The organism is Leclercia sp. CFBP8987, from assembly GCF_034044995.2.
Taxonomy (GTDB): domain Bacteria; phylum Pseudomonadota; class Gammaproteobacteria; order Enterobacterales; family Enterobacteriaceae; genus Enterobacter; species Enterobacter tamurae.
Genome location: NZ_CM188255.1, coordinates 1,495,532 through 1,551,369 on the forward strand (window position 1 = coordinate 1,495,532; position 55,838 = coordinate 1,551,369).

The window sequence follows — 55,838 nt, forward strand, 5'->3', positions numbered from 1 at the left end:
CCGACCATGCTGGTTTTCACCGGCTCGCCGTTGTGGAAGCCGGAGCGGTGTTTCACGTCCACACCGTAAGCGGAGGTGTCCTGGGAGATCACCAGCAGCTCTTTCACGCCGGCATCCGCCAGACGTTTGGCTTCGGCCAGCACTTCACCAATCGGACGGCTCACCAGATCGCCACGCATGGACGGGATAATGCAGAAGGTGCAGCGATGGTTGCAGCCTTCGGAAATTTTTAAGTACGCATAGTGACGCGGGGTCAACTTCACGCCCTGTTCCGGGACCAGGCTCAGGAACGGGTTATGCTTTGGTTTTGGCACATAGTGATGCACATGTTCCAGCACCTGCTCGTAGCTGTGAGGACCGGTGATTTCCAGCACCTTAGGATGGACTTCGCGGATTTGATCGACTTTGGCGCCCAGACAACCGGTGACAATCACCTTGCCGTTTTCAGTGAGTGCTTCACCGATGGCTTCCAGAGACTCCTGCACGGCGCTATCAATAAAGCCGCAGGTGTTAACGATCACCATGTCGGCATTGTCGTAGCTCGGCACGACGTCATAGCCTTCAGTGCGAAGTTCGGTCAGGATACGTTCGGAATCCACCAGGTTTTTTGGACAGCCCAGCGAGACGAAGCCGATTTTCGGCTGGTGCGTAACATTGCTCATAGATTAAAAAGTAGTCAGTTAGGGAGTTATCAGGGCAGGGATTGTACAGCGTTCTTGCGGGGATTTATACAGATCCCTGCGCGACGACGATAACGGCTAAGATTTACTTATCCCGGCCTTAAGGGACCCTTATTGGATACGCTAAACAGATAATCTATCTTTCACCTCGTCGATAACTAAATGAGGTACGTTATGAGAGATATCTATCTGCAATCAAAATTAGAAATGGCCAAAACCCTTCACATCTATGGCGTCGAGCTGGCGCACATATCTGTTGCCACCGGGCTTTCACAGTCCAGATTAATCACTGACCTGAATATTGCCGATGATGTTGAGTTCGGTAAACACAAAGCAAAAAAATAGTGATCGTCCCGGACATCATGCTGGTTTACTGGCGTAAAAAATCAGCCAACAGTGAAAAGAGCATTTTATTGGTCTCTTTCCGGCAGGACGAATAGATACTGAATTGTGGCAACGTAAATGGCGTCTCCAGTTTTTTTAGCTGATACATCCCGGAATAAGTCGCAAAGACTTTTTCCGGGATAATGCCCAGGCAGTCGGTGGTGGAGACAATCAGTAAGATGGAGGCGAAAGAGGTGGTCAGTAGACAGCGCTCGCTGGAGCGGAATTTTTTATCCACGATGCTGCGATGATAAATGATCTTTTCGTTTTTAGTGTTGTACCCCACCAGATTGGCATCCCTGAACATCTCCTCCGTGACCGTATTTTCATAAAGAGGATTATCCTTTGCAGCGATCAGCACCAGCGTCATATCACTCATCTTCTGGCAAGAAATATTACTGCTCTCAACAGAAAAGGTGGAGAACACCACATCCGCCTGGCGCATGTTCAACAGTTCGGTGATTTTCGCTTCGTTAAGCTCGGCGGTGCGGTGCAGCAGGCTGACATCCGCGTTCATCCCGACAATCTTCTGCGTCAGTTCCGGTACCACTAACGGCGAGACAAAGGACTCAGTGTAGAGGGTGAGTCTTCGTTTTTTGATGCGGGAAGAGAGGGGCAGCAGAGTGGCGAGCTTATCGATGATCGGCAGGATGTTGTCATACAGTTCATCCGCATACACGGTGGGTAACAGCGTGTTGCCGCTGCGGACAAACAGGTTATCCCCCATCTGCTCGCGCAGCTTGCGCAGCGACTGGCTGACGGCAGAGGCGGAAATGTCCAGCATATCGGCCACTTTCGAGATACTGCCTACGCTGTAAATTAAGCAAAAAATGGTCAGCAGATTCAGGTCGATCCGGTTTAACGAAATGATCTTATCTGACACCGGCATCGTTGGCATACGCCCTCTGTCTCCACGCCTTAACCCTCTCAAAAATAGCAGGCCTCCCGCCACGCGCGGTGAGGGAGAAGCATGATTTTATGCTCAGCAAAATCAACAGCCTCCGGGCGGCTCTTTTTGCCCGCAGTTTTAACATTGTAAATTTTGCTATTCCGTTGCGAATTATTGACCTGACGCATTAAATTGCACAAAAAATAGACATAATCTGAGAGTGCACTAAAGCTGACAAGGGGGGAAAAAGCATGTCCGTTGACAGACTGAAACGCGATCTTCTTAACAAGATGATTAATGCCCGAATCGATCTCGCCGCCTATCTGCAGTTAAGGAAAGCGAAAGGGTATATGTCAGTCAGCGAAAGCGACCATCTGCGTGACAACTTCTTTGAACTCTGTACTTACATGCGTGAAAAAGCGCCGGAGCTGAGAGCGTACTGCAATGCCGAGGAGCAGGCGATGCTCTATCGCGCCGCCGGTTCGCTCACCACCGCAGGCGTCTGTATGATGACCGGCAACCACGATTGCCCGACGTTCATCGCCGTCAACGCAGAGAAGCTGGAAAACTGTCTGAACGATCTCACTCTCTGCATCCAGTATCTGAAATCACATTCACCGCTGATTCAGAGCTGATCCCGGGGGAGGCGACTCCCCCATCTGCTTAAGCTTTTGTAAAAGTATTAACGCCCCTGCGCTGAGTGGCTAGTCTTATGCCATACGTCGAAAAGGAGTGCGTTATGCGTCGATCCTCGCTTATTTCCCTGCCATTGTTGCTGATATCCGCCTCGCTGTTTGCTGCGCCCGCCGACGTGCAGGTGTCGGTACTGCAAAATAAACTCGATCACCCCTGGGCGCTGGCGTTCCTGCCTCAGGATCAGGGCATGCTGATCACGCTCAAAGGCGGACAGCTTAAACGCTGGCAGGCGGGCAAAGGGCTCTCCGATCCCATTGTCGGAGTGCCTAAGGTCTGGGACAGCGGCCAGGGGGGATTGCTCGACGTGGCGCTGGCACCCGATTTTGCCACCTCCCGCCGGGTCTGGCTGAGCTATGCCGAAGCGGGCGATGACGGGAAAGCGGGCACCGCGGTGGGGTATGGCCGTCTGAGCGAGGATAACACCCGGCTGGAGGACTTTAAGGTGGCCTTCCGCCAGCAGCCGAAACTCTCTACCGGCAATCACTTTGGCGGCCGGCTGGTGTTCGACGGCAAAGGCTATCTTTTTATCGGGTTAGGCGAGAATAACCAGCGCCCGACCGCCCAGGATCTGGATAAATTACAGGGCAAAGTGGTGCGTCTCACCGATCAGGGCGCGGTACCGGACGATAACCCCTTTGTGAACAACAAACAGGCGCGGCCGGAGATTTGGTCTTACGGGATCCGCAACCCGCAGGGAATGGCGATGAACCCGTGGAGCAACACCCTGTGGCTCAATGAGCACGGGCCACGCGGTGGCGACGAGATCAATATCCCGGAAAGAGGCAAAAACTACGGCTGGCCGCTGGCAACCCACGGCATCAACTACAGCGGGTTGCCGATCCCGGAAGCGAAAGGTGAAACCGCCGTGGGCACCGAGCCGCCGCTGTTTGTCTGGAAGCAGTCCCCGGCGTTGAGCGGGATGGCTTTCTATAACAGCGACGTCTTCCCGCAGTGGAAGAATAAACTTTTTATCGGCGCGCTGAAGGATAAGGACGTGATTGTGATGAACGTCAGCGGCGACAGCGTTACGGAGGAGGGAAGGATCCTCGGCGACCGCAATCAGCGGGTTCGCGATGTGCGGGTCGGGCCGGATGGCTATTTATACGTGCTGACCGATGAAACAGACGGGCAACTGTTGAAAGTCAGCCCGTCCAGGGAGTAGATCAGGTCACCGGGATCATCACCACGTTGCGATAGGCCGGGCGCTCGCTCAGGTTTGCCAGCCAGCGCTCAAGATGCGGACGCGGTGCCCACGTCAGACCAACGTTGGTCAGGTTCCAGACAAAGGGGGCGACGGCGATATCACCCACGCCAAAGTCGTCGCCCGAGAACCATGGCGTTGTCGCCAGCGCCTCGTCCATCATGGCAAACAGCGATTCGCAGGTGGCTTTGGCAGCGTCAATGGCAGCGTAATCACGCTCGGCTTCCGGAGTTCTCACCAGCCCCATCAAAATCACCCGGTGGGCAGGGGAGAGCGTCTGGTTGGCCCAGTCCATCCACTTTTCACCGACGGCCCGCTTCGCAGGTTCATCGAGCCACAGACGGTTCTGGCCGTACTGCGCCGCGAGGTAGCGCACAATGGCGTTGGATTCCCACAGCGTCAGGTCGGTTTCGTCATCGCGCAGCAGCGGCACCAGACCGTTAGGGTTCATTGCCAGATAGTCGGCCTCTTTATTCACCCCGTGTTCCAGTCCCGCCATGATCTGCTTAAAGGGTAAATCCAGCTCTTCCAGCGTCCAGAGTACCTTTTTAACGTTGGTTGAATTGTTCCTGCCCCACAAAGTAATCATAATAACCCCTTATAATTAAAGCCGTTGTCAGGATGCGATCCCTGGTGATGGCTTTACATGGTGAGATAAACCCAACCAATACGCAACAGACGCGAAAAAAATCGATGCGGTCAAAGCGTATCGGGTTGTTATTGCATAAACTTTAAAAACTTTACCAGGTTTTGGTTTTTTTTAAGGCGTTAGTACGTTATTACTCATCGCTTCTTGCGACACGGTGGTGTGACGTGATTTTTGGAATGGAAACTCGGGTGGCATTATGATGCGAAACACTTTTTCTTTACGCGGTCTGGTAGCGGGTTCTGCGCTGCTGGTCCTTTTTGCACCTTCGCTGTACGCAGCGGAACAGGCGGCGCCTGAGGCTCCACCGGTTGATGCGCGCGCCTGGATATTGATGGACTATGCCAGCGGCAAAGTCCTGGCAGAAGGCAATGCAGATGAAAAACTCGACCCTGCCAGCCTGACCAAAATCATGACCAGCTACGTGGTAGGGCAGTCCCTGAAAGCCGGTAAGATCAAGCTCACCGACATGGTGACCATCGGCAAAGACGCCTGGGCGACGGGCAACCCCGCGCTGCGCGGCTCCTCGGTGATGTTCCTTAAGCCCGGAGATCAGGTGGCGGTTTCCGATCTGAACAAAGGGGTAATCATTCAGTCGGGTAATGATGCCTGCATCGCGCTGGCCGATTATGTGGCGGGCAGCCAGGACTCTTTCATTGGTTTGATGAATGGCTACGCGCAGAAATTAGGCCTCACCAACACCACCTTTAAAACCGTTCACGGCCTGGACGCGCCGGGCCAGTTCAGTACCGCCCGCGATATGGCGCTGCTGGGCAGGGCACTGATTCATGATGTGCCGGAAGAGTACGCGATCCATAAAGAGAAAGAGTTTACCTTCAACAAGATCCGCCAGCAGAACCGCAACCGTCTGTTGTGGAGCAGCAACGTCAATGTGGACGGGATGAAAACCGGCACCACTGCCGGGGCAGGCTACAACCTGGTGGCCTCAGCAACCCAGGGCGATATGCGTCTGATTTCGGTGGTGCTGGGCACCAAAACCGACCGCATCCGCTTTAACGAGTCAGAAAAATTGCTGACCTGGGGCTTCCGCTTCTTCGAAACCGTCACCCCTATCAAGCCGGATGCCACCTTTGTCAGCCAGCGGGTCTGGTTTGGCGACAAGAGCGAGGTCAAGCTCGGCGCCGGTGAAAGCGGCTCGGTCACCATTCCGCGCGGCCAGCTGAAAAACCTGAAAGCCAGCTACACCCTGACCGACAAGCAGCTCACTGCGCCGCTGAAAAAAGGCCAGGTGGTCGGCACTATCGACTTCCAGCTGAACGGCAAATCCATTGAGCAGCGGCCGCTGGTTGTGATGGAAGCGGTGGAAGAGGGCGGGTTCTTTGGCCGGATGTGGGATTACGTGCTGATGAAATTCCACGAATGGTTTGGCGGCTGGTTCAACTAAAGCTTCCGTGCAGTGCCGGGTGGCGGCTTCGCCTTACCCGGCCTACGGAGTTCCCAGGCCCGTGCAAGCGCAGCGCCGCTGGGCAATAAACCGCACTCAGTACATCAACTTAATCTGCTGCGCCTTAGCCCAGGTAGCCAGCTCTTCATCCGGGCGGCAGTCGCTGACGATCGCGTCAAAGCGCGTCAGCTCCCCCATCCGCGCCGGACGCACCTTGCCCATCTTGCTGTGATCCACCACCAGCACATGGTACTGCGCCATACTCATCGCCCACTGTTTAACCGGCAGCTCATCGAGATTAAAACAGGTCGCCCCCTGGCGAACATGCACCCCTGCCGCAGAGTAAAAGGCGATATCCGGGCACAGGTTGCTGAGGGTGTCATGCAGGTTAAGCGGTTTGAAGATAGCGTTGCTGGCATGGAACTCGCCGCCGCAGAGGATCACCCGGCACTCGGGTTTTTCCTGCAGGGCGAGGAAGGTGTTCAGGGAGTAACAGACCCCGGTAAACGGCATGTCGTTATCGATGGCTTCGATGATCCACGGCGTGGTGGTGCCGCAATCAAAAAACAGCGTCTGATGGGGTTGCACCAGCGAGGCGGCCAGCCGCGCGGCTTTGCGCTTCTCTTCCACCAGCCGGGTTTTTTGATCGCTCAGCAGATAGTGGCTGGCGCTGCGGGGTTCGAGGACAATGTAGCCGCCAAGCAGCACAACCGGCCCGCTTTCACTGTTGAGGTCGCGACGGATGGTCATCTCAGAGACGCCCAGCAGCGCGGCGGCCTCTTTCAGGTGCAGTTTATCGCTGCGCTTGAGCGCATTAATCAGTTGAGCCAGCCGTTCGTCACGTCGTGTTTCCATAGGTCCTCAGCGCCATAAATGAGCCCCCGTTACGCCGGGGGCTCAAGTTTACCTCGCGAGACCTGAATTAGTCACGTATCCAGCCCTTGCGGATCGGCAGGGCAAAGCAGAAGCGGTACAGCTGCGAGAGGCGGAGATAGAGAGCCTGCCCGAACAGGTTCCACAGGATCTGCGCGCTCAGGCAGCCCAGCAGGCCGACCATCAGTCCGCCCAGCATATCCATCGGCCAGTGGACCCCCAGATAAACGCGGGACCAGGCGATGGCGCAGGCCACCATCATCAACACAATGCCGGACCAGACCCGATGCCAGAACAGGAACGCCAGCGCAAAGGTGAAAATGGCGGTGCCGTGATCGCTCGGGAAGGAGTCATCTGCGGCGTGGTGCAGGAAGTTATAGCCGACACGATCGACAAACGGGCGGTCATGCGGGAACAGATGGCCCAGCAGCCAGGACGCCGCCAGGCTTATCACCAGCGCCATGGCGATCTTAATTACCAGCTGACGCTGGGCACCCACCTGCTTGCGCGGCCCCCACAGCCAGAGGATCGCGATCAGCGCGGGCATAATGGTTATCAGGTCTTTCGCCACAAAGATGGCCAGATTAATGCTCCACTCCGGCGAAGCAGGCGTGGCATTGATCAGATAAAACAGTCCGTAGTTCAGATTCTCTAACATATCCTCGTTACTCTTTTGCAAACCAGATGGAGATCAGGCCGTAGGCCACCACCTGTGAAAACCACACCCACCAACCTGCCCACAGGTTGTGCGAGAAGAAATGTGCGCCGCGCATCACCTGGCCATAGCCCATGACCAGGCCGAGCACGATCCCGGCAGCCACCAGCCCCCAGGCCAGACGCGGACGCTCACGCCAGAAGGCGAAGAACAACCCCATCAACATAAATCCGCTTGAGGCGTGACCGCCGGGAAAACAGCGTCCGGGGCCACTGCCGAGGGGAGCTGAATCAAACAGGGGATAGGCCAGGGCTTTGCCGCCGTACTCCACCAGGTTCCAGGGACAGCTGTGGTGGCTGACGGCTTTCAGTACCCCCACCACCGCCGTACCCAACCCCATCAGCAGCGCCGCCGTCACCAGCTGGGCATTGCGCCGGAACGCGCCGTAAAGGAGGGTAACCGCCGCCACGGCAATGGTCAGGTATTTCGCCAGCCGATGATTGAGCAGATCCAGCAGCGCGTTTTGCTGCAGCGGAAAGTGCTGGCTGGCCGCGTCAAACCAGTAACCGGTCAGCATCCTGTCGAGGGTTTCATCCCGCGAAAGCCAGGTAAAAAGCCCGGCCAGAACCAGCAGCGTAATCAGCTGATAACCATAAAAACGTGCCGGTAAAGGGTAAAGCGGTTTTGTCTTAGAAGTCTTTAACTTAGACAATTCTGAAGCCGGAGAAAATTGTGTCATAATTAGGGCCAATGACTTAAAACGCCTAAGCATACGGGCGCTAACTTAAGGCAACCTTAAACGACGGCGATTTGTGCGTTATTTCTGACCAGCTGCGTTAATCTGCTATCGCTGGCGCAGCCATTTCATTACACTCTGCGCGATTTTTTATCGGATATTGAGACTCCATGCTAAACCGTTCTTCTTCCAGCACTCGCCTGGGGCGTCAGGCGCTGCTGTTCCCGCTGTGTCTGGTGCTTTACGAATTCTCCACCTATATCGGTAACGATATGATCCAGCCCGGCATGCTGGCCGTGGTGGCGCAGTACAACGCCGGGATCGAGTGGGTTCCCACCTCCATGACCGCCTATCTGGCGGGGGGGATGTTTTTACAGTGGCTGCTCGGGCCGCTGTCGGATCGTATTGGCCGTCGCCCGGTGATGCTCACCGGGGTGGTGTGGTTTATCGTCACCTGCCTGGCGACCCTGCTGGCCCAGAACATCGAGCAGTTCATGGTCCTGCGCTTCCTGCAGGGCGTGAGTCTGTGCTTTATCGGTGCCGTCGGTTACGCCGCTATCCAGGAGTCGTTTGAGGAGGCGGTGTGCATCAAAATCACCGCCCTGATGGCGAACGTAGCGCTGATTGCGCCGCTGCTCGGCCCGCTGGTGGGGGCCGCCTGGGTGCACGTTGCGCCGTGGGAGGGAATGTTCGTGCTGTTTGCGTTGCTGGCGGCGATCTCGTTTTACGGCCTGTACCGCGCAATGCCCGAAACCGCCACCCGCATCGGAGAGAAGCTCTCCATGCAGGAGCTGGGGCGTGACTATAAAGCGGTGCTGAAAAATGTCCGCTTTGTGGCGGGGGCGCTGGCGATTGGCTTTGTCTGCCTGCCGCTGCTGGCGTGGATTGCCCAGTCGCCGGTGATCATCATCAGCGGCGAAAAGCTCAGCAGCTACGAGTATGGCCTGCTGCAGGTGCCGATTTTTGGCGCGCTGATTGTGGGTAACCTGGTGCTGGCCCGGCTGACGTCACGCCGCACCGTGCGCTCGTTAATCATCATGGGCGGCTGGCCGATTGTGATTGGGCTGGTGGTGGCTGCGGTGGCGACGGTGGTCTCATCCCACGCCTATCTGTGGATGACCGCCGGGCTGAGTATCTATGCGTTTGGTATTGGGCTGGCGAATGCCGGGTTGGTGCGTCTGACGCTGTTTGCCAGCGAGATGAGCAAAGGCACGGTGTCGGCGGCAATGGGGATGTTACAGATGCTGATCTTCACCGTCGGGATCGAAGTCAGCAAACACGCCTTCAGCAGCGGTGGCAACGGGCTGTTCAGTCTGTTCAACCTGGCGAACGGCATCCTGTGGCTGGGGCTGATGTTTGTGTTCCTGAAAGACAAGCGGGTGGGTAGTTCGTTACAGCCGGAGTAAACAATCAAGCCGGGTGGCGGCTACGCCTTACCCGGCCTACGAAACTACGCCTGCTTAATTGAACGGGGCTTCCCGGTTCAACACGCGGTCAATCACTTCCAGCACCCCTTCTTCGTTATTGTGTGGCGCTTCATAGCGGGCAACCGCTTTGATGTGATCCCTGGCATTGGCCATCGCAAAGCTGAACCCGGCCTGGGTCAGCATCTCCACGTCGTTGCCGCTGTCGCCAAAGGCGACCACTTCGCTGTTGTCGATGCCCCATACCTCCTGCAGCAGGCGCAGGCCATTGGCTTTGTGGACCCCCGGCAGGATCAGGTCGATACTGCCGTGTCCGGTAGTGACCGGCACCATAATGTCGCTCAGCTGCTGGTGGATCATCGCCTGGATACGTGGGATTTCATCGTCCGGCACGTTCAGCCCAAACTTAAAGAAGATGTCGTTGAAGTTGTCGAAATTGTCCACCTTTTCCAGCCGGTGATAATATTTGGCGGCAAGGTCATGGAAGGTTTCACCATAGTGTTTCAGAGTGTAGGCGCTGCCTTTGCCACAGGCGATCACTTCCACTTCCGGAATGGCGCAGAGAAACTCCGCCACGGTGGCGAACTGGGCCTGGGTCAGCTCGCCGTTGTAGACATCTTCCCCGGCATTCACCACCCAGCCGCCGTTCTCCGCCACAAAGGCGATCTCATCGGCGATCTCCGGGAAAAAGGAGATCAGTTGGTAGTACTGGTTGCCGCTGGCAACCACAAACCGTATGCCCTGTTCCTTCATCTGCGCGTACTGGCGCAGAAAACGCGCGCGATTGTACTGCTTCGCATCGTCGAGGAAGGTGCCATCCATATCAACCGCAATCAGTTTAACGCTCATATCCATTCTCCATGGCAGATTTAGCCTGCGAATCCGGTTTGGCGACCGCCCGGGCGACCAGGGCGGCAATCATCACTAATCCTAATACCACCAGCATCGCGCTGCGTAAGCCGTAATGCTCCCCGAGGAAGCCCAGCAGCGGCGGGCCCACCAGGAAGGCGAGATAGCCGGTGGTGGCAACCACGCTGACGCGGGTCGGCGCGTCCGGGCCAGTGTCGCTGGCCGCCGAGATGGTCAGCGGGAAGCCGAGCGAGGCACCCAGCCCCCACAGCACCACCGACACGCCGGCCACCCAGTCGACATCGACAAAAATAATCAGGGCAATACCCAGACCACCCAGCAGGGCGCTGGCACGGACCACCGTCACGCGGCTGTAGCGGTCGATAAACCAGCCCCCGGTAAAGCGCCCGACGGTCATGCCCAGCGTAAACCCGGCGTAAATCAGCGAGCCGGAGGTCGGGCTGAAGCCGTGACCGTCCACCATCAGCAGCGGCAGCCAGTCATTAGCGGACCCTTCCGCAAAGGCCATCGCCAGCACCACCACGCCAATCAGCATCAGCTGCATATCGCGATAGAAGGGCAGCCCTTTTTCACCGGTTTTTGTCTCACCCGCGACGTTTCTGCCGTTGCCATCCGGAATGGCGGTGATCCCCAGCAGCACCGGGGCGATACAGACCAGCGCGGCCAGCAGGATATGGGTAGTAGCAGCAATGCCGGTAGCGGTGAGCGCCATGCCGATGCCAGCACCGGCCAGGGTGCCGAGGCTGTAAAACCCGTGCATCATCGGCAGCACGGTTTTGTTCATCTCCTGCTCGATGGCGGCGCCTTCGACGTTGATCGCCACTTCCGCGGCGCCAAAACTGCCGCCAAACACGGTCAGCCCAAGGGCAAAGGCCAGCGGGGAGGCGAACCACAGCGCAACGCTGAGCAACATCATACCCACAATCGCGCAGCACATCGTGGTGCGGATCACTGTCCGGGTGCCGAAGCGCTTAACCAGCCAGGCGGAACAGAGAATGCCGCTCATCGACCCTATCGACAGGCCAAATAACACGATGCCCATCTCCGCCGTCGAGACCGACAAAATATCGCGGATGGCAGGGGTGCGCGTGGCCCAGGAGGCCATTAACAGGCCGGGGATAAAGAAGAACATAAACAGCGCCCACAGGCGGCGTTGCAGGATTTTGCGCGGTGAGATGACGGTCATGGTTTCTGTACCAGAAGGACAACATAGAAGACAACACTAGCAAGTTTGTGTACATTTGTACATAAATGCGCTGAGGTAAAAATGAACAGACGACCCAACGATCCGCAACGGCGGGAACGGATATTGCAGGCCACCCTGGACACCATCGCTGAGCATGGTCTGAATGCGGTCACCCATCGCAAAATCGCCAGCTGCGCCGGCGTGCCGCTGGGATCGATGACCTACTATTTTTCCGGGATGGACGCGCTGCTCGAAGAGGCCTTCACCTGGTTTACGCAGCAGATGTCGGTTCAGTATCGCGAGTTCTTTGCCGGAGTGACGGGGCCGGAGATGGCCTGCGAGTCGATCACCACCCTGATTTACAGCTCTCAGGTGACTACGCCGCACAACATGGAGCTGATGTACCAGCTTTATGCCTTTATGAACCGCAGCGCTTCGTTAAAAACCGTGATGCAGGACTGGATGAAAACCAGCCAGACTACGCTTGAGCAGTGGTTCGATCCGGTCACTGCCCGGGCGCTGGACGCCTTTATCGAGGGGATGACGCTGCATTTTGTCACCGACCGACAGCCTCTCACGCGGGAAGCGTTGCGGGCGATGGTGGGCAGGATAGCCGGGGCATAACCTCGTTTATGCCCCGCAGGGAACTACTCGTCCCGCGTCACATACCCGAAATCAAATCCCTGCAGCACATGTTCGCGCAGAAAGTGATTGACCGGATAGCTGTAGCTCTGCCCGATGCTGACGGCATGAACCACCCGCAGTAATGTCCCGCCGCTGAGCGGTAAGGGCTTATCGGTAATTGCAACCTCCGCCTCTTTTAACCCGTTTTTTAAATGCTGGTAAGCCGGGGATTCAGTGATGCTGTTATTGGTGACGCCGAACGTGATCACCAGAATGGCAATTAACGCGACGGGGAAGGCTAAGGGATAGCGATTCATGAGCCGTACGGAGCGCGAGGAACGCCGGGTCAATATCGCCGCCGTCACGGGAACGAGGACCAGATAGAGCAGTTTTGCCAGGTGCGTCAGGGCACCCACCAGAGAGAACATCAGCGCAACGGGCGGCACAATGACGGCACGCGCGGCATCTTCCCCCAGTTTCTCATTAACTCCACCCGCGCTGTAGCTCGGTGCCGCCGCACGCAGTTCAGGTAATTTTTGCTTCACCGCCTCGTCAAGATGAGGCGCGTGGAGCTCAAGAGCAAACTGCTTCAGCTTATCGTTTAGCGGATACTGCTCACGAACAAGCGTATTCCCCGGGAGCTGGAGCTTCTCGCGTAACGCTTTCTGCACCACGTTCAGGCGGAAAAAGACACCCCAGTCGAGTCGTTTCGGGATAGTCACGCCTTCGTAGACCACGCTCCGCTGGGCGAGATATTTCTCTCTGGCGGCTTTCGCCACCGCCGCATCAAAACCGGCACGATCTGATGGCGTCCAGTCCCTGGTGACCGGAACCCCTTGCCCGCGCACCTGATTCCGCACGGTGGCGTAATAACGTCGCGGGACGTTCCAGGTTTTCAGGCGCTTCGCCTCTAAGGAGCGTTCATAGCGTTGCCAGGCTCGGGCCTGCTCCAGTCGCACCGTTTCGCTGATATCCATCTCATCGTTGTAATAGGCGACGAACTTTTTATGCACCTCTTCGCGAGCCTTGATCCACGCCTCGTAATAACCCCGCACGCCACCTTCTTGCGCGCTGATATTGTCACGTAAATTTTGCTCCGCATCGCTTTCGAGTAATTTACGGTAGCGATCCGACGAACTTAACAGCACCGGTAAGGTGGCCAGAAATGCCTTTCCGGATGGGCTGGCCCATGTCCGGGCCTGTCCTCCTCCGCTGTCCAGCGGGATGCCTTCCAGCGTCTGCTGCCCTTCAATTAATGCATGCTGGTAGAGCTGCGCCAGCAGAGACATCTGACGAAACTCGCCCGTGCTTTTCGTCACCTGGCGTTCGATCACCCACTCCACGGCATGCCACGTCAGGGTTCCGGCGATCAGGCAGATCAACACCACCAGGGCCGTGCTGACGTTTGCCGTCAGCCGGATACCTTTTTTCTTCAGCCGGACGAGGCCCATTAGCGAGAACTGCAACACCAGAAGCGCCGCCGCGATGGCGGTTAAGGTCCGCCCGTAGCGCTCCATATTATGAACTTCATCGGCTGTCGAGACGCTACCGACCAGGTCCAGCAGGCGGGAGTTGAACGCCAGCTCACAAATGAGATAGGTGAGGGTAATGCCCGTCACCAGCCAGTTTTGCCAGCAGGGGAGGGCCGAACGCTTGATCTTGTCCTGCGGCCACGGCTGCTCCTGGACATGCCCGGTCATGACTTCAGCTCCAGACTGGTCTGGCGGGTTTCCGTCGGTGCATAGATCTCGTTGGGCACGGAATTGTCCAGCTCTGGCTGGGCAACTTTAGGTGGGAGTGGCTCTACCGTTTTGGTCGGGGTCTGTTTTACCGGCTTCGCCACGGGCTGCGCTTTGGCTTTACGCGACGATGTGACGCTATCGGTGCGGGTACGCTTAACCGTTTTTTGTGGCTCAAGGGGGAGGCGACGATGGTAAACCTCACCATGCTGCCAGGTGTACTGTTCGATCCGGTTCCCGTGGGTGAAATTCAGCTGCAGTTTGTCCGCGCTGGCGGCGATCTCCGGTCCTGTATCGCAGACGCCCGTGAAGGCCCACTCCTGGGAACGGGTGTTTTGCACATCGACCAGGCGATACTGTGCCGGGCAGGAGCGGGTAGCCACTTTCAACAGCAGCAAGGTGTGTCCTTCGATGTGATACTGACTGATGATCCTCGCCCAGCTGACACCCTCGATCGGGCGCTCAATCATCAGATTGCTCCACTTCAGGCTGTAGCGACCATTCAGCTCCCGTAACGCGCCTGTCGAGCCATCCGCCAGCGTGAACTGACCGACTTCATTCCCCAGCACGCTCGCCAGGTCAGTGTTAAACAGAATTTTGCCGTTTTTATCGTAACGAACGGAGCAGCCACTTAACCCAAAAATGAACGCCAGAACCAGCAAGCTACGCAGGATTAAATTGTGTCGGGAGATACTCATCTGTTAATTCCGTTTTTGTTCGTTATTTTTTCAATGCAATGCTATCAATGGAGCCATTGATAATGTTGAGAGTGGCTGGTGCGATCTGACGGGCGTGAGGGGACCATCCATGATAAAAATTTCAGGAAAGTTAACATGTTGAGATAATGCGTCAACTTCCAATTCTGGTGGGTTATGCGGCGACCTGCTACCGGTTTTACTCTTCAGCTGCTGCCAGGCGACTCGCATTTATTTTTACCCGGGTATAATTCATATAACGCCGCTGTTGGCGTTCCGCGCGATTTTTACCCGGGTAAAAAAGGTGGCTACATGGCAAATATCACCCTTACCGCCTTCTGGCGGCAACGGCAGATCGCCCAGGGTACGCTGAGCGAACTGTTACAGCAGATCCAATCCGCTAACATTCAGCGTGAAAGCGTTTTCATTTTTAACGATCGCAGTGGAAAACGGCTCGATATTCCTCTTAATGGCGATATTGCCGATATTCTGGCGGTCTACCCTGAACTGGCAGAGACCCCTGTCGTAAAATCCCGCGGACGGCCAAAGCTCGGCGTCCTGGCCAAAGAGGTGACGTTGCTGCCCCGGCACTGGGAGTGGCTGGCCACCCAGCCCGGCGGGGCGTCTGCCACTCTGCGCAGGCTTATCGACCGCGCCAGAAAAACCGGTAAAGCGACGGATAACAAGCGCCAGCGCCACGATCGCGCCTATCACTTTATGTACGAGATGGCGGGAGATCTGCCTGATTACGAGGCCAGCCTGCGCGCGCTTTTTGCTGACGATGAGGCGGCGTTTACCGCGTCTATTGAGAGCTGGCCGCAGGATATTCGCCAGTACGCGTTACGGCTGGCATTTGGCAAAGAAGAGGAGAGTCAGGGAACGTGAAGAACCGGCCTCATTAAAAATCTATACAAATGTAAATTTCTGTGCAATTTTATCCGCGAATATAATTTTAAATTGTTGATATAAAATAGATAAAAAACAATGGTAGGTTTCCTTTGTTCCGGCGGGCAACAAAACGCAGAAGGATACGCTACGCTTTGTAAATCACCCTGCGGCAAGCGTTTTTACCCCTTCTGCGGACGTCGCCACCATAACACCGGGGAAGCCCCTATGACCCTTAGTCATGAAGATGATGTAAAAATGCTGCTGTCTGCGTTTGAAGGACGTCTGGAACAACTGTTGCCCGAGGGAGAGCAAGAGGGCCAGGTCTATGCAGCCATGCGCGAAGCCACGCTTGTTGCCGGCAAACGAATGCGTCCTCTGTTGCTGCTGCTGGCGGCGACGGATATGGGCTACAAAACCGAGCAGACCGGTATTCTGGACCTGGCCTGTGCCATTGAGATGGTCCATGTCGCCTCCCTGATCCTCGATGACATGCCCTGCATGGACAACGCCATGCTCAGACGCGGGCGCCCGACGGTTCACTATCAGTATGGCGAAAACGTCGCGATTCTGGCGGCGGTGGCGCTGCTGAGCCATGCGTTTTGCGTCATCTCACGCGCGCCTGCGCTGACCCACGAGGTAAAAGCGCGAGCGATGGCTGAACTCTCGGCGTCGGTGGGCCATATGGGGCTGGTGCAGGGACAATTTCGCGATCTCAATGAGGCCTGGCAAAGCCGTAATGCCGATGAAATCCTGCTCACCAATGAGCTGAAAACCAGCAGCCTGTTTAACGCTACCCTGCAGCTGGCGGCCATTGCGGCCGGCGCGCCGCCCCAGGTCAGCGAACGCCTGCGCTTTTTCGCCCGCGATCTCGGCCAGGCCTTCCAACTGATTGATGACCTGACGGACGGCTCGTATGCCACCGGCAAAGATCCCCATCAGGATAAAGATAAATCGACGCTGGTCGCCGTACTCGGGGCCGAAAGCGTCTTCCTGCGCCTGCGCGAGCACGTGCGCAGCGCCGATCAGCATATCGCTACCGCCTGTCAGCCGGGAAATACCGCCCGGTACTATGTCCACGTCTGGTTTGAAAAACAGCTGACGCTTATCAGCCAGAGCCTGTCGTTATCCCTGTCGGAGTGTCAATGAGCAGCCTGTCGCAACGTAAAAGCGATCATCTCGATATCGTACTGAACCGCGCACCGGGCGCAAAAAAGTGTACTAACGGCTTTGAAAAATGGCGCTTCGGACACTGTGCCCTGCCTGAACTGCATCTTGATGATATCGATCTCACGACCAGGCTGTTTGGCCGAACCCTCAACGCGCCGCTGCTGATCAGCTCTATGACCGGCGGCACCCGCCGGGCGAGCCAGATCAATCAACATCTGGCCCTCGCCGCACAGGCGCTGGGGCTGGCGATGGGGGTTGGCTCCCAGCGCGTGGCACTGGAGAGCGAGGCGAATTATGGCCTGACGGGAGAACTGCGATCCTTTGCCCCGGACGTGGTGCTGATGGCCAACCTCGGTGCGGCGCAAATCGCCGGGCCACGGGGTATCGACTATGCCAGACGTGCCGTAGAGACTCTGGCGGCAGATGCGCTGATTATTCACCTCAACCCGCTTCAGGAGGCGCTGCAGCACGGGGGCGATCGTAACTGGTGCGGGGTTATCGACGCCATTCATCAGACCGTCGAGGCGCTGCATGTGCCGGTGGTGGTGAAAGAGGTGGGCAATGGGCTTTCGGTCCCGGTTGCCCGTCAGCTGGCTGCCGCGGGCGTGGCGATGCTCGATGTCGCGGGCGCGGGTGGCACCAGCTGGGCGGCAGTAGAGGGCGAACGTGCCGTGACCGCGCACGACCGGGCGGTGGCAATGGCCTTTGCCGACTGGGGCATCCCAACCGCGACGGCCTTACAGGATCTGCATCAGGCGCTGCCCGATATGCCGCTGGTGGCCTCGGGCGGGATCGCCGACGGCATTGAGGTGGCAAAAGCGATCCGCTTAGGCGCCAGCGTAGTGGGCCAGGCGGCCGGGGTGCTGCAAAGCGCGTTGGTGTCCAGCGAGGCGGTCATCGACCATTTTCAGGTGATCATCGACCAGCTGCGCGTCGCCTGTTTCTGCACCGGGAGCGCAGACCTGGCCCAACTGCGGCAGGCCACGCTGGTGGCACAGTCGTAATGGCGCACGAGTGGGACATCATTCTGGCCGGCGGTGGGCTGGCGAACGGGCTGATCGCGTTACGGTTGCGCCAGCAGCGCCCGGAATTGCGCGTGCTGCTTCTCGAGGCCGACAGCCAGCCGGGCGGAAATCACACCTGGTCGTTTCATCAGGGCGACATTACTCCCGGGCAGCACCAGTGGATTGCCCCCCTGGTGGCGCATCGCTGGCAGGGGTATGACGTCCGCTTTCCCGACCTGAACCGGACCCTGGCCGGGGACTATCTCAGCATCACTTCGGCGCGTTTTGCCGCGGTGCTGACCGGGGCCGCTGGCGATAACCTGCAAACCCACGCCGTCGTCACCGCGCTCACCCCGGAGACGGTGACCCTCGCTGACGGCACTACGCTTCGGGCCCGCGCGGTAATCGATGGCCGGGGATACACACCGGACAGGCACCTCAACACCGGCAGCCAGTCATTTCTCGGCCAGCAGTGGCGCCTGCGCCAGCCGCACGGCCTGACCCGGCCGATACTGATGGACGCCACGGTCAATCAGCAGGGGGGGTACCGTTTTGTCTATACCCTCCCGCTTTCCGCAACCGAACTACTGATCGAAGACACTCACTACATTGACGCCGCCCGGCTGCATATCAGCGCCGCGCGGCAAAACATCGCTGACTATGCCCGCCAGCAGGGCTGGTGCCTGGAGAGCCTGATTCGGGAAGAGCAGGGCCATCTGCCGATTATGCTGGCGGGTGATTTTCCGGCGTACTGGCAGGCGCGGGATAAGCAGCCATGCAGCGGCCTGCGCGCCGGGCTGTTTCATGCCACCACCGGCTATTCGTTGCCGCACGCGGTGGCGCTGGCCGAGGTCATTGCCGGCAGCGCGGATATCAGCGCGACCGCCATCTTTTCCGTCATTCATCGCTATGCCCTCTACCAGTGGCAGGCGCAGCGCTTTTTCCGCACCCTCAACCGCATGCTGTTTCTGGCGGGGGATGCCGATAAACGCTGGCAGGTGATGCAACGTTTTTACTCTCTTAACGAAGGGCTGATTGCCCGCTTTTACGCCGGGCAGCTAACCCTGGCCGATAAAGCGCGGATCCTGGCAGGTAAGCCCCCGGTCCCCGTCGGCGAAGCGATGCTCGCCATACTGAAACTCACTCCCCGGATGCGAGCGTTTCACCATGAATAAAACAGTGATTATTGGCGCCGGTTTCGGCGGATTAGCCCTGGCCATTCGGCTGCAGGCGCAGGGCATTGCCACACTTCTGCTGGAGCAGCGGGATAAGCCCGGTGGGCGCGCGTACGTTTATCAGGATAAAGGATTCACCTTTGACGCCGGGCCGACGGTGATCACCGATCCCAGCGCCATCGAAGAGCTGTTTACCCTCGCCGGAAAACGGATGGCGGATTATGTCGATCTGCTCCCGGTGACGCCGTTCTATCGCCTGTGCTGGGAGACGGGCGAGGTCTTTGATTACGACAATGTGCAGACCCGGCTGGAAGAGCAGATCCGGCGTTTCAACCCGCGCGACGTGGAGGGGTATCGCAAATTCCACGCCTACTCCCGGGAGGTGTTTAACGAGGGGTATCTTAAGCTCGGCACGGTGCCGTTCCTCTCTTTTCGCGACATGCTCCGCGTCGGGCCGCAGCTTACGCGTCTGCAGGCCTGGCGCAGCGTCTACAGTATGGTCTCGCGCTTTATTGAGAATGAGCAGCTGCGCCAGGCGTTCTCTTTTCATTCGCTGCTGGTGGGAGGCAATCCGTTTGCGACCTCGTCCATTTACACCCTGATCCACGCCCTGGAGCGTGAGTGGGGCGTCTGGTTTGCCCGGGGCGGCACCGGAGCGCTGGTGCAGGGGCTGGTCAAGCTCTATCAGGATCTGGGCGGCGAGTTGCAGCTCAATGCGGAGGTAACCCGGCTGGTGGCCGAGGGCGAGCGCATTTCCGCCGTAGAGCTTAAAGACGGCCAGATCATCCCGACCGCGGCGGTGGCCTCCAATGCCGACGTGGTGCATACCTATGAAAAACTGCTGGGGCATCATCCGGTGGGGGCGGCGCGCGCGGCATCGCTCAAGCGTAAACGGATGAGTAACTCCTTGTTTGTGCTCTATTTTGGCCTTAACAAGCAGCACGATCTGGCGCACCATACCGTCTGTTTCGGGCCGCGCTATAAAGAACTGATCGATGATATCTTTAATAAGAACGCGCTGGCGGAGGATTTTTCGCTCTACCTGCACGCCCCCTGCGTGACCGATCCCTCCCTGGCACCGCCGGGCTGCGGAAGCTATTACGTGTTAGCCCCGGTGCCCCACTTAGGCACCGCGGATCTCGACTGGGACGTGGAGGGGCCGCGTCTGCGCGACAGGATTTTCGCCTATCTTGAAGCCCATTACATGCCGGGGCTGCGCAGCCAGCTGGTGACCCACCGCATGTTCACCCCCTTTGATTTTCGCGACCAGCTGGGCGCCCATCTGGGCTCGGCCTTCTCTGTCGAACCGATCCTGCGCCAGAGCGCCTGGTTCCGGCCGCATAATCGCGACAGCCGGATCCCTAATCTTTACCTGGTCGGAGCCGGTACCCATCCGGGCGCCGGTATTCCCGGGGTGATCGGTTCGGCCAAAGCGACGGCAGGGCTGATGCTGGAGGCGCTTTCCCGATGAACACCACCCTGATGGATCACGCGACCGACACCATCGCCGTGGGCTCGAAAAGCTTTGCCACCGCGGCGCGGCTTTTTGACCCGGCGACCCGACGTAGCGTGCTAATGCTCTACGCCTGGTGTCGCTACTGCGACGACGTTATCGACGGCCAGGAGCTGGGCTTTAACACCACGCCCGTGGACAGCGCCCAGGCAGAGCGGCGGCTGGAGATGCTTAAAAACCAGACCCTGCGCGCGTGGGAGGGGGGCGAGATGCATGAACCCGCCTTTGCCGCCTTTCAGGAGGTGGCCCTGGGCCACAACATCCCGCTCCAGCTGGCTTACGATCATCTTGATGGCTTTGCCATGGACGTGCGCGAGACCCATTACGAGACATTCGATGACACCCTGCAATACTGCTATCGCGTGGCAGGCGTCGTGGGGTTGATGATGGCCCGGGTGATGGGGGTACGCGATGAAGCCGTGCTCGATCGTGCCTGTGATTTAGGCCTGGCGTTTCAGCTGACCAATATCGCCCGGGATATCGTCGAGGATGCCCGGGTTGGCCGCTGTTATCTCCCGGCCCAGTGGCTGGCAGAAGAGAACATCCCCCCGGAGGCGATTGCGACGCCACAGATGCGTCAACCCCTCGCGGGACTTGCCCGGCGGCTGGTGGCTGAAGCCGAACCTTATTATGCGTCTGCCCGTGCGGGGCTGGCAGGTTTACCGCTGCGATCCGCCTGGGCGATTGCCTCGGCGCACGGGGTATATCGCGAGATTGGTATGAAGGTGAGCGCCGCGGGCCCCCGCGCCTGGGATAAACGGCAGGGGACCAACGGTGTTGAGAAGGCGGGATTACTGCTGAAAGGCGCCGGGCTGGCGCTTACTTCTCGTTTGGCGACGCAGGCGCCGCGTCCGGCCGGGCTCTGGCAGCGCCCGCGTTAGCCACACTGCGCGCTTTGCGCTGGCGTAACGTGGCCTGCAATTTTTCAATCGGCGGGGCATACAGAAAACCAAAGGAGACGCACTCCTCTTTGCCCCGTACCGCATGGTGCAGGCGGTGCGCCAGATACAGGCGCTTGAGATAACCCCGGCGCGGGATATAGCGGAACGGCCAGCGCTGATGTACCAGCCCGTCGTGCACCATAAAGTAGAGTGCGCCGTAAGCCGTCATCCCGGCCCCAATCCACTGTAGCGGCCAAATGCCCCAGGTCCCCAGTGCAATCAGCACAATCGCCAGCACGGCGAACACCACCGCGTAAAGATCGTTAACTTCAAACCAACTTGTGCGAGGCTCGTGATGCGACTCATGCCATCCCCAACCCCAGCCGTGCATAACGTACTTATGCGCAAGGGCGGCGACTAACTCCATGGCGGCAATGGTTAATAGCACGATCACTGTGTTGTACAACGCGAGCATTGGTACTCCTTGGGCTCGGGGGGATTAGGGGCTCAGGTATTAAGCGTAACACTTAAATGGAGGAAGGGTGGGGACGGGCGGGCTTGATTTATTGCCTGAACGGCAGGCAACAAAAAACCCATCAACCTTGAACCAAAACGGCGGGGTTGATGGGCTCCACAAATTGGGGACATCAAAGAAAAGCAGTGGCAATAGTTATGACTGACGTATGACAGAAAAGTTCTGCGCATCACGAAAATTTTTCGCCAATGCGCAAATTTCTCGCTTATCCCAGCCCCGGCCAGATGATGATAATCAAGGTCCCCGCCAGGGTTAACAGCACGTTAGCGATGGCATAGGTGCCTGCGTAGCCCAGCGCCGGGATGTTGCTGCGCGCGGTATCGCTGATGATTTCCATCGCAGGGGCACAGGTACGGGCCCCCATCATGGCGCCAAACAGCATGGCGCGGTTCATGCGCAGCACGTAGGCACCGAACAGGAAACAGATCACCACCGGCACCAGACTGACGATTAACCCGGCCACCAGCATCTGCCAGCCTACCGCGCCCAGGCTGTGGCCGATGCCGCTGCCCGCGCTTAAGCCCACGCCCGCCATAAACACCATCAGGCCAAACTCTTTCACCATGTTCAGCGCGCCCTGCGGGATATAGCCGAAGGTCGGGTGGTTGGCACGCAGGAAGCCGAGCATGATCCCGGCGAACAGCAGACCGGCGGCGTTACCGATGCCGAAGCTAAAGTTGCTGAACTGGAAGGTGATCATCCCGATCATCAGGCCGACAATAAAGAAGGCGCAGAAGGCCAGCAGGTCGGTCACCTGGCTGTGAATGGAGATAAAGCCGATGCGGTCGGCGACGGTCTTCACGCGGCGCGTGTCGCCGCTTACCTGCAGCACATCCCCCTTGTTCAGGACGATGTTGTCATCAATAGGCATCTCAATCTGGCTGCGGATCACCCGGTTGAGGAAGCAACCGTGATCGGTCAGCTTGAGCTGTGCCAGACGGCGGCCGACGGCGTTGTGGTTCTTAACCACGATCTCTTCGGTGACGATGCGCATGTCGAGCAGGTCGCGGTCGAACACCTCTTTGCCGTTACGGAAGCTCGGATCGAGACGAGCGTGCGCATCCGGGTAGCCCACCAGCGCAATGTCGTCGCCCATCTGCAACACCGCATCGCCGTCCGGGTTCGCCAGAATGCCGTTACGACGAATACGTTCGATATAGCAGCCGGTCTGGCGATAGATGCCCAGCTCGCGAAGATTTTTACCGTCCGCCCAGGCTACCAGCTCCGGGCCTACGCGGTAGGCGCGGATCACCGGGAGATAGACTTTGCGTTTGCTGTCGGTGTCCAGACCGCGCTCGCGGGCGATCTGCTGGGCGCTGGTCTGCAGATCCTGATGCTGCAATTTCGGCAGATAGCGTGCGCCGACGATCAGACTCACCAGACCAATCAGATAGGTCAGGGCATAGCCGAGGCTGAGGTGATCGAGCGCCAGCGACAGCTGGGCGTTATCCAGCCCGAGATGGCGCAGCGTATCCCCGGCACCCACCAGCACCGGCGTGGAAGTCATCGACCCGGCCAGCATGCCTGCCGTCAGGCCGATATCCCAGCCAAACAGTTTGCCTAAACCTAACGCGATGAGCAGGGCGCTGCCCACCATCACCAGCGCCAGCATCAGATAATTTTTGCCGTCGCGGAAGAAAATAGAAAAAAAGTTGGGTCCAGCTTCAACGCCGACACAAAAAATAAACAGCATAAAGCCCAGGTTCAGGGCGTCGGTGTTAATACTGAAATGCTGCTGGCCTAATAATAACGAAACGACTAAAACGCCAATAGAATTACCGAGTTGGATCGACCCGAGACGTAATTTACCCAGGCAAAGACCCAGAGCCAGTACCACAAATAATAACAGGATGTAATTCCCGTTTAACAATTCTGCGACGTTTATGTTCACGGAGGATAACTTTTCGTTTACCAGTAAGTGGTTGAAGGGGTGGGATATTTAGGCTACTGTTTTGCACTGTAAGAGGAGGTAGGTCCCTCCCGATCGCGTATTATAATATATCCCACAAAGTAATATCAAACTATTAGTTAATTTTTAACAAATATCACCCTTTGATAGCGATGACGAAAAGACGTGCTGATTTTGGCAAGGAATGCCGGGTGACTCAACTAATTGGCGTCCACGGGACGAAAAAAGTATTTGTCCGAAATGGCAGGGGGATAGATTGAATATTAAACGTAACTGGTCTGGAGTGGCTTGCTGCTTTTTACTCTTCACTGCGGTGTGCGTCAGTCTGACGTTCAAACTGAAGGGGGCGTTTTTTTCTGCGGGTTACCCTGGGCTGGGATTACTTTTCTTCACTGTGCCGGGGATCGCTGCCAGCTTCTTCTCCCGCGGGGGAGAGGTGATCAGGCCGCTGATGGGGGCGATCCTCGCCGCGCCGGTCTGCCTGGTCGTGATGCGGATGATGTTTATCTCTTCACGGACGCTGGTGCAGGAACTGGCCTGGCTGCTGAGTGGGATCTTCTGGTGTGCGTTAGGTGCGCTGTGCTTTCTGTTTGTACGCCGGGCGCTTGAACATCGCCGTGTGAAAGTAAAAACGCCCTCAGAGTGAGGGCGTGAAAGGCTTACTGGGCTGCGAACAGGCCCAGGTGCTCTTTGGCGTAGGCTTCAAAATCGGTAAAGCCGCCGATGTGGGTCTGGTCGAGGAAAATCTGCGGAACGGTTTCAACCGGCTTACCCACGGTCTGTTCCAGGTCGGCTTTGGAGATGCCTTCCGCATGAATGTCCACGTAGCGGTAGTTAAAATCTTCACGCTCAGCGGTCAGTTTTTCTGCCAGATCTTTTGCGCGCACGCAGTAAGGGCAACCCGGACGACCAAAAATCACTGCAAACATGTTTTCTCTCCTGAAACTAAGCCAGACGGCGAATGACGCTATATTGCCGATAACTATCGGTAATGGAAAGCAGGTTCTGCCTGTTACATTGATATCTTCAGGCTATGTTTGGCCAATTACAGCCTCCTTTTCTTTGCCTATACTGGCCACATGTCAGTAACGCCCGTAAAGAGAGAGAAGATGACGCCAGTAATTGATCTGCTACGTTCCCACCGCTCCATTCGCCATTTCACTCAGGAACCCATCAGCGATGCGCAGCGCGAGGCCATTATTGCCGGTGCGCAGGGCACCTCCAGCTCCAGCTTCCTGCAGTGCAGCTCCATTATCCGCATCACCGACCCCGCGATGCGTGAACAGCTGGTGACCCTCACCGGCGGGCAACAGCACGTCGCCCAGGCGGCGGAGTTCTGGGTGTTCTGCGCCGACTTCAACCGCCATCTGCAAATCTGCCCTGAGGCGCAGCTCGGCCTGGCAGAGCAACTGCTGCTCGGTGTGGTGGATACCGCTATGCTGGCGCAGAACGCGATGACGGCGGCCGAGTCGCTGGGGCTGGGTGGCGTCTACATCGGCGGCATCCGCAACAGCATTGAGGCGGTAACCGAACTGCTGCAGCTGCCGAAGCACGTCCTGCCGCTGTTTGGCCTGTGCCTCGGCTGGCCGGCGGATAACCCGGACGTCAAGCCGCGCCTGCCTGCGGCGATGGTGGTGCATGAAAATCACTACCAGCCGGTTGATCAAGAGGTGCTGGCGCAGTACGACGAAGAGCTGGCGAACTACTACCTCAGCCGCGCGACCAATAATCGCCGCGATACCTGGAGCGACCATATCCGGCGCACCATCATCAAAGAGAACCGTCCGTTTATCCTCGATTATTTGCATAAACAGGGCTGGGCGACGCGATAAGTCCATTCATCCTGCGCCTGCCTGCGTGTATGATACGCAGGCTTTTACGGATCATGTCTGAGAGGTGCAGGGTGAAAATTGCCATATTGTCCCGGGATGGAACGCTCTGGTCGTGTAAACGGCTGCGTGAAGCGGCGGAGCGGCGCGGCCATCAGGTGGAAATCCTCGATCCGCTCTCCTGCTATATGAATATCAGCCCGGCGGCCTCCTCCATTCACTATAAAGGGCGTCAGCTGCCGCACTTCGACGCGGTTATCCCGCGTATCGGCTCGGCAATCACCTTTTATGGCACCGCCGCGCTGCGCCAGTTTGAGCTGCTCGGCAGCTATCCTCTGAATGAATCCGTGGCGATCACCCGGGCGCGTGACAAACTCCGCTCCCTGCAGCTGCTGGCTCGCCAGGGGATCGACCTGCCCATCACCGGCATTGCCCACTCTCCCGACGACACCAGCGATCTGATCGAGATGGTGGGCGGGGCGCCGCTGGTGGTCAAGCTGGTCGAGGGCACCCAGGGAATTGGTGTGGTGCTGGCGGAAACCCGTCAGGCGGCAGAGAGCGTGATCGATGCGTTTCGTGGCCTGAACGCGCACATTCTGGTGCAGGAGTACATCCAGGAGGCGAAAGGGCGCGACATTCGCTGCCTGGTGGTAGGCGATGAAGTGGTTGCGGCCATCGAGCGCCAGGCCAAAGAGGGCGATTTTCGCTCCAACCTGCACCGGGGCGGCGTTGCCCGGGTGGCAGAGATCACCTCGCGGGAGCGGGAGATCGCATTGAAGGCCGCACAGACCCTTGGGCTCGATATTGCCGGGGTCGATATCCTACGTGCCGATCGCGGGCCGCTGGTGATGGAAGTTAACGCCTCACCGGGGCTGGAAGGCATTGAGAAAACCACCGGGGTTGATATCGCCGGAAAGATGATCGGCTGGATAGAGCGCCAGGCCACGCCGGAGTTTTGCCTGAAAACGGGCGGATAACTCACCTGCCACGCACTGTTATTTTTTTAAGAGGTTCCACCGTTATGGATTCACTCGTAGTACCGACACTTGATACCTTGCGCCACTGGCTCGACAACATGGGCGTCAGCTTTTTTGAATGCGATACCTGCCAGGCGCTGCACCTGCCGCACATGCAAAATTTTGACGGTGTGTTTGATGCCAAGCTCGATCTGATTAATGACGTAATTCTTTTTTCGGCGCTGGCAGAGGTTAAACCCTCGGCGTTACTGGCCTTAGCATCGGATTTATCCGCCATCAATGCCAGTTCTTTGACCGTGAAAGCATTTCTCGATATACAGGATGATAATCTGCCAAAACTGGTGGTTTGCCAGTCTTTCTACGCAGCCGTCGGGCTGACTTTCCCGCAGTTTGCCGCCTTCATGCAGCAGAGCGAAGAGCAGATCTCAATGGTGATGCTTGAAGCCAGCGCCCATCATCTGCTCTACAACGCCGAAGAGGGCGTTGAGCAACCTGAATCTTCGGGCAATTTTCTGCACTAACGCTGTCTGACTTTTAGGCAGTCGCTGTCGTGGCGGCTGCATAACACCCTCGTTTGTGCTGGCTTTAACCTTTCTTTAAAGAATTATTCACCGCCATCCCGCCAATTCGGCTTATCACATAGACACTTCCTGCATAAAAAATTGTTAAAAGGCGTTTTTTAATCTGAGCTATAGCTACGGAGACAAGCTACAGTTTATTCTTGCGATGCTGTTAAATGCGAGCAGATACCGCCACCTGAGTAACATCTTCTGCTGCAGGCAGAGTGATAAATTATGCACGTTTCTTGCATAGGCTAAGAGTGTTCATTTTTAGCGCGTTTGTTAACGCGCTTTCAGAAGGATTAACGCTATGATCGCTTTACATAAAAAATGGTTATCGGGTCTGGTTGCAGGTGCTCTGATGGCTGTCTCTGCCGGCACGCTTGCTGCGGAACAAAAAACGCTGCATATCTATAACTGGTCTGATTATATTGCGCCGGATACCGTCGCCAATTTTGAAAAAGAGACCGGGATTAAAGTCGTTTATGACGTCTTCGATTCTAACGAAGTGCTGGAAGGCAAACTGATGGCGGGCAGCACCGGCTTCGACCTGGTGGTACCGTCAGCCAGCTTCCTTGAGCGTCAGCTCTCTGCCGGCGTGTTCCAGCCGCTGGATAAAAGCAAACTGCCGGACTGGAAAAACCTCGACCCCGAGCTGCTGAAGCTTATCGCCAAACACGATCCGGACAACAAGTACGCCATGCCGTACATGTGGGCCACCACCGGCATCGGCTATAACGTTGAAAAAGTTAAAAAAGCGCTGGGTGAAGATGCGCCGGTAAACAGCTGGGATCTGGTGCTCAAACCTGAGAACCTCGAGAAGCTGAAAAGCTGCGGCGTGTCGTTCCTCGATGCGCCGGAAGAGGTGTTTGCTACCGTCCTGAACTACCTCGGCAAAGATCCGAACAGTACCAAAGCAGATGACTACACCGGCCCGGCAACCGATCTGCTGCTGAAGCTGCGTCCCAATATCCGTTACTTCCACTCGTCCCAGTACATTAACGACCTGGCGAACGGCGATACCTGCGTAGCTATTGGCTGGGCAGGGGATGTGCTGCAGGCGGCGAACCGCGCTAAAGAAGCGAAAAATGGCGTGAATATCGCTTATTCAATCCCGAAAGAGGGGGCGATGGCCTTCTTTGACGTCTTCGCAATGCCTGCTGATGCGAAAAACAAAGACGAAGCCTATCAGTTCCTGAACTACCTGCTGCGTCCGGACGTCATTGCTCATATCTCTGACCACGTCTTCTATGCCAACGGCAACAAAGAAGCCACGAAGCTGGTCAGCGCCGAAGTGCGTGACAATCCGGGCATCTATCCCCCAGCCGACGTACGCGCCAAGATGTTCACCCTGAGCGTTCAGGAGCCGAAAATCGACCGCGTTCGTACCCGTGCGTGGACCAAAGTGAAAAGCGGTAAATAACCGCTCCTCGTAGGCCGGGCAAGCGTAGCGCCCCCGGCAACAGGCGCACCGTTCTGGTGCGCCTGCACCAGTTTGATTGATGCCGGAGAGCACCCCGTGAACGACGCGATCCCCCGCCCGCAGGCGAAAACCCGTAAAGCGCTGACCCCGCTGCTGGAAATCCGTAACCTGACCAAATCCTTTGATGGTCAGAATGCCGTGGATGATGTCAGCCTGACTATCTACAAAGGCGAAATTTTTGCCCTGCTGGGCGCATCTGGCTGCGGTAAATCGACGTTGCTGCGCATGCTGGCCGGGTTTGAACAACCCAGCACCGGGCAGATTATGCTCGACGGTGTCGACCTCTCTCAGGTGCCGCCGTATCAGCGTCCGATCAATATGATGTTCCAGTCTTACGCGCTGTTCCCGCACATGACCGTGGAGCAGAACATCGCCTTTGGCCTGAAGCAGGACAAACTGCCAAAGGCCGACATCACCGCCCGCGTGGCCGAAATGCTGAGCCTGGTGCACATGCAGGAGTTTGCGAAGCGTAAGCCGCACCAGCTCTCGGGCGGCCAGCGTCAGCGCGTGGCCCTGGCCCGCAGTCTGGCGAAACGGCCAAAACTGCTGCTGCTCGATGAACCCATGGGAGCGCTGGATAAAAAACTGCGCGACCGCATGCAGCTGGAAGTGGTGGATATTCTCGAGCGCGTCGGCGCCACCTGCGTGATGGTGACCCACGACCAGGAAGAGGCCATGACTATGGCCGGACGCATCGCGATCATGAACCGCGGTAAATTCGTGCAGATTGGCGAGCCGGAAGAGATCTACGAGCACCCGACCACCCGCTACAGCGCCGAATTTATCGGCTCCATGAACGTGTTTGAAGGGCTGCTGAAAACGCGTGAAGAGGATGGCCTGGTCATCGACTCGCCGGGGCTGATCCACCCCCTGAAGGTCGCTGCCGACAACTCGGTGGTGGACAACGTCCCGGTGTACGTGGCGCTGCGTCCGGAAAAAATCACCCTCTGCGACGTACCGCCTGCCGATGGCTATAACTTTGCCATCGGGGAGGTGGTGCACATCGCCTATCTCGGCGATCTCTCCATCTATCACGTCCGGCTGAAGAGCGGGCAGATGATCAGCGCCCAGCTGCAAAACACTTACCGCTACCGCAAAGGGCTACCGACCTGGGGCGATGAAGTGCAGTTGTGCTGGGAAGCGGACAGCTGCGTTGTACTGACGGTATAAGGAACGGCGATGAGCAAACCTGAACCTGCGACCCGCGTAGCGGCGGACATTGATACCAGCTGGCTGACCCGCATGCAGATGGCCCACGGGCGCAAGCTGGTGATCGCCCTGCCTTACGTGTGGCTGATCCTGCTGTTCCTGCTGCCGTTCCTGATTGTGTTTAAAATCAGCCTGTCGGAGATGGCGCGCGCCATCCCACCCTACAGCGATCTGGTGGAGTGGGGGGAGAGCCAGCTGTCGATCATGCTCAACCTGGGCAACTTCCTGCAGCTGACCGAGGACCCGCTCTATTTTGAGGCCTATCTGCAGTCGCTGCAGGTGGCGGGCATCTCGACGATCTGCTGTTTGCTGCTGGCTTATCCGCTGGCCTGGGCGGTGGCGCACAGTAAGCCCTCGACGCGCAACATCCTGCTGCTGCTGGTGATTTTACCCTCCTGGACCTCGTTCCTGATCCGCGTCTATGCCTGGATGGGGATCCTGAAAAACAACGGCGTGCTGAACAACTTTTTGCTGTGGCTGGGGGTTATCGATCAGCCCCTGACCATTCTGCACACCAATCTGGCGGTCTATATCGGTATCGTATACGCCTACCTGCCGTTTATGGTGCTGCCGATCTACACCGCCCTGACGCGCATCGACTACTCGCTGGTGGAAGCGGCGCTGGATCTTGGTGCCCGTCCGCTGAAAACCTTCTTCACGGTGATTGTGCCCCTGACCAAAGGCGGGATTATCGCCGGGTCAATGCTGGTGTTTATCCCGGCGGTAGGGGAGTTCGTGATCCCGGAACTGCTCGGCGGCCCGGACAGCATCATGATTGGTCGCGTGCTGTGGCAGGAGTTCTTTAACAACCGCGACTGGCCGGTGGCTTCGGCGGTGGCGATCGTGATGCTGCTCCTGCTGATCGTGCCGATCATGTGGTTCCACAAGTACCAGCAGAAACAGATGGGAGATCACGGATGAACAACTTACCGGTAGTGCGCTCGCCGTGGCGGATCCTGATCCTGGTGCTCGGGTTTACCTTCCTGTATGCCCCGATGCTGATGCTGGTGATCTACTCCTTCAACAGCTCCAAGCTGGTGACGGTGTGGGCGGGCTGGTCCACGCGCTGGTACGGCGAGCTGTTCCGTGACGAGGCGATGATCAGCGCCGTGGGGTTAAGCCTGACCATTGCCGCCTGTGCGGCGACGATGGCGGTGATCCTCGGCACCATCGCCGCGGTGGTGATGGTGCGCTTTGGTCGTTTCCGCGGCGCCAATGGCTTTGCCTTTATGATCACCGCCCCGCTGGTGATGCCCGACGTCATCACCGGTCTGTCGCTGCTGCTGCTGTTTGTCGCCATGGGGCACGCCATTGGCTGGCCGTCGGATCGCGGCATGTTGACCATCTGGCTGGCCCACGTCACCTTCTGTACTGCCTATGTGGCAGTGGTGATCTCCTCGCGCCTGCGCGAGCTGGATCACTCCATTGAAGAGGCGGCGATGGATCTGGGCGCCACCCCGCTGAAGGTGTTCTTTATCATCACTCTGCCGATGATCATGCCGGCGGTGGTCTCCGGCTGGCTGCTGGCCTTTACCCTGTCGCTGGACGACCTGGTGATCGCCAGCTTTGTCTCCGGCCCGGGGGCGACCACGCTGCCGATGCTGGTCTTCTCCAGCGTGCGCATGGGGGTCAATCCGGAGATTAACGCCCTGGCGACGCTGATTCTCGGCGTAGTCGGCATCATCGGGTTGATTGCCTGGTATCTGATGGCGCGGTCTGAAAAACAGCGCCAGCGCGATATCCAGCGTGCAAGACGTGGCTGAAGCTCCTAAAATCTGCAAAGAAGCGTAATTGAGATGCCGCGTTAACGCGGCATCGTTTCATGGAAGACATCACGTTGGGATTTTTCACTAAAACAAGCCGGTCACATGCCCGTCTGAATGTTCCTGCTTTGGTGCAGGTGGCGGCGCTCGCCATTATTATGATCCGCTGCCTCGATGTATTTATGATTTTCAATACTCTGGGCATGCGCGGCATGGGGGAGTTCATTCACCGCAGCGTCCAGACATGGAACCTGACGCTGGTCTTTTTTGCCAGCCTGATGCTGGTGTTTATCGAGATTTTCTGCGCCTTTTCGCTGGTAAAAGGGCGCAACTGGGCCCGGCTCATCTACCTCCTGACCCAGGTTGTCGCCACCGGCTATCTGTGGGCCGCGTCGCTGGGCTACGGTTATCCGGAGCTGTTCAGCATTCCTGGCGAGTCGAAACGCGAGATCTTCCACACCCTGGTGATGCAAAAGCTGCCCGACATGCTGGTGCTCGGCCTGCTGTTTGTCCCCGCGGCCAGCCGACGGTTTTTCCGACTGCAATAACGTGTATAATCGCTGCCCCCAGACGTATTAAGGTTTCGTTATGCAGTGCGCACTCTATGACGCCGGTCGCTGCCGCTCCTGTCAGTGGATAGAGCAGCCGGTCTCTTCTCAACTTTCCGCTAAGATGGCCGACCTGCAGACCTTGCTGTCTGACCTGCCGGTGGCGGAGTGGTGCGCGCCGGTCAGCGGGCCGGAACAGGCCTTTCGCAATAAAGCCAAAATGGTGGTCAGCGGCAGCGTCGAAAAACCGCTGCTCGGCATGCTGCACCGGGACGGCACGCCTGTCGATCTGACCGACTGTCCGCTCTATCCAGCCTCGTTTGCCCCTGTCTTTGCTGCCCTGAAACCCTTTATTGCCCGCGCGGGCCTCACGCCTTATAACGTGGAACGCAAGCGCGGCGAGCTGAAGTACATTCTGCTCACCGAAAGCCAGCGGGATGGCGGGATGATGTTGCGCTTCGTGTTGCGCTCCGATGCTAAGCTGCCCCAGCTGCGCGCGGCGCTGCCGTGGTTGCAGGAACAATTACCGCAGCTGAAGGTGATCACCGTGAACCTTCAGCCGGTGCATATGGCGATCATGGAAGGCGACGAGGAGATTTTCCTCACCGACGCCCAGGCGCTGGCGGAACGGTTTAACGACGTGCCGCTGTGGATCCGCCCGAAAAGCTTCTTCCAGACGAACCCGACCGTCGCCAGCCAGCTATACGCCACCGCCCGCGACTGGGTGCGCCAGCTGCCAGTGAACCATATGTGGGATCTGTTTTGCGGCGTCGGCGGTTTTGGCCTGCACTGCGCGACTCCGGAGATGAAGCTGACCGGGATTGAGATCTCCGCTGAGGCGATCGCCTGTGCTACCCAGTCGGCCACCGAGCTGGGGCTGACAAATTTGCACTTCCAGGCGCTCGATTCCACCCGGTTCGCCACCGGTCAGGGCAACGTGCCGGATCTGGTGCTGGTCAACCCCCCGCGCCGCGGCATCGGCAAAGCGCTGTGCGACTACCTCAGCCAGATGGCCCCGCCGTTTATTATCTACTCCAGCTGCAATGCGCAGACGATGGCGAAAGATCTTCGGGATCTGCCCGGCTATCGCATCGCACGCGTGCAGCTGTTCGATATGTTCCCGCATACTGCGCACTATGAAGTGCTGACCCTGTTAGTTAAGTCCTGATTGCCCTGCGGCGCTGCGCTTGCGCGGGCCTACGGTTTATTCCCTCTCCCCTATGGGGTGTACGGTCCGGGGACATCATGAACACTTGTTCGGGGACATGGTAGACACTTACAACTGAGGCATAAGAACCCGTTTATGGAGTCGCTTATGCCCTGGGATGCGAGAGATACCATGTCATTACGTACCGAGTTTGTATTGTTCGCCTCGCAGGACGGGGCGAACATCCGCGCACTGTGCCGTCACTACGGCATCTCACCTGCCACCGGCTACAAGTGGCTTCATCGCTGGACTGAGGACGGTTTATCCGGCCTTCAGGATCGTCCCCGTACGCCCCGTCATTCCCCCAACCGTTCATCAGACGACATCGCTGACCTGCTGCGGATGGCCCATGCCCGTCATGAACGCTGGGGCGCCCGCAAGATCAAGCGCTGGCTGGAAGACCAGGGCCACCGCATGCCCGCCTTCAGCACCGTCCATAACCTGATGGCCCGCCACGGCCTGCTGCCGGGTGTGGCACCGGGCGTTCCGGCCACAGGCCGGTTCGAACATGAGGCCCCGAACCGGCTCTGGCAGATGGATTTCAAGGGCCACTTTCCCTTCGGCGGCGGGCGCTGCCATCCGCTCACCCTGCTGGACGACCACTCCCGTTTTTCCCTGTGCCTGATGCACTGCCCCGATGAACGGCGTGAGACCGTGCAGCAGCAACTGGTCGGGGTGTTTGAACGCTACGGCCTGCCGGACCGGATGACGATGGACAACGGCGCACCCTGGGGCGACACCACCGGCACCTGGACGGCGCTTGAGCTGTGGCTGATGCGCCAGGGGATACGGGTGGGCCACTCCCGGCCCTACCATCCGCAGACCCAGGGCAAGCTGGAGCGTTTTCACCGCAGCCTGAAGGCGGAAGTCCTGCAGGGTAAGTGGTTCGCGGACAGCAGCGAGCTGCAGCGCGCCTTCGACCACTGGCGGACGGTGTATAACCTCGAACGGCCCCATGAGGGGCTGGATATGGCGGTTCCGGCCTCACGCTACCAGCCGTCCGTGCGGCAGTACCGCAGCCACACCACACCGCCGGAATACGACGGGGGCGTGATGGTCAGGAAGGTGGATATCAGCGGGAAGCTGAGCGTGAAGGGTGTCAGTCTGAGCGCGGGCAAGGCGTTCAGGGGCGAGCAGGTGGGGCTGAGGGAGACACAGGAGGACGGTTGTTACGAGGTGTGGTGGTACAGCACGAAAGTGGGGGTGATCGACCTGAAGAAAAAGTCGATCACCATGGGTAAAGGATGTTAAAAAGTGTTCACCATGTCCCCGAACACCTGTCTACCATGTCCCCGGACCGTACATGGGGAGAGGGTCAGGGTGAGGGGATCAGCGCGCACAATCTTAAACAAAATGTGAACGTTTCCCGCCGCGGAAATCGGGTAAGCTTTACCTGTTAAGATTCAATAAGGCTGACCGATGAAGCAGATCCTGCTGGTGGAGGACGACGGCGATATCGCCGCGTTACTGCGCCTCAATTTAGAAGACGAAGGTTACGTAATTACCCACGAGGCGGACGGGGGCAAGGCGCTGCACCTGCTCGGACAAACCCACTGGGATGCGGTGATCCTCGACCTGATGCTGCCCAACGTTGACGGGCTGACCCTCTGCCGGGCGATCCGCCAGCGTGACCACTACCTGCCGGTGATTATTATCAGCGCCCGCAGCAGCGAAACCGAACGCATTCTGGGCCTCGAAACCGGGGCCGATGACTACCTCGCCAAACCTTTCTCAGTGCAGGAGCTGGTGGCGCGGATCCGGGCGCTGTTCCGCCGTCAGCAGGCGATGGGTCAGCAGACGTCCGGGCTGATCGCCGCCCACGGCCTGACCATCGACCCGCTGGCCCGCAGCGTTCTGCTGCACGGCGAGCCCATCGACCTGACGCCGCGTGAGTTCGATTTACTCTACTTTTTCGCCCGTCATCCCGGGGAGGTCTTCTCCCGTCTGGCGCTGCTGGAACAGGTGTGGGGGTATCAGCACGAAGGCTACGAACACACCGTCAACACCCACATCAACCGCCTGCGGGTAAAAATTGAAAAAGACGCCGCCGAGCCAGAGGTGATCCGCACCGTCTGGGGCAAAGGCTACCGCTTTGCCAGGGAGGCGGAATGACGCGCCGTCTGACCCTGCTGTTTATTCTGTTGCTGACGGGCTGTGCGGCGGTGGCCTGCGCGGTGCAGCTCTGGACCAGCATGCAGTACGGCAACGCCATGGTGCAGCGCCTCTCCGGCGGGCTGGCGCAGCACATCGCCCAGCGCGAAACCCTGCTGGACGCCAACGGGCAGGTGGATCGCACCCGGCTCAAGCCGCTGTTCGACAGGCTGATGACCTATAACCCCAGCGTGGAACTCTACATCCTCTCTCCGGACGGGGAGATCCTCGCTGATGCCGCGCCGCCGGGGCATATCAAGCGGCAGAAGCTCACTGTTGCGCCGGTGCAGCAGTTTCTCACCGGGGGGATGATGCCGGTTTACGGGGACGATCCCCGCACCCTGACGGGAGAGAAGGTCTTTAGCGCCGTGCCGCTGCATCAGGACGGCGTGCTGCGCGGCTACCTCTATATCATTTTGCAGGGCGAGGAGCTGAACGCGCTGGCGGAGCGGGCGTGGCAGAAAACGCTGTGGAGCACGGTGGTCTGGTCGCTGCTGCTGGTGGCCCTTTTCGGCGCGCTGGCGGGGGGCCTGGTCTGGTACTGGGTCACCCGGCCGGTGAAGCAGTTGACCGACGAGGTGAGCGGCCTCGATCGGGAAAGTATGCACGTCATCAAGCAGCTGGCCGCCCAGCCTCAGCAGGCCGCCCCGTCTGACGAGGTGGCCCTGCTGCGCAACACCTTTATCGAACTGGCGCAGCAGATTGCCAGCCAGTGGGATCAGCTGGCGGACAGCGACCGGCAGCGCCGGGAGTTTATCGCCAATATCTCCCACGATCTGCGTACCCCGCTGACCTCTCTGCTGGGATATCTGGAAACCCTGTCGCTGAAAGCCGGCACCCTCTCGCCGCAGGAGACGCAGTACTATCTCTCTATCGCCCTGCGGCAGGGGCATAAAGTGCGTCATCTGTCCCAGGAGCTGTTTGAGCTGGCGCGCCTGGAGCACGGCAGCATCAAGCCGCAGCGGGAACGCTTTGCTATCGGGGAGCTGATCTCCGACGTGGCGCAAAAATTTGACCTGGCGGTGGAGACCCGTCAGCTCCGGCTGCATATCGACGTGCCGCGCCAGCTGCCGATGATCAACGCCGATCTGTCGATGATCGAGCGGGTAGTGACCAACCTGCTGGATAACGCCATTCGTCATACCCCGCCGGGCGGCGAGATCGGGCTAAAAGTGTGGCTCGAGGGCGAGCAGGTGCAGGTGGAGGTGAATGACAGCGGGCCGGGTGTCGATGAGCATCTGCGCGATCAGCTGTTTATGCGCCCATCGGCGCTGAGCCAGCAGGCGGCGCGGGACAATCGCGGCGGTCTGGGGTTATTGATTGTGAAACGAATGCTGGAGCTGCATGGGGGAGGTATCAGGCTGATGGAAGCGGCGAACGGAGCCAGTTTTCGCTTCTTTGTGCCGCTGTGAGTAACGCCGGGTGGCGGCTTCGCCTTACCCGGCCTACGGATGGTGCGTTTTGCGGTTTTGTAGGCCGGGTAAGCGTTAGCGCCACCCGGCAAAACAGGCACAACAATCTTACTGCGGGAACCACTGGTCGCTGATTTTCTGGTACGTGCCGTCCGCTTTAATCGCTTTCAGGGCGCCGTTCAGTTTCTCCACCAGCGCTTTGTTATCCGGACGCACTGCGATGCCCAGACCGGTGCCGAAATACTGCGGGTCGGTCACTTTATCGGTAGCGGTGCCCAGCTGCGGGTTGGTTTTCAGCCACTCGTTCACTACCGCCGTGTCGCCAAACACGCCATCAATACGGCCATTTTTCAGGTCGATAATCGCATTCTGGTAGCTGTCATAGGCCACGGTTTTCACTTCCGGGTGCTTATCCTGGAGGTATTTCTGGTGCGTGGTGCCGTTTTCCATGCCGATGCGCTTGCCTTTCAGCTCATCAAAGGATTTGTAAGCCCCTTTCTTCGCAATCACTACCGCAGAGTTGGCGTAGTACGGGTCGGTAAAAGCTACCTGCTTGCTACGATCCGGGGTGATGTCCATGCCCGAAATCACTGCGTCATATTTTTTGAATTTCAGAGCCGGGATCAGGCTGTCAAAGGCGTGGTTAGTAAAGGTGCACTCGGCCTGCATCTGGGTACATAGCGCTTTCGCCAGGTCGATATCAAACCCGACGATCTGGTTGCTGGCATCCAGCGATTCGAATGGCGGATAGGTCGCAGAAACGCCGAAGCTGATTTTATCGGCGGCAGAGGCGCCGGCGGCGAAGGTTGCCAGTAAAGCGGCCAGAACTAACTTTTTCATTGTGAAGCTCCCGTCTGTCAATCTTGTCATTATGTGCCGTGTCTGCGGCTGGGGGTTACAATGCCACCTAATGAATTTATATGCAATAAAAATGATTAACTATTATCTATGTCATAAAAAAAGGCGGACTATTGTTAGACTTGCCCGCCTTAATTAATCACATTGTATGCAGTTTTAGTTGCGACGCTCGAACGCCAGCGCTCTACGCTCAACCAGACGCATCAGCAGCGTCAGCAGACCGTTGACCACCAGGTAGATCACCCCGGCGGCACCGAACACCATCACATCGTAGGTACGTCCGTACAGCAGCTGTCCGTGGCCCATCACCTCCATCAGGGTGATGGTGTAGGCCAGGGAGGTACTCTTGAACACCAGCACCACTTCGTTGGAGTACGAGGAGAGGGCGCGCTTGAAAGCGTACGGCAGCAGGATCGCCAGCGTGTCCTTCTTGCTCATCCCCAGCGCACCGCAGGAGTGCCACTGCCCGTCCGGAATGGCGCGAATGGCGCCGTAGAACAGCTGCGTGGTGTAGGCGGCGCTGTTCAGCGACAGGGCCAGCAGGGCGCACAGCCACGGCTCGGAGAGCAGATGCCACAGCACCGGATACTCCTGCAGCGTCGGGAACTGGCCCGGGCCGTAGTAAATCAGGAAGATCTGCACCAGCAGCGGGGTACCGGTAAACAGGGTGATGTAGGCGCGCACAATCCACACCAGCACCGGCGTTTTCAGCGTCAGGATGATGGTGAAAATCAACGCCAGCACCAGCGCCACGATAATTGAGGCGACGGTCAGCGTCAGGCTGGTGTGCAGCCCTTTCATCAGTTCGGGTAAGTAATCCAGCATCAGCCTGGTCTCCGTTCAAAACGCGTCGCACGCAGATCAATACGCTTGAGGATGTACTGACTGAGCAACGTGATCACCAGGTAGATAGCCGCCGCCACGATGTACCAGGTAAAAGGCTCCTGGGTGCGGGTGGCAATGCTTTTGGTCTGCAGCATCAGGTCGTTCACGCTGATTAAGCTCACCAGGGCGGTATCTTTCAGCAGCACCAGCCACTGGTTGCCGAGCCCCGGCAGGGCGTGACGCCACATCTGCGGCATCACCAGACGGAAGAATATCGCCGTTTTCGACAGCCCCAGCGCCTGACCGGACTCCCACTGGCCCACCGGCACCGCTTTCAGCGCGCCGCGCAGGGTCTGCGAGGCATAGGCGGCGTAGAGCAGGGAGAGGGCGATCACGCCGCACAGGAACGGACTGACGTCGAAGTTTTCGATCTGCATCTGAATCGGGATCTGCACCACGCCCAGGTTGAGCGTAAAGCCGTCCGACAGCATCAGCAGCAGCTGTGACGAGCCGAAATAGATAAACAGCACCACCAGAATTTCCGGCAGGCCGCGAAGAAGGGTCACCAGTGCAGAGCCGGCCCAGGCGACAGGTCGCCACTTAGCCGACTCCCACACGGCAAAGATCATCGCCAGCACCAGGCCGATGATCAGCGCACAAACGGCAAGGCCGACGGTCATCCCGGCGGCGCTTGCTAATGGAAAAATTTCGTTCATCAGTTCTTACTTCTGGAACCATTTTTTGTAGATGGAATCGTACGTGCCATCTTTCTTCACTTTTTCCAGCGCGGTGTTGAATTTCTGCTGCAGCGCGGTGTTACCCTGGCGCACGGCAATACCCAGACCGGTGCCGAAGTAATCTTTATCCGTCACTTTATCGCCAACCGCAGCCAGCTTGTCGTTGGCTTTGAGCCATTCGGTGACCACCGCGTTGTCACCAAAGACGGCATCGATACGGCCGTTCTGCAGATCCAGACGGGCGTTCTGGTAGCTGTCGTATGGCACGGTAGTGATTTCCGGGTGTTTATCCATGATGAATTTCTGGTGGGTGGTGCCGTTCTGTACGCCCACTTTCTTGCCTTTCAGCGCATCAATCGACGCGTATTTACCTTTCTGACCGATGAACAGGGCGGAGTTCTCGTAGTACGGCGTACTGAACAGAACCTGCTTTTCACGCTCAGGAGTGATGTCCATCCCGGCCATGACCGCGTCGATACGACGGAACTTCAGGCTCGGGATCAGGCTGTCGAAAGACTGATTCGAGAAGGTACAGGTGGCGTCGATCTCTTTACACAGGGCGTTAGCCAGGTCGACGTCGAAGCCGACGATCTTGTTGTTAGCATCGATAGACTCAAACGGAGGGTAGGAGGCTTCGGTGGCGAAACGAATGGTCTCGGCAGCGGTGGCAGAAAGGCTAACGCTTGCAAGCAGGGCGGCAATCACTATTTTTTTCATTGTCGTTCTCTCGATTCGATTAGTGAGACAGATAATTTCTGAACGCGTCGGTTTGCGGCTGGGCAAAGCAGCTCGCATCCCCAAGCTCGACGATATGACCGTTTTCCATATAGACCACACGACTGGCGGTTTTACGCGCCACTTCCACTTCGTGGGTCACGATCACCTGAGTAATCTTTGTTTCCGCCAGCTCGCGAATAATGCTGACGATCTGGGCGGTGATTTCCGGGTCCAGCGCGGCGGTCGGCTCATCAAACAGCAGCACGGCAGGCTCCATCATCAGGGCGCGGGCGATGGCCACACGCTGCTGCTGACCGCCGGAGAGGTGCAGCGGATAGCGATCGCTGTAGGGCTTCAGGCGCAGACGCTCCAGCAGCTTCTCGGCACGGGCCAGCGCCTGCTCTTTAGAAAGACCCAGCACGCGGCACGGGGCTTCGATCAGGTTCTGCTGCACGGTGAGGTGCGGCCAGAGATTGTATTGCTGGAAGACCATCCCGACGTTCTGACGCAGATCGCGGATCGCTTTTTCAGACGGCGCTTTGGCGAAATTAAAGTGATTACCGGCAATATCCAGCGTACCGGAGCGCGGCATTTCAAGCAGATTGAGGACGCGAAGCAGCGAGCTTTTGCCCGCGCCGCTTGGGCCTAACAGCACCAGCGTTTCGCCCTCAGGACAATTCAGTGTGATGTCGAACAGCGCCTGGTGTGCGCCGTAGAAGCAGTTAATGCCGTTTAGTTGAATACTCATCGGGGCAGTCTTTACTCATCCAGGCAATCTATAGCAATTGAGGCCGCAAATAGTACCGTTCACAGAATAGTTATGCAATATAACTGCGTTAAAAGTTAAATATAAACCGTATCTATTGCCAAACATAGCACAAAGTAGCGAGCGGAGATGGCGACGAGAATAAATGTCGGCATTCCTCACGAAATGCCAGACATTTTGCGGGGTTTTATCTGCTTAACGGTTCTCAATAGACTGGCGCAGGGTGCCCGCCGGGGCATGGACGCTGCCGCCAAGGTAGCGCACGTCATCAACTGCCCAGCACTGTCCTTCGCGGATCATCAGCACTTCATCCTGCCAGGACTCGCTGCCCTGGGTCAGTTTCACCCGCAGCGGAATGTTGCGCGCATCGGTATTGGGGATGGTCGAGGCGCTGGAGACGACGGCCGTCTGCGGCGGGGTGGTGCGACTGGAGAACGGATCGACTTTCAGCAGATTTTGATGCTGCGGATCGCGGCTGGCATCGCTCAGCAGCTGGGCCAGGTTATCGCTCAGGTACGGGCGCAGCGCGGTGAGGTCACTGCTGCGGTGCGAAATGCGGTAGTCATAGAACTGCTGGGCCACGGCATCCGGACCGCCGGTGATGCAGCTGCCGCTGCGGGTACCAATATCCTTGAAGGCCGGGGTGACCGGGGTGGTGCAGGCGCTGAGCAGCAGCGCGCAAGGCACTAAAAGCGTCAAAGCAGAATAGCGCATGTTGATTTCCTTATTAGGCTGCAATAATTAACTAACCTTTAAATGATAGCGTAACGATCGGATAATGGTTTTGTTCTTAATCGGTTAGGCACTCAACGCGCAATAAGGAGACGAACATGCAATTTTCCACCACCCCAACTTTGGAAGGGCAGCCGATAAGCGAATACTGCGGCGTAGTGACCGGTGAAGCCATTCTCGGGGCCAATGTCTTCCGCGACTTTTTTGCCGGGATTCGCGATATCGTCGGTGGCCGTTCCGGGGCCTATGAAAAAGAGCTGCGTAAAGCCCGTGAGATCGCCTTCAAAGAGATGGGCGAGCAGGCGAAGGCCCTCGGTGCCGATGCCGTGGTGGGTATCGATATCGACTACGAAACCGTCGGGAAAGACGCCAGCATGCTGATGGTCAGCGTCAGCGGTACGGCGGTGAAAACGCGCCGATGAAGGGTGCCATTGTGCCCGTCCTGCTGGCGTTGTTGCTGGCAGGCTGTGCAACAGAGAAAGGCGTCGTGGACAAAGGCGCCTATGAGCTGGATACCCGACGTCAGGCGCAGGCGGCCTATCCCCGCGTCAAGGTGCTGGTGATCCACTACACCGCTGACGACTTTGACAGCTCCCTCGCTACCCTCACCGATAAAAACGTCAGCTCCCACTATTTGATCCCGGCGATCCCGCCCCGGCACAACGGCAAGCCGCGGATCTGGCAGCTGGTGCCGGAGCGCGATCTGGCCTGGCATGCCGGGGTCAGCTTCTGGCGCGGCGCGACCCGGATTAATGACACCTCTATTGGGATCGAGCTGGAAAATCGCGGCTGGCAAAAAATCGATGGACAAAAACGCTTCGTCCCCTTTGAACCGGCGCAAATAGCGGCCCTGATCCCGCTGGCGAAGGACATTATCCAGCGCTACGACATCAAACCGCAGAACGTGGTAGCCCATGCGGACATCGCTCCGCAGCGCAAAGACGACCCGGGTCCACTGTTCCCGTGGCAGGCGCTGGCTCAGCAGGGGATCGGTGCCTGGCCGGATCCGGCCCGGGTGGCGTTTTATCTTAACGGGCAGCCACCCTATCAGCCGGTGGAAACGTCGGTATTGCTCGATCTGTTAGCCCGGTATGGGTATGAGGTGCCGGAGAATATATCTCCTGCACAACAGAAAAGAATAATAATGGCATTTCAAATGCATTTTCGTCCGCAATTATGGAATGGTGTTTCTGATAAAGAAACAATAGCCATTGCCGAAGCGTTGCTGGAAAAATACGGGCAAAAATAGCCCTGAAAAATAACCCTTTGTGAGTAATTTTATCGCTTTTTCTTAAGATTAATCTTAAGTACATCCGCAATTCATTTTTAGTTAATTGACTTAAAATTACCCGCATTTAATATGTACACATAGCTTGCTAAGCAATTTAGCAAATAAAAAATAATATGAGAGTTACTCTCAACATAAAGTACATCATCTTTTTATCTGAACCTGATCCCTTTTTATTGCTGCGACATTTATGTTGCCGCACCCCGTTATATATAAAAAATTGAAAACAGGCATAATAATGTTAAGTATCTACGGTATTAATAGTCGTCCGCAACAGGCGATAGACGCGATTATTGCTGCAACCGCTGATTGTCCGGAAAAAACGTTAAAGAAATGGCAGAAAATCATTACCGCTGACACGAATTATATTCATATCGTGGTCAGTGGCGAAGTGGAAATCCGCCGGATATCCGATGAGTTAAGCATGTTTACCATGCGTACTCAGGGCATTTTAGGCGTCGCGTCCGTTTACAACAATGCTGCCCACATGTACGGCATTGCCCGCACCACCACTGTGATCCGCACCATCAAAAAATCCGACTTCGAACGTATCATCCGTGAAAATAACCTCTGGGCTCAGCTGACTCAGGTTCTGGTCTGGTATATCGGTATCCTCACTAAACGTGATGATATTCTGGTTGCCCGTAGCGCGTATTCCGTAGTGCGTGAATTCCTTCTCGAAATTAACGATTTGATCGTTTTACATAAACGCGATGTGAACGTTTATGACTATATTCAGGAATACACAAACCTGGCGCGCAGCACCATTATTAAAATTCTCTCTGACCTCAAAAAAGGTCACTATATTGTGGTCGAGAAAGGCAAATTGATTACCATCAATAGTCTGCCGGAACGTTACTGAAATTTACCCGCCTGATCTCCTTCGATTCCACCGGAGGAGATTTTTTTATCTCCTGTCCTGTATCCAGAATCTCATCGTCCGGCTGTGGCGGAATTTTCCCTTGAGAATAATCTAATTGCTGCTCTTTAACGGCCTGCATAAACCTTTCCTGCAATGAGGGAGTATGAACCTCTTCATGGGTATCGGGCAGGGCCTGATCCTGGGGTATTCCGTCCGGAGCCTGTTGCCAGTCGGCCTCACTGTCCATAATCGGGCTCTCTTCCGGCGCGGGGAGCGGCGTCATCGGCACCGGTTTTGGTTTCGGCTGCGGGAAGGGTTTCGACACATAGACATAGTGCATATCCGACACCTGCGTGTCAGGTGTAGCGACGGCCGCCGGTTTCGGGGCGGGCGCCGGATGACGCAGGTCATGGTAAAGATGGGCGTACAGCCCGGCGATAACCATCGCGCACAGACAGAGGATCGTCGCCAGCACGCCTCCCAGCACGCGCTTCATCGACGGCAGGCGGTAAGAGAACCACACCGCCTCGCCGGTGGTATAGCTGCGCTGGGCAGCAAGAGATATCGTGGACATTATGACTTTTTCCCCTGAACCGGCGTGGCGGCAGCGCTGTCGCTCAGCGAGGTCAGAATAGCGGGTGTGGTGTGGTTGACGCGCATCAGCTGCATCAGGGTATCTTCCCCCGGCAGGCCATCAACGTGCAGGTGCATGTTTTGCTGGAATTCCTTCGTTCGTGCCTCCAGCGTGTGCGTCCAGACGCGAGTATGCGTTTCGGGCGCATTCAGGGCCTGGCTCAACTGAGCATCGATCCAGTTCACGTCCTGGCTGTCGCTGGCGGCGGTGATCGCCTCTTTGCCTGACGGCGTCAGACGGTGCAGCAGGGTATAGTTGCCGGTGGCATGTTGGGTGAACCAGGTCCGGCTCACCTGCCAGGTGCGGTTATTCATCAGCAGATCGAGAGAATCTTTCCCGACCCGCGCCACCACCGCGTAGTTCAGGTGATCCCCGGTTTTCAGCTCGCCGATCCACGGATACCCCTCCTGCTCCAGCGTGCCCAGTGGCGCGCTGCCCTGTTTACACTGCAGGTTCACCCGGCCAGCATTCTGGCACAGGGCCTCCTCGGCGGACGCATCGTACCCCCACATGGTGTACAGCTGATGCATGGCATCCGGCTGATTCACCACCTCGCGGTCGATCGCCGGCTGCACCGGGGCCTGAGGTTTACTCACCTTAGTGATCCAGCGTGCTGGCACCGGCGGTTTGAACGGCAGCGCCCCGGTGATAGCCCCAGAGAAATGCCAGCCGCAGGCCGCAAACACCACGCAGGCGAACAGCCCCACTGTGAGCCGCCTGTTGCTGCGTTTGACCGGTAACACTTCCCCCGCCGCAAGACGCAAATGGCGTGTCCCCACCAGCCCGGCACGTTCAGTCCATGCGGCCAGCAACGCCAGGTGCGCCAGCACGTTCAGCTGGCTGACGGAACCTTTGGTCAGGGCCTGCATCCGACGAATGCGGGCCGGGGTAAACGGCGAGGTATCCGCGCCGTGGTGGGCAATCTGTTCCTGAATATAGTGAAGAGACTCGCGGCCGGTGAGGGCGCGCAGCGTATGGCGCGTATGCATCCGGGCGCCGAGGCCGGTATCGGCCAGCAGACGCGCCTCCTGATCCGGCGTGCCGGTCAGCAGGATGGTCAGCGGCAAATCACACTCCTGCGCCCGCGTCAGCAGCATGCCCAGAACCTCCCAACTGTTGTCGCGCATCGCCTGGATCGCCGAAATACTCAGCACCAGGCCCTGGGTGCGACAGCGCGGGAATGCCTCATGCCATTGGCGCAGCACTGCATCAATGGCATGAAGTCTGTTTTTGGCATCGGTGTTCTTGGGGTTGAGCTTATAGAGCAGGGCGCTGGCGCTCAGCTTCGGAAAGGCATTGATCGCCACCCCGGCCCTCTGCGCCAGCAGCTCACTGCTGAACTGGCTGAGCAGGGTTTCGTCGTCGGAAAACAGCCCCATGATCCCTGGCGTTCGCGATTTGTCCTTCAGCATGCCGAATACATCCTGATGGTAAGGCACGAAGAAGTCGCCCGCAGAACGTGTCACCTTGCTGAAAGGCTGACCGGTGAATTTAAAATGGCTCAGATACATAACGACACACCCTGGGATGACAGAAACAGATATTCGCTGCCGAAAGTACGGGATGGCGCAAGGAGGGTCAATTTCCAGGCTGGAGAAAAATAACCTGAATATCAGGCCTAACATCCCCCCTGGTGAGGGTCAATATTTTTCTGCATTAAAGTTAATGGCAAAGCCGATAGAGCGATACGGAATACCTTATTAGTATGAGCGCAAATCTGGTGCAGCATCAGGCTGCGTAATTCTGCATTAAAAGGCCCGCTAAATAATGAAAATGCAGCGCTTATATGGACTGATAATGCCCTGTGTGATGTTTATTCTGCTGATATTTAGCGGACAACAGGGATATGTGGTCTTCAAAGAGTATAAAAAAGTCAGCGACAAGGTATCGGATCCCGATCCGGCGATGAGCGAGCCGGTGCAGGCGCAGGATTTTGCCCTGTTCCAGCCTGCCGTTTATCAGGATGCCCCCCAGCGCACGGTAAAAACGCCGCTTGGTGCCGAGGTGGAAGGGATTATCAACAGTGACGAAGCCTGGATGTCGTTTGCGGTCATCAAAACCCCCTCCGGGCAGCAGAGCTACCGGGAAGGCGAGAGCCTGACGGGCTACAGCGATGCCTGGGTTGAGGAGATCAACCCCGACAATGTGGTGATCAACTACCAGGGCTCCGCCCAGACGTTGGCCATTAAACGCCCCGACTATTTTAAAGGCGATACCAGTAGTACGCCCACCCCACGGCCAGTGGCCGATGCGGGGTCTGATAATTTACATCTCAACGACTATTTCGTGCTGAAGCCGTGGTTCGATAACGGGGCGCTTGAAGGCTATCAAATTAAGCCGAAGAACGCGTCCGCCTTTTTCAGTCATAGCGGACTGCAAAAAGGCGATGTGGTTGTGAAAGTGAACGCCGTCGATATGACGAAAGAAGAACAGGCGAAAAATATTATCGCCAGCTGGTCGAAAATGAGAGAAGCGGAAGTTGTCGTCAGACGTCACGCTCACCTTGAAAATATTCGGGTTAATGTTTTAAACAATTAACAAGTGTAAAGCCATGAAGAAAATTCCCTGGGCGTGTCTGGTATTGACCGCCGCCTCGCTCTATTCCAGTTCATTGCTGGCGGCTAATTTTAGCGCCAGCTTTAATAATACCGATATTCGCGAATTTATCGATACGGTAAGCCGCAACCTGAATAAGACGATTCTGGTCGATCCGTCCGTACAGGGCACCGTTTCTGTCCGAACCTATAACGTGCTGACCGAAGACGAATATTATCAGTTCTTCCTCAGCGTGCTGGATGTCTACGGCCTGTCGGTGATTCCGATGGATAACGGCATGGTCAAAGTGGTGCGCTCCAGCGTGGCGCGTACCGCCGGGGTGCCGGTGGCCGACAGCAAAAATCCGGGCAAGGGCGATGAGATCATCACCCGCGTGGTGCGCATGGAGAACGTGCCGGTGCGCGAGCTGGCTCCGCTGCTGCGTCAGCTCAACGATGCCTCGGGTATCGGCAACGTGGTCCATTTTGAACCCTCCAACGTGCTGTTGCTGACCGGGCGCGCCTCGGTGGTCAACCGGCTGGTGGATCTGGTGGAGCGCGTCGATCGTTCCGGGGTGCAGCGCCGGGAGATCGTCCCGCTGCGCTACGCCTCAGCCAAAGAACTCTCAGAGATGCTGAACAACCTCAACAACGAAGAGCAGAAAGGGCAGAACGCGCCGCAGCTGGCGACCAAAGTGGTGGCCGACGACGAAACCAACAGCCTGATCATCAGCGGCCCGGAAGAATCCCGGGCCCGTACCCGGACACTGGTTGGCCAGCTCGATCGCGAGCAGAACAACGAAGGCAACACCCGCGTCTTCTACCTGAAATACGCCAACGCCAGCAAAGTGGTGCCGGTCCTGACCGGTATTGGCGAGCAGCTGAAAGACAAGGCGGGCACGGCGAAAAGCAAAACCGCGTCTGCCAGCAGCGATCTGAACATCACCGCAGACGAAGCCACCAACTCACTGGTGATCACCGCCCAGCCGAATGTGATGAATTCGCTGGAAAAGGTGATCGACAAGCTGGATATCCGCCGCCCACAGGTGCTGGTGGAAGCGATCATTGCTGAAGTGCAGGACGGGAGCGGTCTTGACCTCGGCGTGCAATGGAGCAGCAAACACGGCGGGGTGCAGTTTGGCTCGACCGGGATGCCGATCAGCCAGATTAAGAATGGCACCCAGAAAGTCGCCAGCTTTACCGGTCTGGCGACCGGCTTCTTTAACGGCGACTTTGGTGCCCTGATGACCGCCCTCTCTACCGACGGTAAAAACGACATTCTCTCGACCCCGAGCGTCGTTACCCTCGATAACAAAGAGGCCTCCTTTAACGTCGGTCAGGATGTGCCGGTGCTGGCCGGATCGCAGACCACCAGCGGCGACAACGTCTTTAACTCGGTGGAGCGTAAAACCGTCGGGACCAAGCTGAAAATTGTGCCGCAGATTAACGATGGCGACATTATTCACCTCAAGATTGAGCAGGAAGTCTCCAGCGTTGACGCCAGCGCCACCGAAGATGCGAGCCTCGGCCCGACCTTCAACACCCGTACCATCAATAACGAAGTGATGGTCCACAGTGGGCAGACCGTGGTTCTCGGCGGATTGATGGAGAACAACACTAAGCAGAATGTCTCGAAGGTGCCGCTGTTGGGCGACCTGCCGCTGGTAGGGCAGCTGTTCCGCTACACCTCCCAGGATACCTCGAAACGTAACCTGATGGTCTTTATCCATACCACCGTCCTGCGTGATGACGACACCTACAGCGCCTCGTCGAAAGAGAAATATGACCAGATCCGCGCCCGTCAGCAGCAGCGTCTGGAGGAGAAAAAGCTCGGTATCGTTGCTCCTGAAGGCAACGCCGTGCTGCCCGCTTACCCGACTGCGGCCAGCGCCACGCCGGCCAGTCGCAACCCGTTTAAAGAGTAAGGACGAGGCGCAACATGGACGGACTGAGTCAAGAGTTATGCACCAGCAACTACGCCAAAACCCACGGGGTCCTCTTTTATCAGGATCAGGTCTGGGTGCGGGATGACGCCCCGGCGTTTGCCCTGCTGGAGATGCGCCGGGTGCTGGGACGATCCTTCACCCCGACGATCCTGACGGCCGAGGCCTTTGACGAGATGCTGGCGAAGATCTGGCAGCAGAACAGCGGCGTCTCCCAGCAGCTGGTGGACGACATGGACGCCGACATCGACCTGATGGCGTTAACCGAGGAGATCCCCGACAACGAGGATCTGCTGGATAACGACGAAAACTCGCCGGTGATCCGCCTGATCAACGCCATTCTCGGCGAAGCGGTGAAGGACGGTGCCTCGGATATTCATATCGAAACCTTCGAGCGCACCCTGAGCATTCGTTTTCGCGTCGACGGCGTGCTGCGCCCGGTGCTGCAGCCGGCGCGCAAGCTCGCGCCGCTGCTGGTGTCGCGCATCAAGGTGATGTCAAAACTGGATATCGCCGAGAAACGCCTCCCGCAGGATGGGCGTATCTCCCTGCGCATTGGCCGCAAGGCCATCGACGTGCGTGTCTCCACCATTCCGTCGCAGTATGGCGAGCGGGTGGTGATGCGTCTGCTGGATAAAAGCAATCTCAAGCCGGATATCAACAAGCTCGGCCTGATTGATGAGGAGCTGGAAAAACTAAAAGGGCTGATTGACCGCCCCCACGGCATTATCCTCGTCACCGGCCCGACCGGCTCCGGGAAAAGTACCACCCTGTACGCCATTCTGTCGGCGCTGAACGGCCATGAGCGCAACATTCTCACCGTCGAAGATCCGATTGAATATGAGCTGGAAGGGGTCGGGCAGACCCAGGTTAACCCCCGCGTGGACATGACCTTTGCCCGCGGCCTGCGCGCTATTCTGCGCCAGGACCCGGACGTGGTGATGATCGGTGAGATCCGTGACGGGGAGACTGCGCAAATCGCGGTCCAGGCGTCGCTGACCGGTCACCTGGTGATGTCCACGCTGCACACCAACAGTGCCGCCGGGGCCATTACCCGTCTGCGCGATATGGGACTGGAGTCCTTTTTAATCGGATCATCGTTGCTCGGTGTCATTGCCCAGCGTCTGGTGGTCCGGCTGTGTACCCACTGCCGGACCACCAGTCCGCTGGACGACAATGAACAGGTGCTGTTCAGCTTTATGGCGACCCCGCCGAAGGCGATCTATCGCGCGGTAGGCTGTGAACACTGCCGCCAGAGCGGCTATCAGGGGCGAGCGGGCATCCACGAATTTCTGGTGGTGGACAGCACCATGCGTCGCGCCATCCATGAAGACAAAGACGAAATGTCCATCGAAACCCAGCTCTTCAAACAGGCCTACAGCCTGCGCGAGAACGGCCTGCTGAAAGTCATCAGCGGCATTACCTCGCTGGAAGAGGTGATGCGCGTCACCGCCGAGCGGGGAGGGGATGAGTAATGGCCTTCTACGCATGGACGGCGACCGACGCGGCGGGTAAAACCCGGCGCGGATCGCTGCAGGCCGAAGGGCAAAAGCAGGTGCGCCAGATGCTGCGGGAGCAAAAGCTGATGCCGGTCAGCATCACCGAAACTCGCGAGAAGGCGGCCGCCGGTAAAGCGGCTACCGGGGCGAAGCTCTCGACGCCGGTGCTGTCGATGTTTACCCGTCAGCTGTCGACCCTGGTCAACGCCGCGCTGCCGCTGGAGAGCGCCCTGAAGGCGATCTCGAAACAGACGGAAGACAAAAAGCTGGCGGCGATGGTGGTGGAGATCCGCGAAAAGGTGGTGGAAGGGCATACGCTGTTCGACGCCTTCAGCCAGTTTCCGCGCACCTTCGACAAGCTCTACTGCACCCTGGTGATGGCCGGGGAGAAAAGCGGTCACCTCGGCGACGTGCTGGAAAAACTGGCGGAGTACAACGAGCAGCGCCAGAAGATGAAAAGCAAGCTCACCCAGGCGATGGTCTACCCGATCACCCTGACGGTGGTGGCGATTGCGGTGATCAGCATTTTGCTGGTGGCGGTGGTGCCGCAGGTGATCGAGCAGTTCACCCACATGAAGCAGCAGCTGCCGATCACCACCCGTACCCTGATTGCGGTGAGCGATTTTCTGCAGGCTTACGGCATTTATATCGCCGGCAGCCTCGCCGGGGGTGTTATCGGATTTAAAACCTGGCTGCGAAACAGCAAAAACCGTTTTCTGTGGCACAGCTGGCTGGTGAACCGATCGCCGATTAAAAAGCTGGTCTGCGCCATCAACAGCGCCCGCTATATCCGCACTCTGAGTATTTTGCAGGCCAGTAGCGTGCCGCTGCTGGAGGGGATGTATATCGCCATGGACGGGATCGAAAATCTGTATGCCCGGCAGGTGCTGGAGCAGGCGGCCGATACCGTGCGTCAGGGGGCCTCTTTATATAACGCCCTGGATCAGGCGAAATTATTCCCGCCCACCATGCTGTATATGATCGCCTCCGGTGAAGAGAGCGGTGAATTGGGCAATTTAATGGACCGCGCGGCGGAAAACCAGGAATCAGCATTGCAACATCGCATCACCTTAACGCTGTCGGTATTTGAACCGGCGCTGGTGGTGTCGATGGCAACCATTGTTCTGTTTATTGTGCTGTCAATATTACAGCCGCTTCTGCAACTTAATAACATGGTAGGTTAATCATGGCGATGAAACGTAAAAACCTGACCCGTCAGGCGGGCTTCACTTTGCTCGAATTAATGGTGGTGATTGTTATTCTCGGGGTACTGGCCAGTATGGTGGTGCCGAATTTAATGGGCAATAAAGAGAAAGCCGATAGCCAGAAAGCGACCAGCGATATTGTCGCGCTCGAAGGCTCGCTGGATATGTATAAGCTCGATAACCACCGCTACCCGACCACCGAGCAGGGCCTGCAGGCGCTGGTGACCAAGCCGGAAATCGCACCTATTCCGAACGGCTACCGCGCCGACGGCTATATCCGGCGCCTGCCGCAGGACCCGTGGGGCAACGACTATCTGCTGGTTAGCCCGGGTGAACACGGGGCGATCGATATCTTCTCTGCCGGCCCGGATGGCGAAGCCAATACCGCCGACGATATTACTAACTGGTCGCTCGCGAAAAAATAATGAGTAAGCAACGCGGCTTTACCCTGCTGGAAATTATTCTCGCGCTGGTGATATTTGCCAGCTGCGCGATGATGGTGGTCTCGACGATTCCATCCCGCAGCGGCGCGGATATATTTGGCCAGCAGTTAAAAGCCCTTGTGGAATATGGTTCCGATCGCGCGGTGATGGACGGCAATATTATTGGCCTGACGATGACTACCGATCGTTATCAACTGGTGACCTTCGAAGAGAAAAACGGCAAACGGGGCTGGGTGCCGTTAACCGCCGGGCGAATTACGACCCGCGGCGATTTCCCGGAGGCGATGCACGTTTCGCTGTCCCCCCAGCGGCTGGCGGCGACCCTGGATGCCGAACCGCAGATCCTTTTTTTGCCGGATGGCGAAATCAGCCGTTTCACCCTGTCGCTGCAAAGTGACGATAAACAGCACCGCTTCCGCGTGATCTCCCAGGGCGCAGCCCCGGTAACGGTAGAAAACGATGGCTAAGGCTAAACAACAGGGCATGACGCTGCTGGAGGTGATGGTCGCGCTGGTGATCTTCTCCACCGCCGCGCTGGCGCTGATGAACTCGGTGTCCCTCAACGTGCGCTTTACCTACGGGCTGGCGGATACCCTACAGGCCAGCTGGGTGGCGGAAAACCAGCTCGCGGAAGCGCAGCTGATGCAGAGCGACTTCCCCGATAGCGAGGAAGAGGGCACGGAAACCCAGGGCGGGCGCAGCTGGACCTGGCGCAAGCAGCGGGTGAAATCCGCCGACCACGGGCGGGTGGATGAGATCCGCGTCTGGGCCGAAGGCGACGACAGCCAGCCGGTCATCAACGTGGATATCATCCCGCCGGGAGAGGAAAAGTGAAACAGACACGGCGTCAGCAGGGGTTCACCCTGCTGGAGATCATGATTGCGCTGACCATCTTCGCGGTGATCAGCACCCTGGCCTGGCAGATTCTGGATGGCGCGATGCGCACCAGCTCCGCCACCGATGCCAGCGCGGCGAAGCTCAACCAGCTCCAGCGCGCCTGGAGCCTGCTGGAGCGGGATTTTTTTCAGCTCCAGGCGCGGGCACCGCGTAACGGGACCGGCGTATTTCGCCTGAAAAATAACGCCCTGGAGATGACGACCCTCAACGGCGTCAGCGGACAGGTGCAGCTGGAGCGCGTGCGCTGGCGGCTGGAGGGTGGCCGCCTGTGGCGTGACGTCTGGCCGACCTTTGACGGCCCGGCCAACGCTAAACCGGATGAAGTGCCGATCGTTAACGAGGTGAAAGCCGTGCAGTGGCGCTTCTGGCAGGGGGGGTGGCAAAACGCGTGGCGCGACAGCGACACCCAGCCGGACGGCGTGGAGCTGACGTTGACCATGGAGAGTGGCGACCGCTGGCGCTGGGTCTTTACCACCCCGGGCGAGCTACCGGCAGAAGCGGCAAAACCGGCGGAACCGACGGCGGATAAACCGACGGATGTCCCGGCAGAGACGCCGCCAGATGCGCCGGCCCCTCCAGAGACCCCGCCCGCCCCGGAGGCACAGCCATGAGCCGGGTGCGTAAACAGCAGGGGGTTGCCCTGCTGGTGGTGCTGATCCTGCTGGTGATGATGTCGGCCCTGGCGGCCAAAATCAGCCAGCAGTTCTGCCGCAATTTGCAGAAAACCCACTACCAGGTGAGCCAGCAGCAGCTGCGCTGGGCGATGCAGCGTCAGGAGGGGGTGGTTAAAGAGCGGCTGCTGGCCGCCATCAGCGGCGAGAAAAGCGTCCTGACCCTGAAAGGCGAGTGGCATGAGCCGCTGGAAACCCAGGGCGAGTACTACACGGTGGTCAGCCAGGTGGAGGACGCCCAGGAGTGCTTTAACGTCAATAACCTGCTGGCGGCGCCAGCCAGCGCCGGGAAGGACGAGACCCCCGCGCCTGCGGTAACGGAAAAGCCGCGTCAGCAGCAGATCGTTGAGCAGTTGCTCACCGACAGCGGGGTCAGCACCCTCACGGCAGAAGAGATTTACCTCCAGCTGGTGGATTATCTCGATGAGGACACCACCACCGCCAGAGCGGGGCAGGAGGATGACGCCTGGGCCGGGCTCCAGCCCGCGCGCCTGCCGGCCAACCGGATGATGCTCAGCCTGAACGAACTTAAACAGCTGCCCGCCTTTCCGGCGGCGGCGTGGCCGAAGGTGAGCAGGCTGTTCTGCGCCCTGCCGACCACCGCCAGCCGGGTGGACGTCAATACCCTGACGCCGCAGCAGGCGGGCCTGCTGGCGGCGCTGTTCCCCGGCAAGCTGACCGAAGAAGAGGCGAAGCGGGTGATTGATTCTCGCCCGGACGAGGGCTGGGAGAGCGTGAAGGCGTTTAGCGAGCAGCTGGAGCGTAATGCCCCGCAGCTGAAGGACGACCTGAAGCAGGCCGCCGATCTGCTCGACGTCAACAGCCGCTTTTTCCGCGTCAACTACACCGGCAATACCGACGAGTTAACCCTGCGCGTGGTCAGCCAGCTGCGGGCAGAGCGCGAGGCGGGCGAGGTCAGAACCTGGCAGCGCCGTTACCGAATGATTGAATAACAAAAGTCTGAGTCTATGAAACAGGTAATTTTTGTGCGTCCCGATAGTCGCGAGGACGCAAAAGTATGGTGGTGTGAATCGGGCAGTCAGCAGGTGATGGCGTTGAATGGACATCAGGCGCTCAGCGAGCTGGCCTCACACCCGCTGGCGTCCCGCGTCTGCCTGCTGTTACCGGCGAGCGAGATGATCTTCCGCCACTTCACGCTGGCGAAAAAAACGCTGTCGGCGCAGAACACCCCTTTCTCGTGGATGGCGGAGGAGACGCTGATCGGCGATGTCGACACCCTCCACTGGACGGTGCTGGGCAAAGCCGGACGCGAGGTGGATGCGGTGGCGATTGACGCTCCGCGTCTGCATCAGTGGCTGGCGCGCTTCCAGGACGCCGGGCTGAAGGTGGTGCAGGTCCTGCCGGACGCCTGGCTGTTGCCGGGCGAGGCGGAGAGCAGCACTCTGGTGCCGCTGGAAGAGCAGGTCTGGCTGCGCTTCGCCGGGGGCGGTGCCTGCCAGGTAGACGCCGCTATGCTGCCGCTGCTGCTGGCGAAAACCACCGGGAAGATCCGCTGCTACGGCGACGCCCCGGACGGGGTGGCCTGCAGCGAAACCCTGCCGGGGCAGCATCCGCTGGCGCTGATCCAGGCCCGCTGGAAAACCTGCCGGGTGAACCTCCTGCACGGGGAGTTCGATCCGCGGGTGGCCGACAGCGGCGCGGCGAAAAAGCTGCGGATCGCCACGGCGCTGATGGCGCTGCTGTGCGTCGGGTTGTTGACCGGGCCGCGTGCCGCCACGGCGTGGATGCTGGTGCAGAAGGAGAACCAGCTCCAGCAGGAGATCGTGCAGCTCTATCAGCACCATTTTCCCAGCGTGCGCCAGCAGAGCAACATCAAATACCATTTTGGTCAGAATCTGAAGAAACAGAAAAAAGGTATTTTCCAGCAGCTGGATGCGCTGGAGCAAATTAAACGGCGGGTGCCGGGCATGGAAATAGACAGTATCGAATATGACAACGCGCAAAATAACCTGACGCTCAGCGTCAAAGCACAAAACCCGCAGCAGTTGCAGGAATTTGTGCAGCAGGCGAGCGCCAGTTTTGCCTTTTCTTTACTGCCTGGTTCCACGACACCACCTTATACCGCGATGGTGACAGGGAAATATAAATGAAAACAAAAATAGCGCAGTTAAAAAATCGCTATCAGCAGTACAGCGTGCGCGAGCGCAACCTGATTAAGTTGGGAGCGGCGGCGCTCTGCTGTGCTGCGGTGTACTACGGCGGCATGGTGCCGCTGGACACGATGATCGGGCGCAGCCAGTCGACGCTGAACCGACAGCAGGAGACGCTGCGCTGGATGCGCGATGAAATTAC

At 58.0% G+C, this 55,838-nt stretch carries 60 protein-coding genes (2 of these 60 running past the window's edge); 39 read left to right on the top strand and 21 right to left on the bottom strand.

The window, feature by feature from the left end; all coding sequences use genetic code 11:
• Positions 1-662 carry the 5' end (the start) of a 30S ribosomal protein S12 methylthiotransferase RimO gene (rimO, locus tag SOM40_RS07070; RefSeq protein ID WP_166181951.1) on the bottom strand. Its footprint begins 664 nt before the window's first position, so only the first 662 of its 1,326 coding nucleotides appear in the window; it begins with the start codon at positions 660-662; its stop codon lies beyond the left edge, outside the window.
• Between the two features lie 192 nt (positions 663-854).
• Between rimO and SOM40_RS07075 the strand changes: the two genes are divergently transcribed.
• Positions 855-1,025 carry a glycine cleavage system protein T gene (locus SOM40_RS07075; RefSeq protein ID WP_242685358.1) on the top strand — a complete coding sequence of 57 codons (171 nt, stop codon included), beginning with the start codon at positions 855-857 and terminating at the stop codon, positions 1,023-1,025.
• 25 nt (positions 1,026-1,050) lie between these two features.
• Here the strand turns inward: SOM40_RS07075 and SOM40_RS07080 are convergent, their stop codons facing one another.
• A complete protein-coding gene (locus SOM40_RS07080; RefSeq protein ID WP_312078648.1) occupies positions 1,051-1,962 on the bottom strand; it encodes a LysR family transcriptional regulator in 912 nt (303 codons plus the stop codon).
• Between the two features lie 242 nt (positions 1,963-2,204).
• Between SOM40_RS07080 and bssR the strand changes: the two genes are divergently transcribed.
• Positions 2,205-2,588, top strand: coding sequence for a biofilm formation regulator BssR (gene bssR / locus SOM40_RS07085; protein WP_225759210.1), 384 nt, complete (start codon positions 2,205-2,207; stop codon positions 2,586-2,588).
• A gap of 104 nt (positions 2,589-2,692) precedes the next feature.
• Positions 2,693-3,811, top strand: a complete 1,119-nt coding sequence (locus SOM40_RS07090; protein ID WP_225759209.1) for a PQQ-dependent sugar dehydrogenase — start codon at positions 2,693-2,695, stop codon at positions 3,809-3,811.
• Between the two features lies 1 nt (position 3,812).
• On the opposite strand, the gene SOM40_RS07095 is transcribed toward SOM40_RS07090, so the two are convergent.
• Positions 3,813-4,439, bottom strand: a complete 627-nt coding sequence (locus SOM40_RS07095; RefSeq protein WP_166181955.1) for a glutathione S-transferase family protein — start codon at positions 4,437-4,439, stop codon at positions 3,813-3,815.
• 256 nt (positions 4,440-4,695) lie between these two features.
• On the opposite strand from SOM40_RS07095, the gene dacC reads away from it, so the two are divergent.
• A complete protein-coding gene (gene dacC, locus SOM40_RS07100) occupies positions 4,696-5,901 on the top strand; it encodes a serine-type D-Ala-D-Ala carboxypeptidase (protein ID WP_106992500.1) in 1,206 nt (401 codons plus the stop codon).
• Between the two features lie 96 nt (positions 5,902-5,997).
• Here dacC and deoR read toward each other — a convergent pair whose 3' ends face one another.
• The 3 genes from deoR to SOM40_RS07115 all read right to left on the bottom strand — a co-directional run bounded on the left by deoR (position 5,998) and on the right by SOM40_RS07115 (position 8,168).
• Positions 5,998-6,756: a DNA-binding transcriptional repressor DeoR gene (gene deoR, locus SOM40_RS07105; protein WP_320530689.1), complete on the bottom strand. Its 759-nt coding sequence runs from the start codon at positions 6,754-6,756 to the stop codon at positions 5,998-6,000.
• 67 nt (positions 6,757-6,823) lie between these two features.
• Positions 6,824-7,432 carry an undecaprenyl-diphosphate phosphatase gene (ybjG, locus tag SOM40_RS07110; RefSeq protein WP_106992502.1) on the bottom strand — a complete coding sequence of 203 codons (609 nt, stop codon included), beginning with the start codon at positions 7,430-7,432 and terminating at the stop codon, positions 6,824-6,826.
• Between the two features lie 7 nt (positions 7,433-7,439).
• Positions 7,440-8,168: a phosphatase PAP2 family protein gene (locus tag SOM40_RS07115; protein ID WP_320530688.1), complete on the bottom strand. Its 729-nt coding sequence runs from the start codon at positions 8,166-8,168 to the stop codon at positions 7,440-7,442.
• A gap of 167 nt (positions 8,169-8,335) precedes the next feature.
• Between SOM40_RS07115 and SOM40_RS07120 the strand changes: the two genes are divergently transcribed.
• A complete protein-coding gene (locus tag SOM40_RS07120) occupies positions 8,336-9,571 on the top strand; it encodes an MFS transporter (RefSeq protein ID WP_106992504.1) in 1,236 nt (411 codons plus the stop codon).
• A 54-nt stretch (positions 9,572-9,625) separates the two neighbouring features.
• Here the strand turns inward: SOM40_RS07120 and SOM40_RS07125 are convergent, their stop codons facing one another.
• The gene (locus SOM40_RS07125; protein WP_320530687.1) at positions 9,626-10,438 is read right to left on the bottom strand and encodes a Cof-type HAD-IIB family hydrolase; all 813 of its coding nucleotides are present in this window, start codon (positions 10,436-10,438) and stop codon (positions 9,626-9,628) included.
• Positions 10,428-11,645 (bottom strand): MFS transporter, encoded by a 1,218-nt coding sequence (locus SOM40_RS07130; protein WP_106992506.1) that lies wholly within the window; start codon positions 11,643-11,645, stop codon positions 10,428-10,430. Before SOM40_RS07130 ends, SOM40_RS07125 begins: the two co-directional genes overlap by 11 nt.
• 81 nt (positions 11,646-11,726) lie before the next feature.
• On the opposite strand from SOM40_RS07130, the gene SOM40_RS07135 reads away from it, so the two are divergent.
• Positions 11,727-12,269: a TetR/AcrR family transcriptional regulator gene (locus tag SOM40_RS07135; RefSeq protein ID WP_106992507.1), complete on the top strand. Its 543-nt coding sequence runs from the start codon at positions 11,727-11,729 to the stop codon at positions 12,267-12,269.
• Between the two features lie 23 nt (positions 12,270-12,292).
• Here SOM40_RS07135 and SOM40_RS07140 read toward each other — a convergent pair whose 3' ends face one another.
• Together SOM40_RS07140 and SOM40_RS07145 are read right to left on the bottom strand one after the other, a co-directional pair.
• Positions 12,293-13,969 (bottom strand): hypothetical protein, encoded by a 1,677-nt coding sequence (locus tag SOM40_RS07140; RefSeq protein ID WP_320530686.1) that lies wholly within the window; start codon positions 13,967-13,969, stop codon positions 12,293-12,295.
• The gene (locus SOM40_RS07145) at positions 13,966-14,706 is read right to left on the bottom strand and encodes a hypothetical protein (protein ID WP_320530685.1); all 741 of its coding nucleotides are present in this window, start codon (positions 14,704-14,706) and stop codon (positions 13,966-13,968) included. The genes SOM40_RS07140 and SOM40_RS07145 overlap by 4 nt, the downstream gene beginning before the upstream one ends.
• A gap of 309 nt (positions 14,707-15,015) precedes the next feature.
• Between SOM40_RS07145 and SOM40_RS07150 the strand changes: the two genes are divergently transcribed.
• The 6 genes from SOM40_RS07150 (at position 15,016) to crtB (ending at position 21,331) form a co-directional block, all read left to right on the top strand.
• A complete protein-coding gene (locus SOM40_RS07150) occupies positions 15,016-15,588 on the top strand; it encodes a DUF2239 family protein (RefSeq protein ID WP_320530684.1) in 573 nt (190 codons plus the stop codon).
• Between the two features lie 228 nt (positions 15,589-15,816).
• Entirely contained in the window at positions 15,817-16,737 is a 921-nt protein-coding gene (locus tag SOM40_RS07155) for a polyprenyl synthetase family protein (protein WP_320530683.1), read from the top strand.
• Complete coding sequence (gene fni, locus SOM40_RS07160) at positions 16,734-17,762, top strand: type 2 isopentenyl-diphosphate Delta-isomerase (protein ID WP_320530682.1); 1,029 nt, start codon at positions 16,734-16,736, stop codon at positions 17,760-17,762. Before SOM40_RS07155 ends, fni begins: the two co-directional genes overlap by 4 nt.
• The gene (gene crtY / locus SOM40_RS07165) at positions 17,762-18,937 is read left to right on the top strand and encodes a lycopene beta-cyclase CrtY (protein ID WP_320530681.1); all 1,176 of its coding nucleotides are present in this window, start codon (positions 17,762-17,764) and stop codon (positions 18,935-18,937) included. The genes fni and crtY overlap by 1 nt, the downstream gene beginning before the upstream one ends.
• Positions 18,930-20,408 carry a phytoene desaturase gene (locus SOM40_RS07170; protein ID WP_320530680.1) on the top strand — a complete coding sequence of 493 codons (1,479 nt, stop codon included), beginning with the start codon at positions 18,930-18,932 and terminating at the stop codon, positions 20,406-20,408. The genes crtY and SOM40_RS07170 overlap by 8 nt, the downstream gene beginning before the upstream one ends.
• The gene (crtB, locus tag SOM40_RS07175) at positions 20,405-21,331 is read left to right on the top strand and encodes a 15-cis-phytoene synthase CrtB (RefSeq protein WP_320530679.1); all 927 of its coding nucleotides are present in this window, start codon (positions 20,405-20,407) and stop codon (positions 21,329-21,331) included. The genes SOM40_RS07170 and crtB overlap by 4 nt, the downstream gene beginning before the upstream one ends.
• Here crtB and SOM40_RS07180 read toward each other — a convergent pair.
• Entirely contained in the window at positions 21,270-21,806 is a 537-nt protein-coding gene (locus SOM40_RS07180) for a sterol desaturase family protein (RefSeq protein ID WP_262673101.1), read from the bottom strand. The genes crtB and SOM40_RS07180 overlap by 62 nt on opposite strands.
• Positions 21,807-22,071: 265 nt before the next feature.
• Positions 22,072-23,757 carry an aspartate:alanine antiporter gene (locus tag SOM40_RS07185; protein WP_039029554.1) on the bottom strand — a complete coding sequence of 562 codons (1,686 nt, stop codon included), beginning with the start codon at positions 23,755-23,757 and terminating at the stop codon, positions 22,072-22,074.
• 274 nt (positions 23,758-24,031) lie between these two features.
• Between SOM40_RS07185 and SOM40_RS07190 the strand changes: the two genes are divergently transcribed.
• Positions 24,032-24,421 (top strand): inner membrane protein YbjM, encoded by a 390-nt coding sequence (locus SOM40_RS07190; RefSeq protein ID WP_106992518.1) that lies wholly within the window; start codon positions 24,032-24,034, stop codon positions 24,419-24,421.
• Positions 24,422-24,434: 13 nt separating this feature from the next.
• On the opposite strand, the gene SOM40_RS07195 is transcribed toward SOM40_RS07190, so the two are convergent.
• Positions 24,435-24,704, bottom strand: coding sequence for a GrxA family glutaredoxin (locus SOM40_RS07195; RefSeq protein ID WP_032617267.1), 270 nt, complete (start codon positions 24,702-24,704; stop codon positions 24,435-24,437).
• Positions 24,705-24,884: 180 nt separating this feature from the next.
• On the opposite strand from SOM40_RS07195, the gene nfsA reads away from it, so the two are divergent.
• The 12 genes from nfsA (at position 24,885) to SOM40_RS07255 (ending at position 36,914) form a co-directional block, all read left to right on the top strand.
• Positions 24,885-25,607, top strand: a complete 723-nt coding sequence (gene nfsA, locus SOM40_RS07200) for an oxygen-insensitive NADPH nitroreductase (RefSeq protein WP_142488850.1) — start codon at positions 24,885-24,887, stop codon at positions 25,605-25,607.
• A gap of 71 nt (positions 25,608-25,678) precedes the next feature.
• On the top strand, positions 25,679-26,581 hold the full coding sequence (rimK, locus tag SOM40_RS07205; RefSeq protein ID WP_106992520.1) for a 30S ribosomal protein S6--L-glutamate ligase: 903 nt from the start codon (positions 25,679-25,681) through the stop codon (positions 26,579-26,581).
• Positions 26,582-26,625: 44 nt separating this feature from the next.
• Entirely contained in the window at positions 26,626-27,102 is a 477-nt protein-coding gene (locus SOM40_RS07210) for a YbjN domain-containing protein (protein WP_106992521.1), read from the top strand.
• Between the two features lie 349 nt (positions 27,103-27,451).
• On the top strand, positions 27,452-28,564 hold the full coding sequence (potF, locus tag SOM40_RS07215; protein WP_166181972.1) for a spermidine/putrescine ABC transporter substrate-binding protein PotF: 1,113 nt from the start codon (positions 27,452-27,454) through the stop codon (positions 28,562-28,564).
• Positions 28,565-28,660: 96 nt separating this feature from the next.
• Positions 28,661-29,794 (top strand): putrescine ABC transporter ATP-binding subunit PotG, encoded by a 1,134-nt coding sequence (gene potG / locus SOM40_RS07220; protein WP_166181973.1) that lies wholly within the window; start codon positions 28,661-28,663, stop codon positions 29,792-29,794.
• Positions 29,795-29,803: 9 nt separating this feature from the next.
• A complete protein-coding gene (gene potH / locus SOM40_RS07225; RefSeq protein ID WP_320530678.1) occupies positions 29,804-30,754 on the top strand; it encodes a putrescine ABC transporter permease PotH in 951 nt (316 codons plus the stop codon).
• Positions 30,751-31,596 carry a putrescine ABC transporter permease PotI gene (gene potI, locus SOM40_RS07230; protein WP_106992525.1) on the top strand — a complete coding sequence of 282 codons (846 nt, stop codon included), beginning with the start codon at positions 30,751-30,753 and terminating at the stop codon, positions 31,594-31,596. Before potH ends, potI begins: the two co-directional genes overlap by 4 nt.
• 59 nt (positions 31,597-31,655) lie before the next feature.
• Complete coding sequence (locus tag SOM40_RS07235; RefSeq protein ID WP_312188823.1) at positions 31,656-32,144, top strand: YbjO family protein; 489 nt, start codon at positions 31,656-31,658, stop codon at positions 32,142-32,144.
• Between the two features lie 40 nt (positions 32,145-32,184).
• Entirely contained in the window at positions 32,185-33,312 is a 1,128-nt protein-coding gene (gene rlmC / locus SOM40_RS07240) for a 23S rRNA (uracil(747)-C(5))-methyltransferase RlmC (protein WP_320530677.1), read from the top strand.
• A 147-nt stretch (positions 33,313-33,459) separates the two neighbouring features.
• The gene (locus SOM40_RS07245; RefSeq protein ID WP_422655540.1) at positions 33,460-34,602 is read left to right on the top strand and encodes an IS481 family transposase; all 1,143 of its coding nucleotides are present in this window, start codon (positions 33,460-33,462) and stop codon (positions 34,600-34,602) included.
• Between the two features lie 168 nt (positions 34,603-34,770).
• Entirely contained in the window at positions 34,771-35,463 is a 693-nt protein-coding gene (locus SOM40_RS07250) for a response regulator transcription factor (protein WP_312078626.1), read from the top strand.
• A complete protein-coding gene (locus SOM40_RS07255; RefSeq protein WP_320529751.1) occupies positions 35,460-36,914 on the top strand; it encodes a sensor histidine kinase in 1,455 nt (484 codons plus the stop codon). Before SOM40_RS07250 ends, SOM40_RS07255 begins: the two co-directional genes overlap by 4 nt.
• A gap of 108 nt (positions 36,915-37,022) precedes the next feature.
• Here SOM40_RS07255 and artJ read toward each other — a convergent pair whose 3' ends face one another.
• From artJ to SOM40_RS07285, 6 genes are all read right to left on the bottom strand, one after another.
• Positions 37,023-37,754, bottom strand: coding sequence for an arginine ABC transporter substrate-binding protein ArtJ (artJ, locus tag SOM40_RS07260; protein ID WP_106992530.1), 732 nt, complete (start codon positions 37,752-37,754; stop codon positions 37,023-37,025).
• A gap of 174 nt (positions 37,755-37,928) precedes the next feature.
• Entirely contained in the window at positions 37,929-38,597 is a 669-nt protein-coding gene (gene artM, locus SOM40_RS07265; RefSeq protein WP_320529750.1) for an arginine ABC transporter permease ArtM, read from the bottom strand.
• Entirely contained in the window at positions 38,597-39,313 is a 717-nt protein-coding gene (artQ, locus tag SOM40_RS07270; protein ID WP_106992532.1) for an arginine ABC transporter permease ArtQ, read from the bottom strand. Before artQ ends, artM begins: the two co-directional genes overlap by 1 nt.
• 6 nt (positions 39,314-39,319) lie before the next feature.
• Positions 39,320-40,051, bottom strand: coding sequence for an arginine ABC transporter substrate-binding protein ArtI (gene artI, locus SOM40_RS07275; RefSeq protein WP_106992533.1), 732 nt, complete (start codon positions 40,049-40,051; stop codon positions 39,320-39,322).
• A gap of 19 nt (positions 40,052-40,070) precedes the next feature.
• A complete protein-coding gene (artP, locus tag SOM40_RS07280; protein ID WP_312188812.1) occupies positions 40,071-40,799 on the bottom strand; it encodes an arginine ABC transporter ATP-binding protein ArtP in 729 nt (242 codons plus the stop codon).
• Between the two features lie 213 nt (positions 40,800-41,012).
• Complete coding sequence (locus SOM40_RS07285; RefSeq protein WP_106992535.1) at positions 41,013-41,531, bottom strand: lipoprotein; 519 nt, start codon at positions 41,529-41,531, stop codon at positions 41,013-41,015.
• 116 nt (positions 41,532-41,647) lie between these two features.
• On the opposite strand from SOM40_RS07285, the gene SOM40_RS07290 reads away from it, so the two are divergent.
• From SOM40_RS07290 to SOM40_RS07300, 3 genes are all read left to right on the top strand, one after another.
• Entirely contained in the window at positions 41,648-41,971 is a 324-nt protein-coding gene (locus SOM40_RS07290; protein ID WP_106992536.1) for a heavy metal-binding domain-containing protein, read from the top strand.
• A complete protein-coding gene (locus tag SOM40_RS07295; protein WP_320529749.1) occupies positions 41,968-42,798 on the top strand; it encodes an N-acetylmuramoyl-L-alanine amidase in 831 nt (276 codons plus the stop codon). The genes SOM40_RS07290 and SOM40_RS07295 overlap by 4 nt, the downstream gene beginning before the upstream one ends.
• 277 nt (positions 42,799-43,075) lie before the next feature.
• Positions 43,076-43,699 (top strand): helix-turn-helix domain-containing protein, encoded by a 624-nt coding sequence (locus SOM40_RS07300; protein ID WP_225759190.1) that lies wholly within the window; start codon positions 43,076-43,078, stop codon positions 43,697-43,699.
• On the opposite strand, the gene SOM40_RS07305 is transcribed toward SOM40_RS07300, so the two are convergent.
• Positions 43,674-44,273: a type II secretion system protein GspB, cryptic system variant gene (locus SOM40_RS07305; RefSeq protein WP_320529748.1), complete on the bottom strand. Its 600-nt coding sequence runs from the start codon at positions 44,271-44,273 to the stop codon at positions 43,674-43,676. The two genes, SOM40_RS07300 and SOM40_RS07305, sit on opposite strands and share 26 nt — an antisense overlap.
• Positions 44,273-45,844 carry an ExeA family protein gene (locus SOM40_RS07310; protein WP_320529747.1) on the bottom strand — a complete coding sequence of 524 codons (1,572 nt, stop codon included), beginning with the start codon at positions 45,842-45,844 and terminating at the stop codon, positions 44,273-44,275. The genes SOM40_RS07305 and SOM40_RS07310 overlap by 1 nt, the downstream gene beginning before the upstream one ends.
• A gap of 298 nt (positions 45,845-46,142) precedes the next feature.
• Here SOM40_RS07310 and gspC point away from each other — a divergent pair, with 298 nt between their 5' ends.
• The 11 genes in view from gspC to SOM40_RS07365 are tightly spaced (at most 15 nt apart) and all read left to right on the top strand, a layout consistent with a single transcriptional unit that may run on beyond the window.
• Positions 46,143-46,871 (top strand): type II secretion system protein GspC, encoded by a 729-nt coding sequence (gene gspC / locus SOM40_RS07315; protein ID WP_320529779.1) that lies wholly within the window; start codon positions 46,143-46,145, stop codon positions 46,869-46,871.
• 13 nt (positions 46,872-46,884) lie between these two features.
• The gene (gene gspD, locus SOM40_RS07320) at positions 46,885-48,792 is read left to right on the top strand and encodes a type II secretion system secretin GspD (protein ID WP_320529746.1); all 1,908 of its coding nucleotides are present in this window, start codon (positions 46,885-46,887) and stop codon (positions 48,790-48,792) included.
• A 14-nt stretch (positions 48,793-48,806) separates the two neighbouring features.
• A complete protein-coding gene (gene gspE / locus SOM40_RS07325; protein WP_320529745.1) occupies positions 48,807-50,285 on the top strand; it encodes a type II secretion system ATPase GspE in 1,479 nt (492 codons plus the stop codon).
• Positions 50,285-51,493: a type II secretion system inner membrane protein GspF gene (gspF, locus tag SOM40_RS07330; RefSeq protein ID WP_320529744.1), complete on the top strand. Its 1,209-nt coding sequence runs from the start codon at positions 50,285-50,287 to the stop codon at positions 51,491-51,493. Before gspE ends, gspF begins: the two co-directional genes overlap by 1 nt.
• Before the next feature lie 2 nt (positions 51,494-51,495).
• A complete protein-coding gene (gene gspG / locus SOM40_RS07335; RefSeq protein WP_320529743.1) occupies positions 51,496-51,939 on the top strand; it encodes a type II secretion system major pseudopilin GspG in 444 nt (147 codons plus the stop codon).
• Positions 51,939-52,424 carry a type II secretion system minor pseudopilin GspH gene (gene gspH / locus SOM40_RS07340; protein ID WP_225759184.1) on the top strand — a complete coding sequence of 162 codons (486 nt, stop codon included), beginning with the start codon at positions 51,939-51,941 and terminating at the stop codon, positions 52,422-52,424. Before gspG ends, gspH begins: the two co-directional genes overlap by 1 nt.
• Positions 52,417-52,791, top strand: coding sequence for a type II secretion system minor pseudopilin GspI (gene gspI, locus SOM40_RS07345; protein ID WP_225759183.1), 375 nt, complete (start codon positions 52,417-52,419; stop codon positions 52,789-52,791). The genes gspH and gspI overlap by 8 nt, the downstream gene beginning before the upstream one ends.
• Complete coding sequence (gene gspJ / locus SOM40_RS07350; RefSeq protein WP_320529742.1) at positions 52,788-53,465, top strand: type II secretion system minor pseudopilin GspJ; 678 nt, start codon at positions 52,788-52,790, stop codon at positions 53,463-53,465. The genes gspI and gspJ overlap by 4 nt, the downstream gene beginning before the upstream one ends.
• On the top strand, positions 53,462-54,478 hold the full coding sequence (gene gspK / locus SOM40_RS07355; RefSeq protein WP_320529741.1) for a type II secretion system minor pseudopilin GspK: 1,017 nt from the start codon (positions 53,462-53,464) through the stop codon (positions 54,476-54,478). Before gspJ ends, gspK begins: the two co-directional genes overlap by 4 nt.
• 15 nt (positions 54,479-54,493) lie before the next feature.
• A complete protein-coding gene (gene gspL, locus SOM40_RS07360) occupies positions 54,494-55,636 on the top strand; it encodes a type II secretion system protein GspL (protein ID WP_320529740.1) in 1,143 nt (380 codons plus the stop codon).
• On the top strand, positions 55,633-55,838 hold the beginning of the coding sequence (locus SOM40_RS07365) for a type II secretion system protein M (protein WP_320529739.1). The gene runs 280 nt beyond the window's last position; the window shows 206 of its 486 coding nt (coding positions 1-206); the start codon lies at positions 55,633-55,635; its stop codon lies off the right edge, out of view. The genes gspL and SOM40_RS07365 overlap by 4 nt, the downstream gene beginning before the upstream one ends.

Coding starts and splice junctions, on each gene's coding strand:
- SOM40_RS07075 (WP_242685358.1), top strand. CDS start 855: ATGAGAGATATCTATCTGCAATCAAAATTAGAAATGGCCAAAACCCTT.
- SOM40_RS07080 (WP_312078648.1), bottom strand. CDS start 1,962: ATGCCAACGATGCCGGTGTCAGATAAGATCATTTCGTTAAACCGGATC.
- bssR (WP_225759210.1), top strand. CDS start 2,205: ATGTCCGTTGACAGACTGAAACGCGATCTTCTTAACAAGATGATTAAT.
- SOM40_RS07090 (WP_225759209.1), top strand. CDS start 2,693: ATGCGTCGATCCTCGCTTATTTCCCTGCCATTGTTGCTGATATCCGCC.
- SOM40_RS07095 (WP_166181955.1), bottom strand. CDS start 4,439: ATGATTACTTTGTGGGGCAGGAACAATTCAACCAACGTTAAAAAGGTA.
- dacC (WP_106992500.1), top strand. CDS start 4,696: ATGATGCGAAACACTTTTTCTTTACGCGGTCTGGTAGCGGGTTCTGCG.
- deoR (WP_320530689.1), bottom strand. CDS start 6,756: ATGGAAACACGACGTGACGAACGGCTGGCTCAACTGATTAATGCGCTC.
- ybjG (WP_106992502.1), bottom strand. CDS start 7,432: ATGTTAGAGAATCTGAACTACGGACTGTTTTATCTGATCAATGCCACG.
- SOM40_RS07115 (WP_320530688.1), bottom strand. CDS start 8,168: ATGACACAATTTTCTCCGGCTTCAGAATTGTCTAAGTTAAAGACTTCT.
- SOM40_RS07120 (WP_106992504.1), top strand. CDS start 8,336: ATGCTAAACCGTTCTTCTTCCAGCACTCGCCTGGGGCGTCAGGCGCTG.
- SOM40_RS07125 (WP_320530687.1), bottom strand. CDS start 10,438: ATGAGCGTTAAACTGATTGCGGTTGATATGGATGGCACCTTCCTCGAC.
- SOM40_RS07130 (WP_106992506.1), bottom strand. CDS start 11,645: ATGACCGTCATCTCACCGCGCAAAATCCTGCAACGCCGCCTGTGGGCG.
- SOM40_RS07135 (WP_106992507.1), top strand. CDS start 11,727: ATGAACAGACGACCCAACGATCCGCAACGGCGGGAACGGATATTGCAG.
- SOM40_RS07140 (WP_320530686.1), bottom strand. CDS start 13,969: ATGACCGGGCATGTCCAGGAGCAGCCGTGGCCGCAGGACAAGATCAAG.
- SOM40_RS07145 (WP_320530685.1), bottom strand. CDS start 14,706: ATGAGTATCTCCCGACACAATTTAATCCTGCGTAGCTTGCTGGTTCTG.
- SOM40_RS07150 (WP_320530684.1), top strand. CDS start 15,016: ATGGCAAATATCACCCTTACCGCCTTCTGGCGGCAACGGCAGATCGCC.
- SOM40_RS07155 (WP_320530683.1), top strand. CDS start 15,817: ATGACCCTTAGTCATGAAGATGATGTAAAAATGCTGCTGTCTGCGTTT.
- fni (WP_320530682.1), top strand. CDS start 16,734: ATGAGCAGCCTGTCGCAACGTAAAAGCGATCATCTCGATATCGTACTG.
- crtY (WP_320530681.1), top strand. CDS start 17,762: ATGGCGCACGAGTGGGACATCATTCTGGCCGGCGGTGGGCTGGCGAAC.
- SOM40_RS07170 (WP_320530680.1), top strand. CDS start 18,930: ATGAATAAAACAGTGATTATTGGCGCCGGTTTCGGCGGATTAGCCCTG.
- crtB (WP_320530679.1), top strand. CDS start 20,405: ATGAACACCACCCTGATGGATCACGCGACCGACACCATCGCCGTGGGC.
- SOM40_RS07180 (WP_262673101.1), bottom strand. CDS start 21,806: ATGCTCGCGTTGTACAACACAGTGATCGTGCTATTAACCATTGCCGCC.
- SOM40_RS07195 (WP_032617267.1), bottom strand. CDS start 24,704: ATGTTTGCAGTGATTTTTGGTCGTCCGGGTTGCCCTTACTGCGTGCGC.
- nfsA (WP_142488850.1), top strand. CDS start 24,885: ATGACGCCAGTAATTGATCTGCTACGTTCCCACCGCTCCATTCGCCAT.
- SOM40_RS07210 (WP_106992521.1), top strand. CDS start 26,626: ATGGATTCACTCGTAGTACCGACACTTGATACCTTGCGCCACTGGCTC.
- potF (WP_166181972.1), top strand. CDS start 27,452: ATGATCGCTTTACATAAAAAATGGTTATCGGGTCTGGTTGCAGGTGCT.
- potH (WP_320530678.1), top strand. CDS start 29,804: ATGAGCAAACCTGAACCTGCGACCCGCGTAGCGGCGGACATTGATACC.
- potI (WP_106992525.1), top strand. CDS start 30,751: ATGAACAACTTACCGGTAGTGCGCTCGCCGTGGCGGATCCTGATCCTG.
- SOM40_RS07235 (WP_312188823.1), top strand. CDS start 31,656: ATGGAAGACATCACGTTGGGATTTTTCACTAAAACAAGCCGGTCACAT.
- rlmC (WP_320530677.1), top strand. CDS start 32,185: ATGCAGTGCGCACTCTATGACGCCGGTCGCTGCCGCTCCTGTCAGTGG.
- SOM40_RS07245 (WP_422655540.1), top strand. CDS start 33,460: ATGCCCTGGGATGCGAGAGATACCATGTCATTACGTACCGAGTTTGTA.
- SOM40_RS07250 (WP_312078626.1), top strand. CDS start 34,771: ATGAAGCAGATCCTGCTGGTGGAGGACGACGGCGATATCGCCGCGTTA.
- SOM40_RS07255 (WP_320529751.1), top strand. CDS start 35,460: ATGACGCGCCGTCTGACCCTGCTGTTTATTCTGTTGCTGACGGGCTGT.
- artJ (WP_106992530.1), bottom strand. CDS start 37,754: ATGAAAAAGTTAGTTCTGGCCGCTTTACTGGCAACCTTCGCCGCCGGC.
- artM (WP_320529750.1), bottom strand. CDS start 38,597: ATGCTGGATTACTTACCCGAACTGATGAAAGGGCTGCACACCAGCCTG.
- artQ (WP_106992532.1), bottom strand. CDS start 39,313: ATGAACGAAATTTTTCCATTAGCAAGCGCCGCCGGGATGACCGTCGGC.
- artI (WP_106992533.1), bottom strand. CDS start 40,051: ATGAAAAAAATAGTGATTGCCGCCCTGCTTGCAAGCGTTAGCCTTTCT.
- artP (WP_312188812.1), bottom strand. CDS start 40,799: ATGAGTATTCAACTAAACGGCATTAACTGCTTCTACGGCGCACACCAG.
- SOM40_RS07285 (WP_106992535.1), bottom strand. CDS start 41,531: ATGCGCTATTCTGCTTTGACGCTTTTAGTGCCTTGCGCGCTGCTGCTC.
- SOM40_RS07290 (WP_106992536.1), top strand. CDS start 41,648: ATGCAATTTTCCACCACCCCAACTTTGGAAGGGCAGCCGATAAGCGAA.
- SOM40_RS07295 (WP_320529749.1), top strand. CDS start 41,968: ATGAAGGGTGCCATTGTGCCCGTCCTGCTGGCGTTGTTGCTGGCAGGC.
- SOM40_RS07300 (WP_225759190.1), top strand. CDS start 43,076: ATGTTAAGTATCTACGGTATTAATAGTCGTCCGCAACAGGCGATAGAC.
- SOM40_RS07305 (WP_320529748.1), bottom strand. CDS start 44,273: ATGTCCACGATATCTCTTGCTGCCCAGCGCAGCTATACCACCGGCGAG.
- SOM40_RS07310 (WP_320529747.1), bottom strand. CDS start 45,844: ATGTATCTGAGCCATTTTAAATTCACCGGTCAGCCTTTCAGCAAGGTG.
- gspC (WP_320529779.1), top strand. CDS start 46,143: ATGTTTATTCTGCTGATATTTAGCGGACAACAGGGATATGTGGTCTTC.
- gspD (WP_320529746.1), top strand. CDS start 46,885: ATGAAGAAAATTCCCTGGGCGTGTCTGGTATTGACCGCCGCCTCGCTC.
- gspE (WP_320529745.1), top strand. CDS start 48,807: ATGGACGGACTGAGTCAAGAGTTATGCACCAGCAACTACGCCAAAACC.
- gspF (WP_320529744.1), top strand. CDS start 50,285: ATGGCCTTCTACGCATGGACGGCGACCGACGCGGCGGGTAAAACCCGG.
- gspG (WP_320529743.1), top strand. CDS start 51,496: ATGGCGATGAAACGTAAAAACCTGACCCGTCAGGCGGGCTTCACTTTG.
- gspH (WP_225759184.1), top strand. CDS start 51,939: ATGAGTAAGCAACGCGGCTTTACCCTGCTGGAAATTATTCTCGCGCTG.
- gspI (WP_225759183.1), top strand. CDS start 52,417: ATGGCTAAGGCTAAACAACAGGGCATGACGCTGCTGGAGGTGATGGTC.
- gspK (WP_320529741.1), top strand. CDS start 53,462: ATGAGCCGGGTGCGTAAACAGCAGGGGGTTGCCCTGCTGGTGGTGCTG.
- gspL (WP_320529740.1), top strand. CDS start 54,494: ATGAAACAGGTAATTTTTGTGCGTCCCGATAGTCGCGAGGACGCAAAA.